The organism is Aureimonas ureilytica (assembly GCF_001475935.1).
In the GTDB taxonomy this organism is placed as follows: Bacteria; Pseudomonadota; Alphaproteobacteria; order Rhizobiales; family Rhizobiaceae; genus Aureimonas; species Aureimonas ureilytica_A.
The window spans coordinates 1-55118 of the sequence record NZ_LDQA01000069.1; the positions used below are offsets into that span (position 1 = coordinate 1).

The 55118-nt window shown below is 66.8% G+C and carries 56 protein-coding genes (1 of these 56 running past the window's edge); 32 read left to right on the plus strand and 24 right to left on the minus strand.

The window, feature by feature from the left end:
• Window positions 1-175: 175 nt before the first annotated feature.
• Together NS365_RS20620 and nhaA are read left to right on the plus strand one after the other, a co-directional pair.
• Window positions 176-679, plus strand: a complete 504-nt coding sequence (locus NS365_RS20620; protein WP_058602181.1) for an ankyrin repeat domain-containing protein — start codon at window positions 176-178, stop codon at window positions 677-679.
• Between the two features lie 778 nt (window positions 680-1457).
• Window positions 1458-2657, plus strand: coding sequence for a Na+/H+ antiporter NhaA (gene nhaA, locus NS365_RS20625; RefSeq protein WP_058602182.1), 1200 nt, complete (start codon window positions 1458-1460; stop codon window positions 2655-2657).
• Window positions 2658-2661: 4 nt separating this feature from the next.
• Here nhaA and NS365_RS20630 read toward each other — a convergent pair whose 3' ends face one another.
• Together NS365_RS20630 and htpX are read right to left on the minus strand one after the other, a co-directional pair.
• Entirely contained in the window at window positions 2662-3597 is a 936-nt protein-coding gene (locus tag NS365_RS20630) for an alpha/beta hydrolase (RefSeq protein WP_206612159.1), read from the minus strand.
• Between the two features lie 57 nt (window positions 3598-3654).
• Window positions 3655-4641, minus strand: coding sequence for a zinc metalloprotease HtpX (gene htpX, locus NS365_RS20635; protein ID WP_058602183.1), 987 nt, complete (start codon window positions 4639-4641; stop codon window positions 3655-3657).
• 163 nt (window positions 4642-4804) lie between these two features.
• On the opposite strand from htpX, the gene NS365_RS20640 reads away from it, so the two are divergent.
• From NS365_RS20640 to NS365_RS20655, 4 genes are all read left to right on the plus strand, one after another.
• Window positions 4805-5017: a DUF1674 domain-containing protein gene (locus NS365_RS20640; RefSeq protein WP_058602184.1), complete on the plus strand. Its 213-nt coding sequence runs from the start codon at window positions 4805-4807 to the stop codon at window positions 5015-5017.
• A 229-nt stretch (window positions 5018-5246) separates the two neighbouring features.
• Window positions 5247-5729 (plus strand): thermonuclease family protein, encoded by a 483-nt coding sequence (locus NS365_RS20645; protein ID WP_058602185.1) that lies wholly within the window; start codon window positions 5247-5249, stop codon window positions 5727-5729.
• 245 nt (window positions 5730-5974) lie between these two features.
• Window positions 5975-6295, plus strand: a complete 321-nt coding sequence (locus tag NS365_RS20650) for a DMT family transporter (RefSeq protein ID WP_058602186.1) — start codon at window positions 5975-5977, stop codon at window positions 6293-6295.
• A gap of 71 nt (window positions 6296-6366) precedes the next feature.
• A complete protein-coding gene (locus NS365_RS20655) occupies window positions 6367-7665 on the plus strand; it encodes an SAM-dependent methyltransferase (protein WP_082684754.1) in 1299 nt (432 codons plus the stop codon).
• A gap of 83 nt (window positions 7666-7748) precedes the next feature.
• On the opposite strand, the gene NS365_RS20660 is transcribed toward NS365_RS20655, so the two are convergent.
• Window positions 7749-8264, minus strand: a complete 516-nt coding sequence (locus NS365_RS20660) for a DUF1003 domain-containing protein (RefSeq protein ID WP_058602188.1) — start codon at window positions 8262-8264, stop codon at window positions 7749-7751.
• A 1155-nt stretch (window positions 8265-9419) separates the two neighbouring features.
• On the opposite strand from NS365_RS20660, the gene NS365_RS24615 reads away from it, so the two are divergent.
• The 3 genes from NS365_RS24615 to NS365_RS20675 all read left to right on the plus strand — a co-directional run bounded on the left by NS365_RS24615 (window position 9420) and on the right by NS365_RS20675 (window position 10339).
• The gene (locus tag NS365_RS24615; RefSeq protein WP_192843365.1) at window positions 9420-9584 is read left to right on the plus strand and encodes a hypothetical protein; all 165 of its coding nucleotides are present in this window, start codon (window positions 9420-9422) and stop codon (window positions 9582-9584) included.
• 23 nt (window positions 9585-9607) lie between these two features.
• Entirely contained in the window at window positions 9608-9790 is a 183-nt protein-coding gene (locus tag NS365_RS20670; protein ID WP_058602190.1) for a DUF3606 domain-containing protein, read from the plus strand.
• Window positions 9791-9979: 189 nt separating this feature from the next.
• On the plus strand, window positions 9980-10339 hold the full coding sequence (locus NS365_RS20675; protein ID WP_244493367.1) for a DUF6481 family protein: 360 nt from the start codon (window positions 9980-9982) through the stop codon (window positions 10337-10339).
• A gap of 553 nt (window positions 10340-10892) precedes the next feature.
• Here the strand turns inward: NS365_RS20675 and NS365_RS20680 are convergent.
• The 5 genes from NS365_RS20680 to NS365_RS20700 form a co-directional block, all read right to left on the minus strand.
• Window positions 10893-11177, minus strand: coding sequence for a PTS sugar transporter subunit IIB (locus NS365_RS20680; protein ID WP_058602192.1), 285 nt, complete (start codon window positions 11175-11177; stop codon window positions 10893-10895).
• 28 nt (window positions 11178-11205) lie between these two features.
• Entirely contained in the window at window positions 11206-11658 is a 453-nt protein-coding gene (locus NS365_RS20685; protein WP_058602193.1) for a PTS sugar transporter subunit IIA, read from the minus strand.
• A gap of 10 nt (window positions 11659-11668) precedes the next feature.
• Window positions 11669-13111 carry a PTS galactitol transporter subunit IIC gene (locus NS365_RS20690; RefSeq protein WP_058602242.1) on the minus strand — a complete coding sequence of 481 codons (1443 nt, stop codon included), beginning with the start codon at window positions 13109-13111 and terminating at the stop codon, window positions 11669-11671.
• A 325-nt stretch (window positions 13112-13436) separates the two neighbouring features.
• Window positions 13437-15395 (minus strand): acetate--CoA ligase, encoded by a 1959-nt coding sequence (acs, locus tag NS365_RS20695; protein ID WP_058602194.1) that lies wholly within the window; start codon window positions 15393-15395, stop codon window positions 13437-13439.
• A 107-nt stretch (window positions 15396-15502) separates the two neighbouring features.
• A complete protein-coding gene (locus tag NS365_RS20700) occupies window positions 15503-16570 on the minus strand; it encodes an AI-2E family transporter (protein ID WP_058602195.1) in 1068 nt (355 codons plus the stop codon).
• A 569-nt stretch (window positions 16571-17139) separates the two neighbouring features.
• Here NS365_RS20700 and NS365_RS20705 point away from each other — a divergent pair.
• A complete protein-coding gene (locus NS365_RS20705; RefSeq protein WP_058602196.1) occupies window positions 17140-17760 on the plus strand; it encodes a DedA family protein in 621 nt (206 codons plus the stop codon).
• Window positions 17761-17974: 214 nt separating this feature from the next.
• Here the strand turns inward: NS365_RS20705 and NS365_RS20710 are convergent, their stop codons facing one another.
• Window positions 17975-18643, minus strand: a complete 669-nt coding sequence (locus tag NS365_RS20710) for a YggS family pyridoxal phosphate-dependent enzyme (RefSeq protein ID WP_058602197.1) — start codon at window positions 18641-18643, stop codon at window positions 17975-17977.
• A 436-nt stretch (window positions 18644-19079) separates the two neighbouring features.
• Between NS365_RS20710 and leuS the strand changes: the two genes are divergently transcribed.
• The 7 genes from leuS (at window position 19080) to NS365_RS20740 (ending at window position 25358) form a co-directional block, all read left to right on the plus strand.
• Window positions 19080-21713 (plus strand): leucine--tRNA ligase, encoded by a 2634-nt coding sequence (gene leuS, locus NS365_RS20715; protein WP_058602198.1) that lies wholly within the window; start codon window positions 19080-19082, stop codon window positions 21711-21713.
• Window positions 21700-22278, plus strand: coding sequence for a hypothetical protein (locus tag NS365_RS20720; protein ID WP_058602199.1), 579 nt, complete (start codon window positions 21700-21702; stop codon window positions 22276-22278). Before leuS ends, NS365_RS20720 begins: the two co-directional genes overlap by 14 nt.
• A gap of 16 nt (window positions 22279-22294) precedes the next feature.
• Window positions 22295-23341 carry a DNA polymerase III subunit delta gene (gene holA / locus NS365_RS20725; protein WP_058602200.1) on the plus strand — a complete coding sequence of 349 codons (1047 nt, stop codon included), beginning with the start codon at window positions 22295-22297 and terminating at the stop codon, window positions 23339-23341.
• Between the two features lie 81 nt (window positions 23342-23422).
• Window positions 23423-23857 (plus strand): lysozyme inhibitor LprI family protein, encoded by a 435-nt coding sequence (locus NS365_RS20730; RefSeq protein ID WP_244498518.1) that lies wholly within the window; start codon window positions 23423-23425, stop codon window positions 23855-23857.
• Between the two features lie 23 nt (window positions 23858-23880).
• A complete protein-coding gene (locus NS365_RS20735) occupies window positions 23881-24840 on the plus strand; it encodes a LysR family transcriptional regulator (protein ID WP_082684756.1) in 960 nt (319 codons plus the stop codon).
• Between the two features lie 61 nt (window positions 24841-24901).
• Window positions 24902-25084 carry a helix-turn-helix transcriptional regulator gene (locus NS365_RS23840; RefSeq protein WP_082684757.1) on the plus strand — a complete coding sequence of 61 codons (183 nt, stop codon included), beginning with the start codon at window positions 24902-24904 and terminating at the stop codon, window positions 25082-25084.
• Window positions 25068-25358 carry a 2TM domain-containing protein gene (locus NS365_RS20740; protein ID WP_193753496.1) on the plus strand — a complete coding sequence of 97 codons (291 nt, stop codon included), beginning with the start codon at window positions 25068-25070 and terminating at the stop codon, window positions 25356-25358. The genes NS365_RS23840 and NS365_RS20740 overlap by 17 nt, the downstream gene beginning before the upstream one ends.
• 79 nt (window positions 25359-25437) lie before the next feature.
• On the opposite strand, the gene NS365_RS20745 is transcribed toward NS365_RS20740, so the two are convergent.
• From NS365_RS20745 to mnmG, 4 genes are all read right to left on the minus strand, one after another.
• On the minus strand, window positions 25438-26424 hold the full coding sequence (locus tag NS365_RS20745) for a ParB/RepB/Spo0J family partition protein (protein WP_058602201.1): 987 nt from the start codon (window positions 26422-26424) through the stop codon (window positions 25438-25440).
• 104 nt (window positions 26425-26528) lie between these two features.
• Complete coding sequence (locus NS365_RS20750) at window positions 26529-27338, minus strand: ParA family protein (RefSeq protein ID WP_058602202.1); 810 nt, start codon at window positions 27336-27338, stop codon at window positions 26529-26531.
• Between the two features lie 99 nt (window positions 27339-27437).
• A complete protein-coding gene (rsmG, locus tag NS365_RS20755) occupies window positions 27438-28175 on the minus strand; it encodes a 16S rRNA (guanine(527)-N(7))-methyltransferase RsmG (protein ID WP_058602203.1) in 738 nt (245 codons plus the stop codon).
• Window positions 28159-30042, minus strand: a complete 1884-nt coding sequence (mnmG, locus tag NS365_RS20760; RefSeq protein ID WP_058602204.1) for a tRNA uridine-5-carboxymethylaminomethyl(34) synthesis enzyme MnmG — start codon at window positions 30040-30042, stop codon at window positions 28159-28161. Before mnmG ends, rsmG begins: the two co-directional genes overlap by 17 nt.
• Window positions 30043-30168: 126 nt before the next feature.
• Here mnmG and NS365_RS20765 point away from each other — a divergent pair, with 126 nt between their 5' ends.
• On the plus strand, window positions 30169-30732 hold the full coding sequence (locus NS365_RS20765) for a Uma2 family endonuclease (protein ID WP_058602205.1): 564 nt from the start codon (window positions 30169-30171) through the stop codon (window positions 30730-30732).
• A 7-nt stretch (window positions 30733-30739) separates the two neighbouring features.
• Here NS365_RS20765 and NS365_RS20770 read toward each other — a convergent pair whose 3' ends face one another.
• Window positions 30740-31243, minus strand: a complete 504-nt coding sequence (locus NS365_RS20770) for a GNAT family N-acetyltransferase (protein ID WP_058602206.1) — start codon at window positions 31241-31243, stop codon at window positions 30740-30742.
• Window positions 31244-31259: 16 nt separating this feature from the next.
• Window positions 31260-32579 (minus strand): tRNA uridine-5-carboxymethylaminomethyl(34) synthesis GTPase MnmE, encoded by a 1320-nt coding sequence (gene mnmE, locus NS365_RS20775; protein WP_058602244.1) that lies wholly within the window; start codon window positions 32577-32579, stop codon window positions 31260-31262.
• A gap of 255 nt (window positions 32580-32834) precedes the next feature.
• Between mnmE and NS365_RS20780 the strand changes: the two genes are divergently transcribed.
• Window positions 32835-33512, plus strand: a complete 678-nt coding sequence (locus NS365_RS20780; RefSeq protein WP_244498519.1) for a PadR family transcriptional regulator — start codon at window positions 32835-32837, stop codon at window positions 33510-33512.
• Between the two features lie 486 nt (window positions 33513-33998).
• The gene (gene arsC / locus NS365_RS20785; protein WP_058602207.1) at window positions 33999-34400 is read left to right on the plus strand and encodes an arsenate reductase (glutaredoxin); all 402 of its coding nucleotides are present in this window, start codon (window positions 33999-34001) and stop codon (window positions 34398-34400) included.
• A 3-nt stretch (window positions 34401-34403) separates the two neighbouring features.
• On the opposite strand, the gene NS365_RS20790 is transcribed toward arsC, so the two are convergent.
• The 5 genes from NS365_RS20790 to hemJ form a co-directional block, all read right to left on the minus strand.
• Window positions 34404-34892: a YbaK/EbsC family protein gene (locus tag NS365_RS20790; protein ID WP_058602208.1), complete on the minus strand. Its 489-nt coding sequence runs from the start codon at window positions 34890-34892 to the stop codon at window positions 34404-34406.
• A gap of 153 nt (window positions 34893-35045) precedes the next feature.
• Window positions 35046-36311: a transcription termination factor Rho gene (gene rho, locus NS365_RS20795; protein ID WP_019994620.1), complete on the minus strand. Its 1266-nt coding sequence runs from the start codon at window positions 36309-36311 to the stop codon at window positions 35046-35048.
• Between the two features lie 289 nt (window positions 36312-36600).
• The gene (locus NS365_RS20800; RefSeq protein ID WP_058602209.1) at window positions 36601-37986 is read right to left on the minus strand and encodes a GntP family permease; all 1386 of its coding nucleotides are present in this window, start codon (window positions 37984-37986) and stop codon (window positions 36601-36603) included.
• A 67-nt stretch (window positions 37987-38053) separates the two neighbouring features.
• A complete protein-coding gene (locus NS365_RS20805; RefSeq protein WP_306302828.1) occupies window positions 38054-38602 on the minus strand; it encodes a gluconokinase in 549 nt (182 codons plus the stop codon).
• A 290-nt stretch (window positions 38603-38892) separates the two neighbouring features.
• Window positions 38893-39414: a protoporphyrinogen oxidase HemJ gene (gene hemJ, locus NS365_RS20810; RefSeq protein WP_058602211.1), complete on the minus strand. Its 522-nt coding sequence runs from the start codon at window positions 39412-39414 to the stop codon at window positions 38893-38895.
• A gap of 234 nt (window positions 39415-39648) precedes the next feature.
• On the opposite strand from hemJ, the gene NS365_RS20815 reads away from it, so the two are divergent.
• On the plus strand, window positions 39649-40194 hold the full coding sequence (locus NS365_RS20815; RefSeq protein ID WP_058602212.1) for an AAA family ATPase: 546 nt from the start codon (window positions 39649-39651) through the stop codon (window positions 40192-40194).
• Here NS365_RS20815 and hemE read toward each other — a convergent pair.
• A complete protein-coding gene (hemE, locus tag NS365_RS20820; protein WP_058602213.1) occupies window positions 40191-41219 on the minus strand; it encodes a uroporphyrinogen decarboxylase in 1029 nt (342 codons plus the stop codon). The genes NS365_RS20815 and hemE overlap by 4 nt on opposite strands.
• A gap of 701 nt (window positions 41220-41920) precedes the next feature.
• Here hemE and NS365_RS20825 point away from each other — a divergent pair.
• The 5 genes from NS365_RS20825 to dnaQ all read left to right on the plus strand — a co-directional run bounded on the left by NS365_RS20825 (window position 41921) and on the right by dnaQ (window position 45462).
• Entirely contained in the window at window positions 41921-42520 is a 600-nt protein-coding gene (locus tag NS365_RS20825) for a Maf-like protein (protein ID WP_058602214.1), read from the plus strand.
• Complete coding sequence (locus NS365_RS20830; protein WP_058602215.1) at window positions 42513-43349, plus strand: shikimate dehydrogenase; 837 nt, start codon at window positions 42513-42515, stop codon at window positions 43347-43349. Before NS365_RS20825 ends, NS365_RS20830 begins: the two co-directional genes overlap by 8 nt.
• A gap of 135 nt (window positions 43350-43484) precedes the next feature.
• A complete protein-coding gene (locus NS365_RS20835; RefSeq protein WP_058602216.1) occupies window positions 43485-43928 on the plus strand; it encodes a hypothetical protein in 444 nt (147 codons plus the stop codon).
• A gap of 7 nt (window positions 43929-43935) precedes the next feature.
• Window positions 43936-44592, plus strand: a complete 657-nt coding sequence (coaE, locus tag NS365_RS20840; protein ID WP_082684759.1) for a dephospho-CoA kinase — start codon at window positions 43936-43938, stop codon at window positions 44590-44592.
• Between the two features lie 159 nt (window positions 44593-44751).
• Complete coding sequence (gene dnaQ, locus NS365_RS20845; RefSeq protein WP_058602217.1) at window positions 44752-45462, plus strand: DNA polymerase III subunit epsilon; 711 nt, start codon at window positions 44752-44754, stop codon at window positions 45460-45462.
• 25 nt (window positions 45463-45487) lie between these two features.
• Here dnaQ and NS365_RS20850 read toward each other — a convergent pair whose 3' ends face one another.
• From NS365_RS20850 to NS365_RS20860, 3 genes are all read right to left on the minus strand, one after another.
• Window positions 45488-46489: a GGDEF domain-containing protein gene (locus NS365_RS20850; RefSeq protein WP_244498520.1), complete on the minus strand. Its 1002-nt coding sequence runs from the start codon at window positions 46487-46489 to the stop codon at window positions 45488-45490.
• 160 nt (window positions 46490-46649) lie between these two features.
• Complete coding sequence (gene secB, locus NS365_RS20855) at window positions 46650-47150, minus strand: protein-export chaperone SecB (protein WP_058602218.1); 501 nt, start codon at window positions 47148-47150, stop codon at window positions 46650-46652.
• A gap of 151 nt (window positions 47151-47301) precedes the next feature.
• The gene (locus NS365_RS20860) at window positions 47302-47841 is read right to left on the minus strand and encodes an FxsA family protein (RefSeq protein ID WP_058602219.1); all 540 of its coding nucleotides are present in this window, start codon (window positions 47839-47841) and stop codon (window positions 47302-47304) included.
• Window positions 47842-48018: 177 nt separating this feature from the next.
• Here NS365_RS20860 and NS365_RS20865 point away from each other — a divergent pair, with 177 nt between their 5' ends.
• The 6 genes from NS365_RS20865 to NS365_RS20890 form a co-directional block, all read left to right on the plus strand.
• A complete protein-coding gene (locus NS365_RS20865; RefSeq protein ID WP_058602220.1) occupies window positions 48019-48711 on the plus strand; it encodes a Tim44/TimA family putative adaptor protein in 693 nt (230 codons plus the stop codon).
• A gap of 29 nt (window positions 48712-48740) precedes the next feature.
• Complete coding sequence (gene mltA / locus NS365_RS20870; RefSeq protein ID WP_058602221.1) at window positions 48741-49829, plus strand: murein transglycosylase A; 1089 nt, start codon at window positions 48741-48743, stop codon at window positions 49827-49829.
• The gene (locus NS365_RS20875; protein WP_058602222.1) at window positions 49826-50422 is read left to right on the plus strand and encodes a Smr/MutS family protein; all 597 of its coding nucleotides are present in this window, start codon (window positions 49826-49828) and stop codon (window positions 50420-50422) included. Before mltA ends, NS365_RS20875 begins: the two co-directional genes overlap by 4 nt.
• The gene (locus NS365_RS20880) at window positions 50419-50817 is read left to right on the plus strand and encodes a helix-turn-helix domain-containing protein (RefSeq protein ID WP_058602223.1); all 399 of its coding nucleotides are present in this window, start codon (window positions 50419-50421) and stop codon (window positions 50815-50817) included. The genes NS365_RS20875 and NS365_RS20880 overlap by 4 nt, the downstream gene beginning before the upstream one ends.
• Before the next feature lie 264 nt (window positions 50818-51081).
• Window positions 51082-52779: an efflux RND transporter periplasmic adaptor subunit gene (locus tag NS365_RS20885; protein WP_058602224.1), complete on the plus strand. Its 1698-nt coding sequence runs from the start codon at window positions 51082-51084 to the stop codon at window positions 52777-52779.
• A protein-coding gene (locus NS365_RS20890) for an efflux RND transporter permease subunit (protein WP_058602225.1) crosses the window boundary here: on the plus strand, window positions 52776-55118 show its 5' portion. The gene runs 885 nt beyond the window's last position; only the first 2343 of its 3228 coding nucleotides appear in the window; its start codon is at window positions 52776-52778; the stop codon falls past the right edge of the window. The genes NS365_RS20885 and NS365_RS20890 overlap by 4 nt, the downstream gene beginning before the upstream one ends.

The following is a 55118-nucleotide window of genomic DNA, read 5'->3' on the forward strand; positions in this document are numbered from 1 at the left end:
CCGGGCGCAGGTCCTGCAGCGCATGGATGAGCACCGGCAACGATGCCCGGCGGGAACGAGACCCGGTCCGCCGACCCGAGGGGTTCTGTCCCCGGTTCCAAAGGCGCGCTATCTCCCGGAAACCGCTCGGCCGCGCAGGCGCAAGCCGGGCATCGAACCATCGGAAAGAATAGGCATGGATCAGTCGTTCGACGAAGACACGCTGGCGCTGGCGGCGCGGGTCTTCCAGGCCGCGCGCGAGGGCGACACGGGCTTTCTCCAGATGGCGCTGGAGCGTGGCCTGCCGCCCAACCTCTCCAACGACAAGGGCGACACGCTCCTGATGCTGGCGAGCTATCACGGGCACACGCAGGCGAGCGAGCTTCTCCTGAAACACGGGGCCGATCCCGACCGCGTCAACGATCGCGGCCAGACGCCGCTCGCCGGCACCGCCTTCAAGGGCGACACGGTGACGGCGCGCGCGCTCCTCAATGGCGGCGCGGCGGTGGATGCGGCCGGGCCGGATGGGCGCACGGCCCTGATGATGGCCGCCATGTTCAACCGCACCGACATGGTGCGCCTTTTCCTCGACCACGGAGCCGACCCTGCCCGCCGCACCCCCGAAGGCCTCACCGCGCTCGGCGCCGCCAAGGCCATGGGCGCGGCCGATACGCCAGCGCTTCTGGGCGAGGCCGACTGACGGTTGCGACGGACGGGAAAGCCGTCTCGCGCCGGGCCGACCGGGAAAAAGGCTCTGAAACGGGACGATCGGCCAAGACTGCCGATGTCGGTCAGGTTCACGGCGGTTCGTCGCACTGAGGCTGATCGACACTGCGGGTCGCAGCGCTCATCTTCCGTTTCGGGCTGCTCGCCCCCGAACCATCGGACGGTGTGGCACACTTTGGCCTTGGACCCGATGTCCCATCATCTCCCTGCGTCCGCTCTTGCCGCCGCCACGGAAAAGGGCGGTGGACCGGTTCGGAGTCCAAGCGTCGCCGAAGCCGCTGACCCGGTTTCAGGACGAGCGGGGGAGTCGAGCCAAGGCCCCGGCATCCGCTTGCGATGCGTCATCCCGCACCAGCCTCAACCAGGAGCCGGGACATAACCTCGCGGCAAAGGAGCGACCGAGGGTTTTCCGCTGCCGGTGACGCTGCGGCAGAACGGGCGAGACCAGTAGCTTGCCCGGAGAGCGACGCCAATGCCGCGTGGAGTCCAGCGGCGGGCAACGACGCCCCGCAGCAGACACCGGCGACGAGCCGACCCGGCAGGTTCGACACCCGGTTCTAGGCCGCCGACGCCATCGCCGTGCCCGCACCGGAACACCGGAGCGTGACGAGGCAGGCCACCCCGCAGGTCTCGCCTTCCGGCACCCGATTGCCTATCTTGCCCATCGAGGGCGTGTGCTGCGTGCGCCCTGGGGCTTCCCTAAACCGACGGAGAAAAGCGAAACCTTTTCGAAAAGGAGGGAGGGCGAAGCCATGTCCTCGCACGATCCCATCTCGATCCGCAGCCAGCGCCCCTCGGGCTTTCTGCGCCGTTTCATCGCCAGCGAAGCCTCGGGCGGGCTGGTTCTCATGGCGGCCGCTGCGCTCGCGCTGATCGTTGCCAATTCGCCGCTCGCGCCCGGCTATTTCGCCGCGCTCCATGCCTATGTCGGCCCGCTCTCTCTCCTGCATTGGATTAACGACGCGCTGATGGCGGTCTTTTTCCTGATGGTCGGGCTGGAGATCAAGCGCGAGGTCGTGGGCGGGCAGCTCGCCACTTGGCAGGCGCGTATTCTGCCCGGACTGGCCGCGCTCGGCGGCATGGCCGTGCCGGCGCTCTTCTATCTTGCCTTCAACATCGCCTCACCCGAAAGCCGGGGCGGCTGGGCCATTCCCTCGGCCACCGACATCGCCTTCGCGCTCGGCGTCCTGTCGCTGCTGGGACCGCGCGTGCCCGTGTCGCTGAAAGTGTTTCTCGCCGCGCTCGCGATCATCGACGATCTCGGCGCCGTGCTCATCATCGCGTTCTTCTACACGTCCGGCCTCAACCTCCTGGCGCTTGCCGGGGCGGCGCTCGTGGTTCTCGTGCTGGCGCTTCTCAACCGGCGCGGCGTCCTGGCGCTCTGGCCCTATCTCACGCTCGGCCTCGTGCTCTGGGTTCTGGTCTTCCTGTCCGGCATTCATGCGACGCTGGCCGGCGTCGTGCTGGCGCTCACCATTCCGCTCGTCGTGCCCGAGCCCGGCCTGCAGGAGGCGGAGCCCCCGCTCCTGAAGCTGGAACATGCCATCCAGCCCTGGGTCGCCTTCCTGATCGTGCCGGTCTTCGGTTTCGCCAATGCCGGCGTGTCCTTTGCCGGCTTCTCGCTGTCGGCGCTCAGCGACCCGGTGCCGCTCGGCATCGCGGCGGGGCTGTTCTTCGGCAAGCAGATCGGCGTCTTCGGCATGGCGCTCCTCGCCATTCGCCTGCGCTGGGCGAGCCTGCCGGAGCGAGCGAGCTGGAGGCAGGTCTATGGCGTGTCGCTTCTGTGCGGCATCGGCTTCACCATGAGCCTCTTCATCGGCCTTCTCGCCTTCCCGACCTCGCCTCTCCTGCAGGACGAAGTGAAGCTCGGCGTGCTCATGGGCTCGCTCCTCTCCGGTCTTCTGGGCGCGATGGTCTTGCGCCTCGCGCCCACGCGCCAGCCGGAGGTTTGAGCCCTCAAGCGCGCCCCGCCCAGGCGGCGTACCAATCCGGCCACTCGGCGCTCGGTGCGCCGGGTCGCCCCAGGCCGAACCCATGGCCGCCGCTCGGCAGAACATGCCGCTCCACCGGGACATCAGCCTCTCGGGCGGCCCGCTCCAGAAGCGCGGTGTTGGCGATGTCGGAGATCGGATCGTCCTCGGCCTGAACCAGAAACAAGGGCGGGCAGCGGGCGCGCACATGCGTTTCGACCGACCAGTCCGCGCTCATCGCCCGTGTTGGAGGATGCCCGACCAGTTGGACACGCGTGGACGTGTGATTATAGGGCGGCAGCAGCGTCACCACGGGATAGATCAGCGCCGCGCGTGCCGGTCGCGCCGAGCCGCTGTCCAGCCCATCCACGGGCGCATAGGAGGCGAAGGCCGAGCGCGTGGCGGCAAGCCCCAGAAGATGCCCGCCGGCCGAAAAGCCGAGAACGCCGATCCTGGCGACATCGAGTTTCAGCCGCCCGGCCGAGCCCGCGACAAGACGCAGGGCGCGCTGTGCATCCTGCAAGGGCGCAAGCGGCCCGTTGGTCCAGCCCTCACCGGGCAGGCGATAGCGCAGGACGAAGGCCGTGACACCGCGCGCCGCCAGCCAGCGTGCCGCCGGCCGCGCCTCGCTTTCCATCTGAATGCGCTTGTAACCGCCGCCCGCCGCGACCAGCACGGCCATGCCGTTCGCCCGCTCCGGCCGATAGAGTTCGAGCGCCGGCACCGCGATGTTGTGGATCGCGCCCTTGTCGCTCACCTCGACGGGGCCGCTCGGCCCGCCGCCGCCCGGCGGGCGATCCGGCCAGAGCGGGAGGATGTCAGAGGCCTCGCTTGGTTCCATCCGGTCCCTCGCCCGCGCGACCATAGGCGAGCATAGAAGGCCCGTCGCGCCGAGGATCAGATGGCGGCGGTTGATCCGCATGACGGCTCCTTCGCTCGGCTGGAACTGTCCACGCGTCGATGGGAGTCGGCGCGTCGCCTATCCCCACGGCCCACGCTTGCCTCGATCCGAACGCCCCGGCCCGCTCGGCGGTACGGAACCACCGCCCCAAGGGCCTTGGCGAGGCGGCTGCGCGCCCATGCGAGGGGGCACACCCATGTGGGGAGGAAGGAAAGAGCCCCCGCCCTCGCCCTCCATCGACAGAAGCGCATCGATGCGGTTCTGCGTGTCGGGATGCGTCGAGAAGAGACTGTCCATCCGCTGGCCGTTCAGCGGGTTGATGATGAACATATGCGCGGTCGCGGGATTGCGCTCGGCCTCCATGTTCACCGTATGGCCGGCCGAGCCTGCGATCTTGGCGAGCGCGGAGGCCAGAGCGCGCGGGTCGCCGCAGATTTCCGCGCCACGCCGGTCGGCCGAATATTCGCGCGTGCGGGAGATCGCCATCTGCACGATCATCGCCGCAAAGGGCGCGACCAGCGTCGCGACCAGAATGCCGATCAGCCCCAGCGGATTGTTGTTCTCGCGGTGGCCGCCGAAGAAGAAGGCGAAATTGCCGAGCATGGAGATCGCGCCGGCCAGCGTCGCGGTGATCGTCATGGTCAGCGTGTCGCGGTTCTGCACATGGGCGAGTTCATGGGCCATGACGCCCGCCACCTCGTCCGGCGTCAGGCGGTTGAGAAGGCCGGTGGTCGCGGCAACGGCGGCGTTCTGCGGGTTGCGGCCGGTGGCAAACGCGTTCGGCTGGTCGTTCTCGATGAGGTAGACGCGCGGCATGGGCAGGCCGGCGCGGGCGGCGAGCGAGGCCACCATATGGTAGAAGTCGGGCGCCGTGCGCTCGTCCACCTCATGCGCGTTGTACATGCGCAGGACCAGCCTGTCGGCGTTCCAGTAGGAGAAGAGATTGGTGCCGAGGGCGAAGAGGAAGGCGATCATCATGCCGCCGCGCCCGCCTAGGAGAAAACCGACCCCCATGAAAAGGGCGGTCATCCCGGCAAGCAGCATGGCCGTCTTGATCTGGTTCATGGGTCGATGCGTCCTTGCTCGGCGCGGGCGACACGCGGGAGGGCTTGCGGTCGGCGCCGTTTCGACCGATCTGCCGTAGAAGATGTGGGCGCGCACCTCGTTCGCGTCAACAAAGCGGGCCGGCTGACACGCCGCCACTCGGAAGACCGGAAAGGACCCTGCCATGAGCGAAGCGGAAAACGGAGCACCGAAAGAGGCCCGCATTCTATCGCCCGCCGCCCAGCGCGCCCTGGCGGAGGCGCAAGCGCGCCGCGCGGCCGGCGAGGCGGAAAAGCTGGCGCAGGGCGACCTGCCGCCCGAGGTGAACGGGCGCAACGGCCCCGAGCCTGCCCGCTACGGCGACTGGGAAAAGAACGGCATCATCTCCGACTTCTGACCGCACGGGTTTGAGGCGGCGGGTTTGCCCAGCCGCCGCACGCCCGTCCTCGGATCGCGGCCAAGGCCGCCGCAGGCGCGCGCTCGCTGCCGACGTCGCATCCCTTTGCGCGCCCAACCGTTGCCTGGAGGCGACGATGGCCTTGCCCCCCTCGGTCTGCGTTCCGTGACCAGACTCTTGCCATAAGCGCGGAATAGGAATTTAATCTTTGCGGAGTAGGAACGCTGCCATGCGACTGTTCTGCCTTTTCCTTCTTCTCGGCCTCTCGCCCGCCTTGGCGGCGGATGAAGAGGCGCCGCCTCGCGAAATCCTCGGCCCGGTCAATGCGCGCGTTCTGAAAGTGCGCGACGGCGACACGGTGGAGGTCGAGGCCTTCATCTGGCCGCTTCAGACGGTGACGGTCGCGGTGCGCCTGCGCGGCGTCGATGCGCCGGAACTCAAAGGCGAATGCGAGGCCGAGCGCGCCGCCGCGCGCCATGCGCGCGATCGCATGAGCGAGCTGGTGGGCGATGGATTCGTGCAGCTGCGCCGCATCTCGGGCGACAAGTATTTCGGCCGCGTCCTCGCCGATCTGGCCAGCCCCACGGAGCCCGATATCGGCCAGCGACTGCTGCGCGAAGGGCTGGTGGATGCCTATGACGGCGGCCGTCGGCGGAACTGGTGCGCCACGATCGGCGCGCTGAAACCCGGCCAGCCGCTCGGCAAGGGCTGACCGCGCCGCATCCGAATGCCGTTGCGGTTGGGGAGCATCGGCCTGGAGAGACGGTGCGTCCCCGCGTGCGGGCAAGATCGGGGGTTGCTCCCTTTCCGGCCAGAGGATCACGAGCCGGTTTCCAACCAACCCTTGTTCCCCTGCCCCGAACGATTATGTTCTGGCCTGCAAGGGGACGACCTTTTGCGCGCTGATGGCGCTGTTCGGCTTTCGGGACGACCCGGTCTTTTTCCAGGGGTGTTCCCATGGCCTATCTCCTTCTCCTCGTCGCCGGCCTGCTCGAAGTCGGCTGGGCGTTCTCCATGAAACTGTCGGACGGATTCTCGCGTCTCGGGCCGACGATTCTGACCTTCGCGTTGATGGCGGCGAGCTTCGCGCTCCTGTCGCTCGCCATGCGCTCGCTCCCGCTCGGCACGGCCTATGCGATCTGGACCGGCATCGGCGCGCTCGGGGCCTTTCTGGTCGGCATCCTGATACTGGGCGAAAGCGCCAGTCCCATGCGCCTTCTGGCGGCTGCCCTGATCCTCGGCGGACTCGTCCTGATGAAGCTCTCCTCCTCATCATAAGGCACGCGTCGGGACTGGCCGCGCCCCGATTGGGGGACTAGAAGGTTTCACGTGAAACACCGGGAGCCTGCATGACCTCTTCCTCTTCCCGCATGGCCTCGGCCGAAAGCAAACTGGCCGAGGTCGTGAAGGACGCCGTCGCCGCGCTCGCCCCCGGCTTTGCCGTGCGCCTCTGGACGGGCGAGCGCATCGGCCCCGCAAGCGGCCCGGTGCTGACGATCCGCAGCGCCACCACGCTGGCGCGCCTCGTGTTCCGCCCGCGCATCGATACGCTGGTCGCGCTCTGGATGGACAAGAGCCTCGACATCGAAAACGGGACGATCTTCGACATTGCGGAAGGGCGCTCCAAGACCTCCTCGCGCGGGCTCCTGAAGCGGCTCGACAAGTGGCGCATCGCCAAGGCGCTGCCCTCGCTCATGGCGCTGCGCAAGGCGGCGAAGGCGGAGGCCGACGAAGCCAAGGTCGGCGCGGATGCGGGGGCCAGCGGCTCCACCAAGGCCGCGATCCAGTTCCACTACGATGTCTCGAACCAGTTCTACGGCCTCTTCCTGGACGAGCGCATGGTCTATTCCTGCGCCTATTTCACCGAGTGGCACGACGATATCGACCGCGCCCAGCGCGACAAGCTCGATATGATCTGCCGCAAGCTGCGCCTCCAGCCCGGCGAGCGGATGCTCGACATCGGCTGCGGATGGGGCGCGCTGCTGATCCACGCGGCGCAGACCTATGGCGTGTCCGGCCATGGCGTGACGCTGAGCCAGGCGCAGTTCGATCTCGCCACCGCCCGCGTGCGCGCCGCCGGGCTGGAAGACCGCATCACGATCGAGCTGAAGCCTTTTCAGGAGCTGACCGGCACATTCGACAAGATCTCGTCCATCGGCATGTTCGAGCATGTCGGCTTTGCCAACCATGACGCCTATTTCGGCGCGGTGAAGCGCCTGCTGCGCCCGCGCGGGCTCTACCTTCATCACACGATCGCCCGCCCCGCCAAGAAGGACTTTAAAACCTTCATGAAGGGCTCGCGCGAGTATCGTGCGCTGACCCGCTACATCTTCCCCGGCGGCGAACTCGACTGGATCGGCCATTCGCTCCAGAAGCTGGAGGCCAACCGCTTCGAGGTGCACGACGTCGAGAATTGGCGCGAGCATTACGGGCGCACCTGCCGCCTCTGGGCGCTGCGGCTTCAGGCGCGGATGGACGAGGCCGTGGCCGAGGTCGGCGAGCCGCAGGCGCGGCTCTGGCTTTTGTATCTGGCAGGCTGCGCGCTGGCCTTCGAGCGCGGCACGGTGATGATCAACCAGACGCTGGCTTCGAAGCGCGACAAGGGCCCGTCCGGCCTGCCGCCGACCCGAGCCGATCTGTACCGATAGTCGCCGTTTCAGGCCCGTTCGGCTGGTCGACGCCGGCAGTTCCTCAAATATGGAAAAGCCCCGCTTGGCGGGGCCTTTTCCTGTCAGGCATGGATCGGGTGGCGCAGCGTCGGCAGGGCGGTGTCGTCATCCTCGACGAGGCCGCTTTGGGCCATGCGCCGGGTCTCGGCGGCGACGAGGAAGCGGATCTGCTCCTGCAGGCTCGCGATCTCTTCGCTCAGCTGGTTGATCTGGGCTTCCGTGCGCAGGTTGGTCTCGTAGTCGAGGCGCACTTCCAGCCGATCCTTCGCCGCCTGCCGGTTCTGGCTCATCATGATGACGGGCGCCTGGAGCGCGGCCACCATCGACAAAACCAGATTCAGGAAGATGAAAGGGAACGGGTCGAAGGCGTTCTCGGCCAGAACCACCGTATTGAGGACGGCCCAGCCGACCAGAAACACGGTGAAACCGATGATGAAGCTCCAGGAGCCGCCGACGCTGGCGACCCGATCGGCCAGACGATCACCGAAGGTCATCCCATCGTTGAACATCTCGTTGGGATCGCGCATCCGGGAGGCGCGGCGGAGCTGATAGGCAATGAGGCGGATGGCCGTGTTCATGGCTCACTCACTTGTCACGACGGGCCGCAAAACCTGTCGCGCAGCGAGCCGAAGGGATCAGCTCAGCGACAGGCTCTGCGGCACGCGCGATCGACTGGGATCGTTACTGGGCATGATCCTTGGGGACCAGTTGATGAAGGGAGCGCCGGGCCGAAACGGCGGGGCGCGTGAGGGGACATGAACCTGTCGCCCCCTTTGGTCAAGTCTGCGTGAGCTGAAAAAAGGAGACGGGTCGAAACTTTTCGGCAGGACTGCTGGGGAGCGGGTTGAACTCAACGAAAAAAGGCCGCCCCCATGGGGAGCGGCCTTCCGTGATGTGGGATGATGCCGGCAGGTCGTCAAACCCTTGCCGGATCGACATATCGCTTAGGCGTTCGAAAGAGGCTGCTCCAGCGAACCCGTGAGATACAAAGACCCAACCGGCTTCAAACAATCACTCGACATTGGATCACCTCCTTTCGTCCCGTTGAACATGACAACAGAATGGGGGCGTCGAGACCATCCCGCAAGGGCGGACGGTGCGTCATTGCGGCACGGCGGGTTGGCGGTCGTTCCGGGGCGCATGGACGTCACACCGTTTCGAGCGGGCCAACCCGCGAGGCATCGTCCCCCTCCCCGCCACCCGATGAACCTCCGGGCATCCGTGTCCCCCTCGCCCGTTCTGAGCGCCGCATCCATCAGGCGCCGCCGTGTCTGGCGAAAGGGTGACGCCGCCTCGACCTGCGATGTCACGAGGTCGGTGAACGGCATCGTCGGACGGACTTCGGCGAGCCGTCCACGCGCCCTTGCAACTCCGGCGGGGGACCCGTATTCTAGACCCGGAATAAACGACCTCGCGTCCCGAACGACGTCGTTCCCCGGTTCTCCACGGCTCCAACGAGTTTTCCGCGATCCGCCGCCTGGGGTCTTTGGCCCAAGCGATGCGCAGGACGCTTCCCGCGTTCGGCATTCCGGGATGGTCGCGAACGAACTCGGATCAAAAGATCGGCCCCGTCCAGGCTCGACGCCAGATCGTGGCGGGCCGGAAGCGCCACCGCTCGAAGCCATTCGGGCGGCGTGGCCGGGCGAGTTCGAGCATTTACAAAGGGGATCACCCGGGCAAAGCCGCCGGATCGTCCCCATATGATTGTCTTCGGCACGGAAGGACCCATCGCGATGCGGACACCGAACTACAATTTCGAGCGCCAGGAACGCGATAAGGCCAAGGCCGCCAAGAAGGCCGAGAAGGCCGCCGCCAAGAAGGCCAAGAGCGGCTCTGCGGCCAACCTGAACGACGAGTCCGAGACGCTGCCGGAGACTTCCTCCTCTTCCGCGAGTTGACGCGGAGAAAGGCACACGCTGCCATGTCGACCCCTACCAAGACGCCTGCCAAATCCGGTAAGACCGCTCCTCACGAGGAGCCCTACGAGCCGGAAGCCTTCGCCAAGAAATACGGCATTCCGCCCGGCGAGGCGAAGACGATCATCAAGCGCTACGGCCCGTCGCGCCGCAAGCTGGACACCTATATGGCGGCTCGCAACGCCTGAGCGGGATTTGCTCATCTGAGCGTGTCCCGCCCTGTCCGGGCGCGAAAGGCAACGCGGCTTTGTCTGGAAAGGCTCTGGAACCCGCCCCGGCAAAGCGTGTAAACTTTGCCATCGGATGATACGGCAAAAACCTGTGACACCGCCCGGACGCCTCGCGCCCGGGCCATTTCCATTGAACAAGGACCAATGATGAAGACAGACATGGATTTCACCACCCGCAGGCAGACCACCAAGGACGCCAAGGCGGCTCTTCTGGAGAAGGCGAAGGCTCGTCAGAACGATCCCGAGGTTCAGGCGCGCCGCGCGGAGCGGGCTGCCGTTGCCGCCGCGCGCGAGGAGCGGGAAGCTGCCAAGCGTCGCCAGCGTGAAGAAGAGCAGGCTGAGCGCCAGCGCGAAGCCGAGGCCCAGCGTATCGCCGCCGAAGAATTGGCCGCGCAGTCGGCGTCCTCCGAGCGCGAGCGTCTGATTGCGCAGGCTCTGGCGGATCAGGCCGCGCAGAAGGCCAAGCGCGACTCGCGCTATGCCGCGCGCCAAGCCCGCAAGAACTGATCGGCTGGGAACCAGCCGTCCGGCGGTCTGCTCCGATGCCAGATCGCCCATTCTACCCGCCATCATCCCGGCCCAACCGATCTTTTTTCCGAAAGGATCGGTTCGCCGGCCGGGCGATGGCTGCGGGCGAACGATCCGCTGAGGGCGCCTGAGCAAGGTGAGATCAGGCCAAGCACCGGCCTCGACCGGCAACCCGACCGGGCCGGTTCGGCCAGTCCTCTTCGCCGGGTTTCGTTGGGAAAGGCGGAGCCCGAGAGTTCCTCCCCGCGGACCCTTGCCCGGCATCCCGCATCGAGCGCGCTGGGCGCCGTGCGGAACGGAACCCAGTCCCCGCGCCTGCCGGCCCGTCAGCAAGCCGCTGTAAAGGCGAAGGCCGGGCCGGGTCGGACCTCCTTCGATGCACCGATCGGTTTGCCGCTCGCAATCCGTTTGCGGGACGGCGACCGATCCGCCGAATGATGACGTCCGGGTCCGGCAAGGCCGAGCCTCAAGGATCGACGCGCCACTGGCCCGGTCCCGGCCGAACCGGAGCCGGCATCGTTCCTGAGCGCCGTCAGGCCCTGAGCGCCGCCTCGATATCGTCCAGAAGCTTGTCGCGGCCGATGCCCGTCAGAAAGGGCAGGCCCTTGAAGGTCGGCTTGCCCAGATCGTCCGGCACCGGGGTCGTGGCGACCACGATGTCGGCGTCGTCCACCAGACTCCTGACTTCCGTCGCCTTGCACTGGCGCACGTCGACGGGAATGCCGCGCTCCTGCATGGCTTCTTCGATCGCGACCGCGACCACGGTGGAGGTCGCGACAGCCGTTCCGCAGGCGATGAGAACCGTCTTCTTCTTCATGGATTTCTGTCCTTCATGGGGGCCGGCGTCACGCCGAAATCAGGGAGAGAACCTCGTCCGGCGAGTGGGCGGCGGCGATGCCCTCCAGAACGCTCTGGTCCTGAAGAAGGCCCATGATCGACTGGAGCATGGTGATCTGTGCGTCCTTGTCGGTCAGCGCGAGGGCGAAGACGAGCCGAACGGCAATCCTCTCGTCCGGGTCGTCCATGCTGGCGAAGGGAACGGGCTCGTCCAGCACCGCCAGCGCCACGGCCGGGGCCAGCACATGTTCGCGATCCGTATGCGGGATCGCGGCATTAATGGCCCCCAGCGGCAGGCCGGTCGGCATGGTGCGCTCGCGTTCGATCACGGCCGGGCCGTAGCTCGGCCGCACGCGCCCCGCTGCTTCCAGCCGGGCGGCCAGAAGCCCGATCGCCTCTTCGGCCGAAGCAGCCTTGGCGTTCAGAACGATCAGCGAGGCGTCGAGTGTGGATGTCAGCATGAGTTCTCCCTTAGCGGCGCGCGGCAACCGAGGGCGCGGCACGATCCGAAACGCTTGAAGCTTCAGCTGGATCATCGGCGCCCGCGAGTTTTTCGAAGGCGCGAGGCGCGGCGCGATAGGCGAAGAGAAGCGCCAGAATGGCGAGCAAGACGAGACCCAGACCCAGAAGCCCCAGACCTTCCGCCGCCTCGATCACGAGATAGGGGATGTAGAGGAACCCGTCCACGACGCTGGTGATGGCGCTGGCCTCGGGCGGAATGGCGAAGCCCGACGCCTGTGCCGTCGCGGTCATCAGCGGCGAAAGCGCCATGCCGACATAGAAGCCGAGGATCAGCGTCACCGTGCCGATCACCACCATGCGGAAGACATTGCCGTTGACGATGGGCGCGGCCATGGCGACCACGAAGGGGATGACGGCGAGATCGGCGAAGAGAATGATGCGGTTGCCCGGCAGGATCAGCGACAGGAGAATGGCGACCGGCACGAGGATCAGCGACGAGGCGATGGCGGCCGGATGGCCGATCAGGATGGCGGAGTCGAGGCCGACATGGATTTCCCGGTCGCCCGCCCGCTTCTGCACGAAGCTGCGCGCCGCTTCCGACACGGGGATCAGCCCCTCCATCAGGATTTTCACCATGCGCGGCAGAAGCAGCATAACGGCGGCGAGATTGACGCCCGTCTGGAGCGAGCGGGTGAGGACAGCGCCCCAGTCTCCGCTGCCGGCATAGGCGGCAAGGCCCAGCACGAGGCCGATCGCCAGACCCATGACGATGGGCTCGCCGAACACGCCGAGGCGGCGCTGCACGGTTTCGGTGTCGATGCGAATGTCCCGGACGCCCGGAATGCGGTCCATCAGCCAGTTCAGCCCGATGGCGACCGGCACGATCTGCGCCGAGGCGAGATGGGGCACGGAGACGCCCGGCACGCCGTAGAAGCGCTGCACGCCCTTGGCCGTCCAGTCCGCCAACACCAGCGACAGCGCGGCCATGAGGGCGGCGGCGATCAGCCCGTAGCCGAGGCTCCCGGTGGCGGCGGTGATGAGCGATCCGACAAAGGCGAAGTGCCAAAAATTCCAGACGTCCACATTGAGCGTGCGCGTCAGCCCGCTGAAGAGCAGCGCGACATTGACGATGATGCCGATGGGGATGACCCAAAGCCCGACCGAGGAGCCGAAGGCGATGGCGGCGGCGGACGGCCAGCCGACATCCACGATGTCGCGGTGCATCCCCGTATTGGTGACGATGGCCTGCGCCACCTGCCCCAGCGTCGTCAGCATGAGGCCGAGCACGAGATTGATGCCGACGAAGGCGACGCCGATCGTGAGGCCCGCGCGAAAGGCGCGGCCGGGCTTGGCCCCGAGCACCAGCGCGATGACGAAGATGAGAATGGGGAGAAGGACGGTCGCGCCGAGCGCGTCCACGACCCCCTTCAACTGGCCGAGAATATCGTTCATGGCTTCCTCCCGAAGCGTGATGGCTTGCCCGAAGCGCGATGGCTTGCGCGAAGCGCTGTCGCTCGCGCGAAGCGTTATCGCTGGCACGGGTCGCCCGGCTTGTGTCCGCCGGGTCGCCCGTCAAGAAAGGGAACACTTGATTCGATCGAGATCAAGATGTTCACGGCTTTTGTCCGAACTTTATCAAAAGCGAAGCGAGACGGCTTTCCATAGGGCGCGTCCGTCGGTCTCCCCAAAGCGAACGGAGCCTTTGGTTGGCTTCAGCAAGGCCCATGGAAAAGGGGGCCGCAGCCCCCTCCCCTGATGCGTGCTCGATCGATCCGGCTCAGGCCGGTGTCATCTTGCGGTTCTGGCGGTTGTCGATGAGATCGTCCACCACGGCCGGGTCGGCCAGCGTCGAGGTGTCGCCCAGCGCGCCGAAATCGTCCTCCGCGATCTTGCGCAGGATGCGGCGCATGATCTTGCCCGAGCGGGTCTTGGGCAGGCCCGGCGAGAACTGGATCTTGTCGGGCGAGGCGATCGGGCCGATCTCGCCGCGCACATGGGCGACGAGTTCCTTCTTCAGCTCTTCCGACGGCGTCTCGCCCTCCATGAGCGTGACATAGCAATAGATACCCTGCCCCTTCACGTCATGAGGATAGCCGACCACGGCCGCTTCTGAGACCTTGGGGTGCGAGACCAGCGCGGACTCGACCTCGGCCGTGCCCATGCGATGGCCCGAGACGTTGATGACGTCGTCGACGCGGCCCGTGATCCACCAGTAGCCGTCCGCATCCCGCCGCGCGCCGTCGCCGGTGAAATACTTGTTGGGATAGGTCGAGAAATAGGTCTGCTCGAAGCGCTCGTGATCGCCGAACACGGTGCGCATCTGGCCGGGCCAGCTGTCGGTGATGCAGAGATTGCCCTCGGTCGCACCTTCCAGCACCTTGCCTTCGCCGTCCACCAGCTCCGGCTTGACGCCGAAGAAGGGGCGCGTCGCCGAGCCCGGCTTCAAGTCGATCGCGCCTGGCAGCGGGGTGATCAGGATGCCGCCCGTCTCGGTCTGCCACCAGGTATCGACGATGGGGCAGCGCTCTTCGCCGACCACGCGGTAATACCAGTTCCAGGCTTCCGGGTTGATCGGCTCGCCGACCGAGCCCAGAAGCCGCAGCGAGCGGCGCGAGGATTTGGTGACGAACTCGTCGCCCGCGCCCATCAGCGCGCGGATGGCCGTCGGCGCGGTGTAGATGACATTGACGGAATGCTTGTCCACGACCTGCCAGAAGCGCCCGGCATCGGGATAGTTCGGCACGCCCTCGAACATGAGCGTCGTGCCGCCATTGGCGAGCGGGCCATATACCGTGTAGCTGTGGCCGGTGACCCAGCCGACATCGGCCGTGCACCAGAAGACCTCGCCCGCCCGCATGTCGAAGACATATTGCTGCGTCATCGAGGCCCAGACGAGATAGCCGCCCGTCGTATGCAACACGCCCTTGGGCTTGCCGGTGGAGCCCGACGTGTAGAGGATGAAGAGCGGGTCCTCGGCGCTCATTTCTTCCGGCTCGCACTCGGCGGACACGCGCTCGCGCGCCTCGTGCCACCAGTGATCGCGCCCCTCGGCCCAGGCGATCTCGCCGCCGGTGCGCTTCACCACCAGAACCTTCTCGACCGTGTGCCCGGCCTTGGCGGCGATCTCCACCGCCTTGTCGGCATTGGCCTTCAGCGGCACCTTGCGGCCCGCGCGCAAGCCCTCGTCGGCGGTGACGAGCACCTTGGAGCCCGAGCCCTCCATGCGGCCCGCCAGCGCGTCCGGCGAGAAGCCGCCGAAGACCACCGAATGCACCGCGCCGATGCGCGCGCAGGCCAGCATCGCGACCGCCGCTTCCGGGATCATCGGCATATAGATGGACACGCGCTCGCCGCGCCCGACGCCCAGATCCTTCAGGACATTGGCCATGCGGCAGACATCGCCGTGCAGCTCCTTGTAGGAGATGGCGCGCGACTCCTCCGGGTTGTCGCCTTCCCAGAGGATCGCGGTCTGGTCGCCGCGCTCGGTCAGATGCCGGTCGAGGCAGTTGGCCGAGAGGTTGAGCGTGCCGTCCTCGAACCATTTGATGGAGACGTTGCCCGGCGCGAACGAGGTGTTCTTGACCTTCGTATAGGGCTTGATCCAGTCGAGCCGCTTTCCGTGCTCGCGCCAGAACCCCTCGGGGTCGTTCACGCTCGCCGCGTACCAGCTGTTGTAGTCGCTGAGCGTCAGCTGCGTGCCGGACTTCCACTCTTCCTTGACGGCCACCGTGGTCATCGTCTCGTATCCTCCCAGTCGAAAGCGGCCCGCCCTGCGGCGCGACTCACCTTGCGCCGAACTCTAGAGCGGTTCCCGGCGGGAGGAAATACGCGACATCGCCGAGGTCAATCGGCGCTCTTCACCGGGCCGCCGAGCACGTCGTCGATGTAAAGCTCGCGCACCAGCGTGCGCACGACGGCGACGACCGGCACGGCCAGGACGAAGCCCAGAAGCCCGAACAGGAGGCCGAAGATCACCTGCGCGCCCATGGTGAGAGCCGGCGGCAGCGAGGTCGTGTAGCGCTGGGCGATGGGCTGGGCGACATTGCTTTCCACGCCTTGGATCAGAAGATACAGGCCAAGCGCCCAGAGCGCCATGTCGACGCCCTGCGCCAAGGCCGCCAACACGATGATCGCGCCGGCCACGAAGGCGCCGACGGTGGGCACGAAGGCCAGAAGCCCGGCCTGAAGCGCCAGGAGGAAGGCGTTGTTGACGCCGATCAGAAGCAGGCCTGCCCAGGACACCGTGAAGATCAGCGCCATGGAAATGGCATCGCCCGCCACCCAGAGGATCAGCGAATGGGCGGCCTTCTTCAGGACTTCCGAGATGCGGGCGCGCTTTTCCTTGGGGAACAGCGAAACCAGCCCGTCGCGATAAAGGCTCGGCTGCCACGAGACGAAGATGGCAAGAAACAGCACCACGAAGAAATTGCCGACCGCGCCCAGCGCGCCGAACAGCGCCTGCCCCGCCTGCGAGGCGAGGCCCGAGGGCAGAAGATCCTGAAAGGACTGCGAACCCGAATCCCCGTTCACCGGCAGGCCCATGCCCTGGAGCGAGTGCATCAGCTTGTCGGCCTGCTCGCGCACGCCGGCCAGAAGATTGTTGAACTCCTGCACGAGGGCGAAGCCGCCCCAGGCAAGCGGCGCGAGGATCAGGACGAAGGTCAGAAGATAGACCAGCATCAGCGAGGCCCAGCGCGGCAGGCCGAGCCGCTGAAACAGGCGCGCCACGCCGCAGAAGATGGCCGCCAGAAGCAGCGAGGCGAAGATCAGGAAGAAGCCCGTCGCGGCATAGGCGAAGACCACGACGCAGAGGATCATGCCGAGCACGATGGCGGCGATCGTGACCGCGCGATAGGCGACCGGCTGCGGCGTGGCGGGCCCGGACGACAGGCTGGAAAAGGGATTCTGCACGCAAAGCACTCCTGACAAACGCGCGGGCTCGACGCGCGACCGGACGAGAGCCGGCAGGCGTTGGAATATTGCTCGCGCGCGGCCGAAATCGAGAGCCGGCTGCGTTCGCCACGGCGAAAGGAAACAGAGCGTGAGCGGCAAGGCCTTGTTCTGACCATACCGGGCAACCTGCAGACGGTACCATACATGTGGCCCCCTAAAGTCCCGAGTTCGGGACGGGGACACGGCGCGGCGAACGCCAAGCCTCTTGCGCTCGGAGCCGGTTCGGGTCACCCCGCCGTATCGGCCCCGGGGCGCCTTCACCGCCACATCTGCGCCGATCCCCTGCCGTGCCAACCGCATCGACCACGTGGGTCACATCTCGACATTCGTCGCCCTCCCTCCGCTCCCGTTCATCTGGACAGGCTTCGAAGGGCGCTCATCGGCGTGGGGCGTATGCCTCCCGGTTCAAAGTGACGGAAGTTTCCTGTATGGGGGCACAATGCTCGCTCATCACAAGAGCGCCGCAGTCTGCTGTTGCTGGCATGGCGTTCACGCGCCCGTGAGCGCACACGAAGGATTTCAGCTTCATGGAAGCCCTGCTTGCCCCGCTCGTCGCCGGCCTCGTCGCGGTCATGTCCGCCGGGGGGCTGGCGGGCGTCGCGATTTTGATGGGGCTGGAATCGGCCTGCCTGCCGCTGCCCTCCGAGATCATCATGCCCTTTGCCGGCTATGTCGCCTCGCAGGGGCAATACAGTCTCCTCGCAGCGGCGCTGGCGGGGGCGATCGGCTGCAATCTCGGCTCGCATCTGGCCTATGAGGTGGGCGCGCGCGGCGGGCGGCCCTTCGTGGAGCGGTTGATCGCGCGGTCGCGCTGGGGCGCCAAGGAACTCGCCCTGTCGGACCGCTTCTTCGCGCGCTACGGCTCGCTCGCCATCTTCATCGGCCGCCTTCTGCCCGTGGTGCGCACCTTCCTGTCGCTGCCCGCCGGCATCGCGCGCATGAACCTCTGGCACTTCCACCTCTATACGTTCACTGGCTCCTTCCTCTGGTGCTACGCGCTGGCCTGGCTCGGCGCGAGCCTCGGCGAGCACTGGAACGACACGCCCTGGGTCAAGACGGCCTTCCATGTGGCGGACGCGCTGGTGATCCTCGCCGTGCTGGCGAGCGCCGTCTGGTTCTGGCGCAGCCGTCGCCGCAGCCGGGCCTGACGGGTCGGGCGCGGCGGCTTTTAGAACCGGGGACAAAACCCTTCGGGTCGGCCGACCGCGTCTTGTTCCCGTCGGACATCGTTACCGATGCTCGCCCATGTGCTGCATGGACTGTGCCCGGCACCTTACCGGCAGAAACAATCCCTCGATCGCCCTCCGCCGAAGGGTTCTGTCTCCGGTTCTGAGCCTCGACCCGGCCGCCCTGCCCTCGCCTTCAGCTTCTCGTGCCGAAGATCGCCGAGCCGACGCGCACGCTGGTCGCGCCGAAGGGAATGGCCCGCTCGAAATCGCCGGACATGCCCATGGACAGCTTTTCGACGCCCGCCTCGCCCGCGATCTTCTGAAGCAGCGCGAAATAGGGGCCGGGATGCTCCTCGGCAGGCGGGATGCACATGAGGCCCTCGATCTCCAGCCCATGCGCCTCGCGGCAATGGCGAACGAAATCCACGGCCTCGCGCGGCGGAATTCCGGCCTTCTGAGGCTCCTCGCCGATATTGACCTGCACATAAAGGCGCAGCGCCCTGCCCTGCTTCTTCGTTTCCTTGGCGATCTCGGCGGCGATCTTCTCGCGGTCCACCGTCTCGATCACGTCGAACAGCGCCACCGCTTCGGCCGTCTTGTTGGACTGGAGTGGGCCGATCAGATGCAGTTCCAGATCGGGAAAGGCGTCGCGCAGGAGCGGCCACTTGCCCTGCGCCTCCTGCACCCGGTTCTCGCCGAAGACGCGCTGCCCGGCCTCGATCACCGGCCGGATCTCCTCGGCCTCGAAAGTCTTGGAGACGGCGACAAGCTGAGTGCTGCCGGCAGCGCGCCCGGCCTCGGCTTCAGCGGCGCGGATGCGGGCCTCGATGGCGTGAAGACGGTCGACGGCGGTCTCGCTCATGGCATTCCTTGAAGAAAAGGCCGGTTTGAACTAGATTTCGGAGTGGGTACCGGAGCTTCAACTCCGGTACCCGTCGCCTAGATGAGTATCCGGATCCGGAGGACAGCCTGCCAGCCTCTCCGGGTCCGTTTCATCTCAAGCGTGATGCTCAGTGGTATCAGCCACATTGCTCATCACTCCGAAAGAAGACAAAGCCGATGCCACGGCTGCGGGGGCTCATCCTCCGCAGCGGCGCGGGCTGGCGTCGCGCGTCTGCTTCTGCCTTCTTCGTCGCGCCTTATGCGGCCTGTTTGGCGGCTTGTGAAGAGCGGCCGGCGCGCTTGTCGCGAGCGGCATAAGGCAATATTGACGGATACGTCCGTCGTATCCGACGGCTCAATCCGTCGCTATCCGTTGGCGACTCCGCCCGCATCATCCGCACGAGACCGCTCCCGCAATGGCCATCGAACGCTACAATCCCCGCGCCGCAGAACCCCGTTGGCAGGAGCGCTGGGCTTCCGAAAAGCTTTTCGAGACCGACACCGACGCGCCGGGCGAGAAATACTATGTCCTGGAAATGTTCCCCTATCCGTCGGGGCGCATCCATATGGGCCATGTGCGCAACTACGCGATGGGCGATGTGGTGGCCCGCTACAAGCGCGCCAAGGGCTTCAACGTCCTGCACCCGATGGGCTGGGACGCGTTCGGCATGCCTGCCGAAAACGCCGCGATGCAGAACAAGGTCCACCCCGCCAAGTGGACCTACGAGAACATCGCGACCATGCGCGGGCAGCTCAAAAGCATGGGCCTGTCGCTCGACTGGTCGCGTGAATTCGCGACCTGCGACGTCGAATATTACCAGCGCCAGCAGATGCTGTTTCTCGACCTGCTCGAGAAGGGCCTTGCCTATCGCCGCAAGTCCAAGGTCAACTGGGACCCGGTCGACAACACCGTGCTCGCCAACGAGCAGGTGATCGACGGGCGCGGCTGGCGCTCGGGCGCGCTGGTGGAGCAGCGCGAGCTGACGCAATGGTTCTTCCGCATCACCGACTATGCCGACGATCTACTGGCCGCGCTGGATCACCTGCCCGGCTGGCCCGAAAAAGTGCGCACGATGCAGCGCAACTGGATCGGCAAGTCGGAAGGTCTGCTGGTGCGCTGGGCGCTGGCCGAGGGCTCGGCCAAGCCTGAGTTGAACGAAGTCGAGGTCTTCACCACGCGGCCCGACACGCTGTTCGGCGCGAGCTTCCTGGCGGTCGCGGCCGACCATCCGCTCGCCAAGGCCGCTGCCGAGACCAACCCGGAATTGGCCGCCTTCATCGAGGACGTGAAGCGCGGCGGCACCTCGGCCGCCGAGATCGAGACGGCCGAAAAGCGCGGGTTCGATACGGGCCTGCGCGTCACCCATCCGTTCGACCCCGAATGGGTGCTGCCGGTCTATGTCGCGAATTTCGTGCTGATGGAATACGGCACGGGCGCGATCTTCGGCTGCCCCGCGCACGACCAGCGCGACCTCGACTTTGCCCGCAAGTACGACCTGCCGGTCAACCCCGTGGTCCTGCCCGAGGGCGGCGATGCCGCGAGCTTCGCGGTCGAGACCACGGCCTTTGACGGCGATGGCCGTCTGTTCCATTCGCGTTTCCTCGACGGGATGACGCCGGCGGAAGGTTTTGCCGAAGTCGCCAAGCGTCTGGAAGGCGCGACGCTGAACGGCCGCCCGCAGGCCGAGCGCAAGGTGAATTTCCGCCTGCGCGACTGGGGCGTGTCGCGCCAGCGCTACTGGGGCTGCCCGATCCCGGTTCTTCATTGCGAGAGCTGCGGCGTGGTGCCCGAGAAGCGCGAGAACCTGCCCGTTCGCCTGCCGGATGATATCGACTTCGACAAGCCCGGCAATCCGCTCGACCGCCATCCGACCTGGCGTCAGACCACCTGCCCGCATTGCGGCGGCCCGGCTCTGCGCGAAACGGACACGATGGACACGTTCGTGGACTCGTCGTGGTATTTCGCGCGCTTCACGAGCCCGCGCGCCGACGAGCCGACCGTGCCCGAGACCGCCAATGCCTGGCTGCCGGTCGATCAATATATCGGCGGCATCGAGCACGCGATCCTGCATCTTCTCTACTCGCGCTTCTTCACGCGGGCGATGCGCGCCACCGGCCATGTCGGCATGGACGAGCCCTTCAAGGGCCTTTTCACGCAGGGCATGGTAGTCCACGAGACCTATCGTGCCATGGGAGATGGGGCTCGGGAGTGGGTGCCACCCGCCGACGTGTTGATCGAGGAAGTGGACGGCCAGCGCCGCGCCAAGCGCCTGTCCACCGGGGCCGAGATCGAGATCGGCTCGATCGAGAAGATGTCGAAGTCCAAGAAGAACGTCGTGGACCCCGACGACATCATCGCCTCGCTCGGCGCGGACACCGCGCGCTGGTTCATGCTCTCGGACTCGCCGCCTGAGCGCGACGTGATCTGGACGGAAGCGGGCGCGGAAGGCGCGCATCGCTTTGTGCAGCGCGTCTGGCGCCTCGTGGCCGAAACGGCCGAGCATCTAGGCTCGAAGGCGGACGCCGCTTCGGCCGAGCCGAGCGACGCCGCCAAGCTGGTGCGCCGCGCGGCCCATCGCACGGCGGCGGGTGTCGGCGACGATATCGAGCGCCTTGCCTTCAACAAGGGCGTCGCGCGCCTCTACGAGCTGGTCAACACGCTGTCCTCGGCCTTCACGCCGGACGCGCTGGCGCGCGACGCGAGCCTGCGCATGGCGGCGCGCGAAAGCCTCTCCATCCTCGTGCGCCTCGTCGCCCCCATGATGCCGCATCTGGCGGAGGAATGCTGGAAGGCGCTGGGCGAGGATGGCCTGTGCGCCGCGCAGGGCTGGCCCCAAGTCGACCCCGCGCTGCTGGTGGACGACGAAATCGTCCTGCCCGTGCAGATCAACGGCAAGAAGCGCGGCGACATCACCGTCTCCGCCAAGGCCGACAAGGGTGAGATCGAGGCGGCCACGCTGGCGCTCGACTTCATCAAGGAAGCCCTTGGGGGCGCGGCTCCCAAGCGCGTCGTCGTGGTTCCCGGAAGGATCGTGAATGTCGTCGTCTAGGCTCCGCCCTGCCCTTCGCCTTCTGCCGCTGGCTGCCGCCGCGCTCTTGCTTGCGGGCTGCACCTCCGGGCCGCTCTATGGCGCCAAGGGCATCGACCCGGCGACGGGCGCGCGCTCCAGCGCCCTCGTCGCGCTCAAGGGCCGCGTGTCCATGCCGACAGCCCAGACGCGCACGTCGCAGGTCTTCCGCAACGCCATGCTCTACGCCCTGAACGGCGCGGAACCGGCCCGCGCGCCGCTCTACGACCTGCGCTACACCGTGACTTCCACGGATCAGGTGTCCTCGCTGGAAGCGGGCACCGGGGCGCCCTCGGCGAGCCTTTATCGCATGACGGTCGATTTCGACCTCGTGCGCCTGTCGGACGGGCGCTCGCTTGTGAAGGGTCAGCGCTTCGCACTCGTGCCCTATGACCGCACGCAGCAGCTCTTTGCCGCCGAGCGCGCGGTGATCGACGCGCGCGATCAGGCGGGCAAGGCCGTCGCCGAGCGCGTCCTGACGGTCGTTGCCCCCGCGCTCCAGCGCGAGGCCGCAAGCCCCGCGCCCGCCGCCACGCCGGCCAAGTAACGCCGGAGCCGGGGCTATGGCGCAGAAGAAGGCGGGCGAGGTCGAGGCGTTTCTGTCGCGCCCCGACACGTCCTTTCCCGTCGTGCTTCTGTATGGCCCCGATCCCGGCCTCGTGTCGGAGCGCGCCGGCACCGTCGCCAGGCTCAGCGGCGCCGATCTAGCCGATCCGTTCAGCACGGTGACGCTGAACGCCGACGAGCTGGAGCGCGATATCGGCCGCCTGTTCGACGAGGCGCGCACCCTGTCGCTTTTCGGCGGGCGGCGGCTGATCCGCGTGCGCGGCGCGGGCAATGGCAAGAACCTCGCCGACGCCGTGGCCGATCTCGCCGCCGACCCGCCGCCCGGCGCGACCATCGTGATCGAGGCAGGCGATCTCAAGAAGACCGCCGCCCTTCGCCAGCAGGTGGAGCGCGGCCGCGCCGCCATGGCGCTGCCCTGCTATCAGGACGAGGCGCGCGCCCTCGACAAGATGATCGACGAGGAACTGAGCGCGGCGAACCTGACGATCGATCGTCACGCCCGCGAGGCCCTGCGCGAGCGGCTGGGGGCCAATCGCCTGGCATCCCGCGGCGAGGTGCAGAAGCTTTGCCTTTACGCGCTCGGCAAGGGTCAGATCACCGAAGACGACGTCGAGACCATCGTCGGCGACGTGTCGGCCGACACGGTGGACGAGACGATCGACGCCGCCGCGTCCGGCGAGGTGAAGAAACTGCCCGAACTGATCGAGCGTTTGCTGGCGTCGGGCACCGCGACCTTCCAGCTACATTCCGCGCTCCTGCGCCATTTCCAGGGGTTGCAGATCATGCGGTCCGAGGTGGAGGAGGGGGGCGCGACGGTGGCGTCCGCCGTGGAGCGCCGCCGCCCGCATTTTCGTCGCAAGCCCGCCTTCGAGGCCGCGCTCGGTGCCTGGACGGGCGAGGCCATCGCTCGCACGCTCCAGCGCATCGAGGCCGACATTCTGCTCTCGCGCCGCGAAAGCGCGCTGGCCGTCACCATCATGCGCCGGACGCTCACCGATATCAGCGTGGAAGCGGCCCGGCTTCGCACACGCGGGCGGCGCTAGAAAGCCCATGCGGCCGATTGGCAGGTGCTGCACCATCAGGCCGAAGATCAGGCGTAGCCAACGGGGAGGGGAGCGATCGTGATGCGACAGGGACTGTTCGAAAACATGTTGATCGTGCTCGCCGTCACGCTTCCCCTTCAGGCTTCGCCGACGCACGCGCTCGACTGCGAGGGAGCAGACGACCAAACCAGCCTCAACTTCTGCGCCGGGCGAGCCTATAGCGAGGCCGACAGCCAACTCAACGACCTTTATCGCGACCTGAAAGACCGTTTGAAGGGCGATCCCAACCGGCTGGGACATCTCGTCAGCGCACAGCGCGCCTGGATCGGCTTTCGCGATCTGGAATGCGAGTTCGCCATCTCGGCGCTTCTCGGCGCAAGCGCTCAGCCCATGGCGAAAGCCGACTGTCTCCGCGCGCAGACCGAGCAGCGCATCAACGCTCTGAACGCCTATGCCCATTGCGAGGAGGGTGATCTCAGCTGCCCCGTTCCGCCGCCTAGCGAGCAATCGAATTAGCCGGCTTATTCTGGAGCGTCCGAATGGCGAAATGGCCGAGTCTTCCGCAATTGCGAAGCTTTCTCGCCGTGGTGGAAACCGGCAACCTGTCGCTGGCCGCTCGCCGCCTTCATCTGACCCAGCCCGCCGTGTCCCAGCAATTGCAGGAGCTGGAGCGCATTCTGGACGTGCGGTTGCTGGACCGCGCAGCCGGTAGGGCGCAGCCGACACCGGCGGGCGAGGCACTTCTGGAACCCGCGCGCCGCGCGCTGGCCGCGATGGAAGACGCGGTGGAAACTGTGTCGCGCTATAGCGGCGAGGAAACCGGGCGGCTTCGCATCGGCACCGGTGCGACGGCCTGCGCCTTTCTTCTCCCATCCGTGCTGGCGAATGTGAAACGCGATATGCCGGGGCTGGAGATCAGCGTCAGCATCGGCAACACGGTGGACATTCTGCCCCGGATCGAAGCGGGGGAGATCGATGTCGGTCTCGTCACCCTGCCGGTCCCGGTCAGCCGCTCGCTGGATACCACGCTTCTGATGCGTGAGCCGCTTCTGGCCCTGTTTCCAGCCAGCGACGTCCTACCCGACCGGGCGACGCCGCAGGCCATGGCTGCCGAGCCCTTGATCCTCTACGAGTCCGGCGGCCACACGCGTGGCGGGCTTGATCGCTGGTTCGACGCCGCTGGCCTCACAGCCCATCCCATCATGGAACTCGGCAGCGTCGAGACGATCAAGCGGATGGTGGCGGGCGGGCTTGGCACGTCGATTCTGCCGGGGCTGGCCTTGGGGGAGCCGATCGCCGGTACGATCTCTCGCCCGCTCGACCCGCCTCTCTGGCGCGAACTCGGCCTCACCTTGCGCGCCAACAAGATTCGCGACCGGGGGCTGCGTCTGTTCCTGCGCGCACTCGAAGAGGCCGTGCGTCACGAGACGACGATCGGTAGCGCTGTCGTGCCAGACCGCGTCACCAACCCGACAGGGGGGCGGCAGTCGAGGTCGTGACGTGGCGGACAGAGCCGGGAAAGCCTTTGGATCGCCCTGTCGAACTTGGAGATAAGGCGAGATGCTCCGTCACACATCGAGGCTTCAGCGCGTCTGGTCGCAGGAACAATTGGCTGAAATCAGCGGGCGGAGCGAGCGCACGATCCAGCGCATCGAGAATGGCCGCTCCGCCAGCCGTGAAACCATGAAGGCTGTCGCTGCCACCTACGAGGTCGATCTCCCGCAACTTGTGGGAGATCAATGACATACCCATTCCCCTTCCGCAGCAAAGCGATCCCGACGAGGTCCTCGCCCTGGCGAAGGTTCGCCGCACCAAGCGCTTCTGCATCCCGCTGGGGCTCGATGTGACAATCATGGCCGGGCTGACGCTTCTCAACCTTCTGACCACGCCTCACAGCCTACGGGTCCAGCGGCCCGCTTTGGCCTGGGGCGTGGCTTTGGCCATCAGCGGGCTGAGCACGTTTGATCGGCTGCCCTTCGTCACACCCGCCTGGAAGCGCCGGCAGATCGAGAAATAACTCGGCGGACGGCTTTGATCCGGCCCCGGCCCAAACCAACAATGGGAGCGGGCGAAACCCGCTCCTTCAGGGCAGTGGGCTACAGGCTGCGAATGCGCGGCTCGGCGCTTTCCGCCGACACGCGCGTCTGGAGCAGGCGGCAGAGGTGATCGAGTTGGTCGAGATGGCGGAAGTCGAGGCGCAGCGAGCCCCCTTCGCCGCGAAGCTCGATGGCGACGGGCAGGCCGAGCGTGTCCGACAGGAGCTTTTCCAGCGCCTGCGTGTCGCTTTCGCGCACTTCGGCGACGGAGGGCGGGGCAGGGGGCGTACGGCGCTTCTGCGCGGAGCCGCGCGGGGGAGCGGGTTCGGGCAGCGGCTCGCCGCGCGCCAGCGTTTCGGCCTCGCGCACGCTGAGGCCCCCGTCCACGATCTGACGCGCGAAGGCCTCCGGGTCGTCCTGCGACACGGCCGTGCGCGCCGCGCCCGCCGACAATTCGCCCTTGGCCACCATTTCCTTCACGCTGTCGGGCAGCTTCAGAAGGCGCAGCGTGTTGGCGACATGGCTGCGGCTCTTGCCCAGGATGTCGGCCAGATCGGACTGCGTGTACTCGTGCTCGTCGATGAGCATTTGATAGCCCATCGCCTCTTCGATCGGGTCAAGATCGGCGCGCTGGACGTTTTCGATAATGGCGATTTCCAGCGACTCGCGATCGCTGATTTCGCGTACGACGACGGGGACCTGTTTGAGGCCCGCTTCCTGCGCCGCGCGCCAGCGCCGCTCGCCCGCCACGATCTCGAACGCGCCGCTGGCAGTCTTGCGCACCAGAATGGGCTGAACGACGCCGTGCTGGCGGATCGACGCCGTCAGTTCGGCCAGATCCGTCTCGTCGAAATGCCGGCGCGGATTGCGCGGATTGGGCGAAAGCTCGCTCACCGCCAGCTTGCGCTCGCCCGGCTCCTCGACGCGCGCGGCGCCGGGCAGCGGGAAAGGCGTGGCGGCGCGGGAGGGAACGGCGGAGGAGGCCGAGCCGCCGATCAACGAGGCGAGGCCCCGGCCTAGACGCTGGCGTCCCTTGTCTTCGCTCATTCTCATCGCTCCTTGCGGATCGGTCCGCTTCTGCTCTTGGCGGGCCGCGCCCGCATCCTGTTCATTCCAAGGGCGAAACGATCATCCGCCCGAACCCTCACTCGTCAAGCGGCCGCCAATTGCCGCTCGCGCTGGATCACCTCGGAGGCCAGCCGGATATAGGCTTGGCTGCCGGGGCATTTCATATCGTAGAGAATGGCCGGCTTGCCGAAGCTCGGCGCTTCCGACACGCGCACATTGCGCGGGATGATCGTCTCATAAACATGGTCGCCCATGAAGGAGCGGACATCCCGCACAACCTGGCTCGCCAGATTGTTGCGCCCGTCATACATGGTCAGGACGATGCCGTGCAGCGACAGGGCCGGGTTCAGCGTGTCCCGCACCTGCTCCACCGTTTCCAGAAGCTGGCTGAGACCTTCCAGCGCGAAGAACTCGCATTGAAGCGGCACGAGGATCGCATCCGCCGCCGCCATGGCATTCACCGTCAGGAGGTTCAGCGAGGGCGGGCAGTCCACCAGCACGAGGTCGAAAAGCGGCGTTTCCTCGGCGTGGAAGTGCAGCGCATCGCGCAGCCGATAGGCGCGGCTGGTGGAGCCCGAGATTTCCATCTCGACGCCCAGCAAATCCAGCGTCGAGGGAATGATCGAGAGATCGGGCACGGCGGTCGCCATGGCGGCCTGCGTGATCGAGGCGCTTTCCACCAGCACGTCGTAGGAGGAGACGGCGCGATCGTCCCGATCGACGCCGAGCCCGGTGGAGGCATTGCCTTGCGGGTCGAGATCGATCAGCAGCGTGCGCTTGCCGATAGCGGCGAGCGCGGTCGCCAGATTGATCGCCGTCGTGGTCTTGCCGACGCCGCCCTTCTGGTTGGCGATGGTGATCACGCGCATGCGCGAAACAGGGAGCGTATCCATACCGTCTCGTTCCTGTAGGCCTGCTTTCGCAAGCCCAAAGCTAGGGGAGCGGCGCCGCCTTGCGGGCGGCGCATCCGACACCTCTTGAAGGGGCGAAGCTCAGGCTCCCGCCAGAGCCTCGAGCCGTCGGATTTCCAGCATCACCGAGCCATCCTCGATCTCTGAGCTATGCTTTACCATGTCGAAGCGCCAATGGGCAGAAGCCGCCGCGATTTCCTCATCATGGTTCCGCCCCTTGGGGAACCAGCACTTGGCATCTGGCTTCAAATGCGGGGCGACGAGGGCACAAAGTTCATCCAGCGAGGCGAGGGCGCGCGCGCTGACAGCCTCGGCCCCGCCAATGATCTCGCTGCAATCCTCGATCCGCTCGACATGAACTTCGGCGGGCAGGCTCAGTTCGCGGATGACGGTGCGCAGGAAAGCCGCCTTCTTGGCATTGCTCTCCACCAGATGCATTTCGGCCCCCTCGCGCCCGCAGAGCGTGATGGAGAGGACGAGGCCGGGAAAGCCCGCACCGGAGCCGAGATCGACCCAGCGCGTGGCGTTGCGGGCCAGATGCGACAACCAGAGCCCGTCTTCCAGATGCCGGGTCCAGATTTCGGGAATCGTGGAGGGCGAAATCAGATTGATGCGCGTTTGCCATGTGCGGAGAAGTTCAACATAGGCGTCGAGCTTTTCCACTGTTTCACGTGAAACACCGTGACGCGACAGAACGAGCGAGCGTTCCTCGGCGAGCTTCGCGTCGGTCGCCGCGCGGCCCATGCGCGGACGGGAAGCGGGACGGGCAACCGCCGTGCGGGCGAAGGGGCGGATGGAGCGTTCAGGCTGCTTGCGCACGGTCGAACTTTCTGAGGGCCACGAGAATGATGGCGAGAGCGGCGGGGGTCATACCGTCGATCCGTTCCGCTTCCGCAACGGTTGCCGGACGGCGCTCGCGCAGCTTGTGGCGAATTTCGTTGGAGAGACCCTTGAGCGTGTCGAAGTCGAGGTCGGCGGGGATGCTCCGCTCTTCCTCGCGCTTCAACCTGATCTGGTCGCGCCGCTGGCGCTCCAGATAGACGTCATAGGCCGCTTCGATCTCGATGCGCTCTCGCACCGTATCCTGGATGGATGCCAGCTCCGGCCAGACCGGGATCAGCATGTCGAGCGTCGTGTCGGTGTTGGACAGGAGCGTCCAGGCCGAGCGCGTGCGCCCGTCCTGATTGACGGCAAGGCCCTTGCGGGCCGCCTCGGCCGTGGTGATCGTGGCGCCTTCCAAAAGCCTGCGCGCTTCCCCCAGCGCCGCCTCGCTCTTGGAAAAGACCTCGGCGCGCCGGGCATCCACCAGACCCCATTCAAGGCCGAGCGGGGTCAGGCGGCGGTCGGCATTGTCGGCCCGCAGCGACAGGCGGAACTCGGCCCGGCTGGTGAACATGCGATAGGGCTCGGTGACGCCCGTGCGGGTGAGATCGTCCACCATGACGCCGAGATAGGCATCGCCCCGGCCGATCACGACCGGCTCCGCGCCGCTCGCGCGCCGCGCCGCGTTGAGCCCAGCCAGGAGCCCCTGCGCGCCCGCTTCCTCGTAGCCCGTCGTGCCGTTGATCTGACCGGCCAGAAACAGGCCGGGCGCCTTGGAAACTTCGAGCGAGCGCGTCAGCTCGCGCGGGTCCACATGGTCGTATTCGATGGCATAGCCGGCTTTCAGAATGCGGACCTGCTCCAGTCCCGGCAGAGAGCGCAGGAAGGCTTCCTGCACATCCTCCGGCAGCGAGGTGGAGAGCCCGTTCGGATAGACCGTGTCGTCGTCCAGCCCTTCGGGCTCCAGAAACACCTGATGGCCGTCGCGGTCCCCGAACTTGACGATCTTGTCTTCGATCGACGGACAATAGCGCGGGCCGACGCCTTCGATCTCGCCGCCATAGAGCGCGGAGCGATGGAGGTTCTCGCGGATGATGCGATGCGTCTCATCGGTCGTGCGGGTGATGCCGCAGTCGATCTGCGGATTGTCGATCCGCGTCGTCAGATAGGAAAAGGCGTAGGGCTCATCGTCGGGGCCCTGTTTGTCGAGGCTCGCCCAGTCGATCGTGCGCCCGTCGAGCCGCGCGGGCGTGCCCGTCTTCAAGCGGCCGAGCCGAAGCCCGAGCCGCGCCAGCGTGGCGGACAGACCGAGCGAGGGCTTTTCGCCGACGCGGCCCGCCGGAATCTTGACCGAGCCGATATGGATGAGCCCGTTCAGAAACGTGCCCGTGGTGATCACCACCGCGCCGCAGCGGATGCGCCGGCCATCTTCCAAGATCACCGCCTCGACGCGGTTGCCCGCGCCGAAGCTCAGGTCGAAGGCATCGCCCTCGACGATCTCCAGCCCGGCCTGCGCGCGGACCATCTCCTGTACGGCGGCCTTGTAGAGCTTGCGGTCGGCCTGCGTGCGCGGCCCGCGCACGGCTGGGCCCTTGCGCCGGTTGAGAAGGCGGAACTGGATGCCGCCGCGATCGGCCGCCTCGCCCATGATGCCGCCGAGCGCATCGATCTCGCGCACGAGATGGCCCTTACCGATGCCCCCGATGGCGGGGTTGCAGCTCATGGCGCCGACTGTGTCGAAGCTATGGGTCAGGAGAACCGTGCGCGCGCCGGCGCGAGCGGAGGCCGCGGCGGCCTCGACGCCTGCATGGCCACCGCCGATCACCACGACGTCGGCAGAAAACTCGCTCAAATTCTGGGTCATGGATTTGTTAAGCCCCGAGCCGGGTCCGCTGTCAACGGAGGGGACGTGACTTGCTGTCCACGCCTATCTTCGAAGTCGATACGGCTCTAGATTATACGCCAACGTATCAGACGGTTCGGCCCTGAAATGAGCGCGACGACTGCTATCAAGCCCTGGACACTCGCGGCTTTCTTCGAATGGCAGCAAGGTCTCGAAGATCGCTTCGAGCTTGTCGACGGATTCCCCCTGAAAATGATGACCGGCGCCTCGCGGCGGCACGATATGGTCGTTATGAACATCCTCGGGGAGTTGCGAAATCGTCTTCGCGGAAAGCCATGTGTCCCATTCACGGCCGATGGCGCGGTCGAAACCCGGCCGGGTCAGATTCGGCGGCCCGATGTCGGCGTCGATTGCGGGCCAACCGACCCGAACTCCTTCGTTGCCAGTGAACCGCGTATCGTGTTCGAGGTTCTTTTGCCATCGACCCGTGATTTCGATCGGCTTCGAAAGATCGAAGAGTACAAGACGATGCCCTTTCTCAGGCATATCGTCTTGATGGAGCAGGATCAGCCCGTCGCGATCCTTTGGTCACGTCTCACAGGCGCGGGTTGGGACGAGACGCGGATCGAAGGGCTGGACGGCGTGATCTCGCTCGCCGCTATTGGCGTCGAACTGCCACTCCACGAACTCTACGACCGCGTGTTGACCTGACGACGGCTTATGCCGGGCGCGGCGGGGCGCGCAGGCGGCTCATGGTGAAGGCGTCCACCAGCACGCCGTCGCGTAGGATCGACTGGCGCTCGCGCCCTTCGATCTCGAAGCCGCTCAGCTCATAGAGGCGGATGGCGCGGGCATTGTCGACATTCACCGAGAGTTCCAGCCGCGTCAGGCCCAGCCAATTGTCGGCGAGGTCCAGAATGGTTTCCATCAGCCGCCGCCCGATGCCGCGCCCCGTATGAGCGTCGTGGACGCCCATGCCGATCCCACCGACATGGGCTCGCCGTCCGGTCCAGCGCATGAGATGGATCGTGCCGACCAGTTCACCGTCCAAAAGCGCGACGAGAAGCGTCATGTTCGGCCCGCCTTCGAACAAACGCTTGCGCGCGCTTTCCTCGCTCTCGAAGGGAAGGCGCAGCGTGCCGTGCCGGTAGCCCGGCAGGTTCATGAGCGCGGTGAGGCCAGTGAGGTCTCGCGGTTCGGCGGCGCGGATCGTCAGGTCCATTCTCGCTGTCTGCTCCTTACTTCCCGATGCAGAATTCCGAAAAGATGAGGCCGAGAAGGTCTTCCACCCCGACGCGTCCCGTCAAGGCACCGAGCCGGTCGGACGTCTCTCTTAAGGTCTCGGCGGCAATCTCGGGTGGCAGCGCCGCGTCGTAAGCCGAGAGGCGCTCGGCGCATTGGCGCAGGAGATCGCGGTGGCGCGCGCGCGCCGGCAAAAGCGCGGCCGGATCGCCCGCCGCCTCGCGGGCGAAGGCGGCGATGCGGCGCGTCAGCTCGTCCAGTCCTTTGCCGGTGCGCGCAGAGAGCGAGAGATCAGAGTTAGCCGGCAAAGTCGAAGGAAGATCGGCTTTGGTCGCCACCCGTAACACCGGCGTGCTCCCGGCTTCGATCACCGTCTCCTCGGGCGCGGCGGGGTCGATCAGATGCAGCACGAGATCGGCCGCTTCGATGCGCGCGCGGGCGCGCGACACGCCGATCGCCTCGATCTCGTCTTCCGTTTCGCGCAGGCCCGCCGTGTCGGACAGGAGGATCGGCAGCCCTTCCATATCGAGCCTCGTCTCGATCACGTCCCGTGTCGTGCCGGGAATGGCGGAGACGATGGCGACCTCGCGCGCGGCGAGCGCGTTGAGAAGGCTGGACTTGCCGGCATTGGGTGCGCCGGCGATCGCGACGCGGAACCCATCGCGAAGGATTTCGGCCCGGTGCGCGCCGGCCAGATGCTCCTCGATCTCGGCTCTGAGGTTGGCCACCGCTTCGCTCGTGCCGGCGGACACGCTGTCATCGACATCGCCTTCGTCGGAGAAGTCGAACGAGGCTTCCAGAAGTGCGCGGATGCGCGAGAGCTGGCGCATCCAGCGCTCATAGAGCGCACGCGCCTCGCCGCCCGCCTGGGCCATGGCCTGGAGGCGCTGCCCTTCCGTTTCTGCCGCCAGAAGATCGGCCAGCCCCTCGGCTTCCGTCAGATCGATCCGCCCATGGGTGAAGGCGCGGCGGGTGAATTCGCCGGCTTGCGCCAAACGCAGGCCGGGCAGGGCAAGGAGCGCGCTGGTCAGCGCCGCGACCACGGCCCGCCCGCCATGGAGATGGAACTCGGCCAGATCCTCGCCGGTCGCACTGGCGGGACCGGGAAAGAACAGGACGAGCGCGCGGTCGATCTCCGTTCCGTCGCCCGCGCGCAGGCGGCGCAGGCTGGCGCGGCGCGGCTCGGGTAGGCCGCCCGCCAGCGCCCCCAGCGTGTCAGCGGCCGCAGGCCCGCTGACGCGGACCACGGCAATGCCCGCCGGCAGCGAGCCGGAGGAAAGAGCAAGGATCGTGTCGTCGGGCAAAGAAGCGGTCATGGCGTTCCCAGCAATGGTGGCGCTCGACCCTTCGCCGGGGCCCAGCGCGGGCCGCATCGACCCTTGTTTCGTTGGCACATTCGGCACGGGCCGCGTCAAGCGCCAAATCGGTTTGCGAGGCTCGGGCCGGCGGAAGGGTCGCGAGCGGGCGGCCATTTCCCGAACTCCGATAGATCAAGATATATCTTTTTCGCTTGCGTAAGCCGGGAACTGAATGTATCTAAAGATATATCTTAATCCACCGGAGAACCTAGAATGAGACAGGAATACGAAACACGCTGCCGTCACGGCCACCACCATGGCGGCGGGCTGGGGGCTTTGTTCGCCATGGGTCGCAACCCGTTCGGACGGGGCGGGGGTCGGGGCCACCGGCATGGTGGCCCTGGCGGCGGCACGGGAGATGGCGAGGGCGACGGGCGGATCGGCCGCTTTCTGCTGCAGGGCGATCTTCGCCTTCTCGTGCTGGCGCTGATCGAGAAGGAGCCGCGCCATGGCTACGAGATCATTCGCCATGTCGAGGAGATGACGCAGGGCTTCTACGCCCCGTCGCCCGGCATCGTCTATCCGACGCTCAGCTATCTCGAAGAAGCCGGCTATATCCTGGCGGAAAGCGAAGGCAACAAGAAGCGCTACGCCGTCACCGACGAGGGACGCGCCTATCTCGCCAGCCATCGCGAGGCCGCGGACGGCATTCTGGGTCGACTGACCGAGTTGGCCGAGCGCCTGAAGCAGCGGCGCGAGCACCATGCCTCACGCGGCGAGAAGCACGGGCCGGAGCTGCCCCGCAGCGTCGAGGCCGCGCTTCTGAACCTGCGCGAGGTCGCGGCCCGCGCGCTGGCGGCGGACGAAAAGCGCTCCAGCGAGATCACCCGGCTTCTTCTGCAAGTGGCCGACGATCTGGAGCGCGGATCAGGCGGCTTGGCCAACGTCTGAGACGGCGCCACTCTCGCGCCCCGCCGAGGAGGCGGGGAGGGCGAAGACGCTTTTCCACGATGATGTCTCAAGGCCGCCGGGTCCGCTCGGCGGCCCTTTGCGTTTATGGGTGCCCTCGTCGCACCGGGTCCGTGTGCCACTGAGAGCGTCTCGCAAAAGCTTGGCATAGCGAATGGTCGATGGTGTTGCGCTTGGGGGCGAGGAGCCAAACGCGGTCGATGCGAGGGCGCATCGTCGAGCCTTCGCGACGGTCCTTGCGGACGGCCGAGCCGCGTGGCTCACTCTAGGAACCCCGGCGAAAAGCTCCGGCGAGCGGACCCGGCGAGGTCTTGTGAGGCCTTCCCATGGATGCCACGCCCGATGCCTCGCTTGGAGCGGCTCGTCGGCAGATACTGGCCACGCGAGCGAAGGTCGGCGGCGATGGCACGACCTCTTGCCTGGCGGCTTCGGAGCGGCTTCAAAGGGCGCATCCAGCGGAGACGCCCCATGCCCGTCACGATCTATCACAACCCCGCCTGCGGCACCTCGCGCAATGTTCTCTCCATGATCCGGCAATCGGGCGAGACGCCGGAGGTGATCGAGTATCTGAAAACGCCGCCGTCGCGCGAGCGCCTAGTCGAACTCTTGGAGCTCATGGAGATCGGCCCCCGCGCCCTGCTACGCGAAAAGGGTACGCCCTTCGCCGAGCTGGGTCTCGGCGATCCCGCGCTGTCCGACGAGGCTTTGATCGACGCGATGCTGGCTCATCCCATCCTCATCAATCGCCCGATCGTGGTGACCGAAAAGGGCGCGAAGCTCTGCCGCCCGTCGGAAGAGGTGCTGGACTTGCTGGAGCATCCCTTGAGCGCCTTCACCAAGGAAGACGGGACTGTGGTGTCCCGTGCCTGACGCTCAGCCGCGCACACCGATGACGCGCGCGTCCGTTGCGGCCTTCAGATCGTTCGGCGTCGTCTCGAACACATGGAAGGGCGTGCCGGCGGCAGCCCAGATCGCGTCGAACTCCAGCAAGTCCTCGTCCATGAAGACAGGGAGCGGCGAGGTCGCGCCGAGCGGCGCGACGCCGCCGATGGCGAATCCTGTGTGCTCGCGCACGAAATCGGCGTCCGGCCGCTCCAAGGCCTCGCCGATCGCGCCGGCCACCGCCGTCTGATCGACCCGGTTGGCGCCCGACACGAGCAGGAGATAGGCCTGTCCCGTCACTGCGCCCCGGAACACCAGACTTTTGACGATCTGCCCGACCTCGGCCGAGACAGCCTTCGCCGCTTCCTCGGCGGTGCGGGCGATCACCTCGGTCTTCACCACCCGAAAGGGCAACGCCTTGGCGAGCGCAGCGATCTCAACCCGGCGCACGGCATCGGGCAGGTCGGCAAGGTCGGTCATGTCTGTCTCCCGCAAAGGCGTCGGCTTCTGCCATAAAGTCCGCGCCGGGCGGGCGGCAAGGCGGACGGGCCCATGAAAAAGGCCGCCGGCGCATCGCACCGGCGGCCTTTCGAGCCTTCACGTCCGAGAACGCCGACGCGCTCCCGGAAAGGCTTACGTGTTCATGGAGTCGAAGAAATCGGCATTGCTCTTCGTCTGCTTGAGCTTGTCGATGAGGAATTCCATCGCGTCCGTCGTGCCCATGGGCGAGAGGATGCGGCGCAGCACGAAGATCTTCTGCAGGTCCTGGCGCGGCACGAGGAGGTCTTCCTTGCGCGTGCCGGACTTGAGAATGTCCATGGCCGGGAAGATGCGCTTGTCCGCCACCTTGCGGTCCAGCACGATTTCCGAGTTGCCGGTGCCCTTGAACTCTTCGAAGATCACTTCGTCCATGCGCGAGCCGGTGTCGATCAGCGCGGTCGCGATGATGGTCAGCGAGCCGCCTTCCTCGATATTGCGCGCCGCGCCGAAGAAGCGCTTGGGCCGCTGGAGGGCGTTGGCATCCACACCGCCCGTCAGCACCTTGCCCGACGACGGAACCACCGTGTTGTAGGCGCGGCCCAGGCGGGTGATGGAGTCGAGAAGGATCACGACATCGCGCCCGTGCTCGACCAGACGCTTGGCCTTTTCGATCACCATTTCGGCGACCTGAACGTGGCGCGAGGCAGGCTCGTCGAAGGTCGAGGAGACGACCTCGCCCTTCACCGAGCGCTGCATGTCGGTCACTTCCTCCGGCCGCTCGTCGATGAGCAGCACGATGAGGTAGCACTCGGGATGGTTGGCCGTGATCGAATGGGCGATGTTCTGGAGAAGAACGGTCTTACCCGTGCGCGGCGGGGCGACGATCAGCGCGCGCTGGCCCTTGCCGAGCGGGGCGACGAGATCGATGACCCGGGCGGAGATGTCCTTCTTCGTCGGGTCGGGGTTTTCCATCTTGAACCGCTCGTTCGGATAGAGCGGGGTCAGATTGTCGAAATGGCTCTTGTGCTTGATCTTCTCGGGGTCGTCGAAATTGATCGTCGTGACCTTGAGAAGCGCGAAATAGCGCTCGCCGTCCTTCGGCCCCCGGATCGTCCCTTCCACCGTGTCGCCCGTCTTCAAGGAGAAGCGGCGCAGCTGCGAGGGAGAGATGTAGATGTCGTCGGGGCCGGGCAGGTAGTTCGCGTCGGGCGAGCGCAGGAAGCCGAAGCCGTCCTGCAGCACTTCCACCACGCCTTCGCCGATAATCTCGATCTCCTGCGCGGCGAGGCGCTTGAGAATGGCGAAGAGCAGTTCCTGCTTGCGCAGGGTGGACGCGCTTTCGACCTCGTTCTCCTCGGCGAAGGCGACGAGTTCGGCGGGCGTCTTGTCTTTCAGATCCTGGAGTTTGATCTCAGGCATGGGCGGGCTCCACCCCATCGGCCGGGCCTTGCAAGCCGTCTGCCATGGGGACAGTCATCAGGGGAGGATACTCGGGCCGGGATGATACGAATGCGTATGGTTCGGCGTCGAATGGGCGGGGCACAGCTATGCAGCCGCACCGCGCCGTAAGGCGGGATACGGCAAAGCTTATAGCCATTCCGTCGCAGCTTCGCAAGACGGCGCGCACGAGGCCAGGAACGAAACAGGCGGGCCTCCCCAAGAGAAGACCCGCCTGCTTTTCACTGATGCTGACGATCAGGAAACCGATTTAGAAGAACAGGAAGATCACGCCGGCCAGCGCGAAGCCGATGAGGCCGATCAGGGTTTCCAGCACCGTCCAGGTCTTGAACGTGGTCTTCACGTCCATCTCGAAGAAGCGGCCGACCAGCCAGAAGCCGGAATCGTTGACATGGCTGAGCACGACCGAGCCCGACGCCAGCGCCAGAACCGTGGCGCAAAGCTGCACCTCCGAATAGCCCGCCGCCGCCACCGCCGGCTGCACGAGGCCCGCCGCCGTGATGAGGGCCACCGTCGCCGAGCCCTGCGCCACGCGCAGCGCGGCGGCGATCACGAAGCCCGCGACGAAGATCGGCATGCCCAATCCGTCCAGTGTGGTGGCGAGCGCATCGCCGATGCCGCTGGCACGCAGGATGCCACCGAACATGCCGCCTGCGCCGGTGATCAGCGTGATGGCGCAGATCGGCCCCAGCGAAGAGTCCAGAATGCCTTCCACCATCTTGGCCGTGCGACCGCGCCGGATGCCGAGCACATAGCTCGCCACCAGAACCGCGATGAGCAACGCGACGGGCGTTGCGCCGAAGGCGCGGCCGATCTGATACCAGGTGGCGTTCGGATCGACCCAGCCCTGCGCGCGGGAGAAATCGAGGCCGGTGTTCACGAAGATGATGGCGAGCGGCAGGAGAAGGATGCCGATCACCGTGGAGGGCTTGGGCGGGTTCGGGTCCTGCTCCACCTGCTTGCCGCCCGACAGGATGTCGGGCACGGGCAGGACGATGCGCTTGCCGATGAACGAACCGAAGATCTGGCCGCCGATCAGCCAGGCCGGAATGGCGACGAGAATGCCGAGCAGGATCAGAAGCCCGACATCGGCCTTCAGAAGCTCGGAGGCCGCGACCGGGCCGGGATGGGGCGGCACGAAGACATGCATGGCCGAGAAGGCCGCCGCCACGGGGATGCCGTAGAGGAGGAGCCCGCCGCCGAGCCGGCGCGCGACCGTGAAGACGATGGGCAGCATCACCACGAGCCCGGCGTCGAAGAAGATCGGAAAGCCGAACAGCAGCGAGGCGAAGCCGAGAGCGAAGGGCGCGCGCTTTTCGCCGAAGCGATGGATCAGCGCGTCCGCCAGCGACTGCGCGCCGCCCGAGACTTCCAGAAGCCGGCCCAGCATGGCGCCGAAGCCGATCAAGAGCGCGACGCCGCCGAGCGTCTGCCCGAAGGCTTCGGTGAGCACCGGCACGATCTTGGCCGGTGGAATGCCGGCGACGAGGCCGGTCACGAGGCTGACCATGGTCAGCGCCAGAAAGGCATGAATGCGGAACTGGATGATGAGAAGCAGGAGAAGCAGAACCGCAACCGCCGCGATGACGAGAAGCGGCCCGGTCCCCCAGACATGGGCGAGCGCCGTGGAATTCATTTCTATGCACCTGTGGGGCGGGGAGGGGGCGCCGCCCCACGTGGGGCGGGCGCGGAGGATCGGCGCGTCAGAGCGCGCGCAGCATCTCGGGGCGCAGGAGTTCGAGCTGGCGCAGGGCCTCGCTCACCACGCCATCCGGGTCCTGCTCGACGGAAACCTTGATCCCGTCCTCGTCGCCGTCCAGCGGCTCGAAATCGGCATATTGGGAGGCAAGGAGGGACGGGGGCATGTAATGGCCCTTGCGCTCGGCCAGACGCGCGCCGATCACGCCCTGAGGCGCATCGAGTTCCACGAAGCGCACCCGCGCCTCGGCCCCGCGCAGAATGTCGCGATAGCGCCGCTTCAGCGCCGAGCAGGTGATGACGGTGCTTTCGCCCATCCCCGCCTCGTCCGAAATCCAGTCCCGGATCGAGGCGAGCCAGGGGGCGCGGTCCTCATCGTTCAGGGGGATGCCGGCGGACATCTTGTCGATATTGGCCTTCGGGTGGAACTCGTCCGCCTCGGCGAACTTCCAGCCCAGACGCTGCGACAGAAGCTTGGCCGTGGTGGTCTTGCCCGTCCCCGAAGGCCCCATCACGACGAGGCACAGGGCGGGTTTGGAAGCGTTCGAGGGCACGGGCTTTCTCCGGAGCACGAGATGAGAAGGCGGACATAGGATCGTCCGCTCCATCGGTGCTAAATCACTCCCGGGCCGAGAAAAGCAAGTTGAACGTGTGGCCGGATGCTGGCGCGCCGGGGTTTGGGACCTGGGCCGGGCACCCATGGCAAAGCGTTGTCGCATCGGATGGGGAAGCGCTTGCCCAGGCCGAGCCTCAGCTCAAGGCGCTGCGACGAAGCGTGTCGCGGCTGATCTCGTGACCAGCGTCCGCGGCCCGCCGCAAGGGCGGGCCGATGTCGATCCTTCGATCAGAAGGGCTTGACGATCACCAGAATGACGATGGCGATGAGGAGCAGCGTCGGCACCTCGTTCATGAGGCGCCAGTGGCGGCTGGTCTTGGTCATCTCGTCCCGCTCCAGCTTCTTGCGCGCGGCCGAGAAATAGCCGTGCAGCCCGCTCATCAGAACCACCAGCGTGAGTTTGGCGTGCAGCCAGCCGCCCTGGAAGTGATAGATCTCGATCGCCAGCCAGAGGCCGGAAACCCAGGTGACCACCATGGCGGGGTTGACGATGGCGCGCATCAGGCGGCGCTCCATCACCTTGAAGGTCTCGGCTTGGGGGCTGCCGACGCCCGCCTCGGTGTGGTAGACGAACAGGCGCGGCAGGTAGAACATGCCGACCATCCACGAGATGACGGCGACCACGTGCAGGGCCTTGACCCAGAGCATGGCGTCCACCGGCACGAGTGCGAAGAGCAGCGCGGCCAGAACGGCCCCCACCCCCAGCGATACGAGAACCGAGCGATCTTTCGCAGGCGCGGCTGTGGCCATGATGCGTCTCCCTTCGCCAGCCGAAGCGGGATCGCCTCGGCATCGGACCATGGGGATCGAAGCCTGACGGATCGGATGCGCCGTCCTGAGCTCCTAGCCGATCCCAAGTCCGGCTTTCGAACGGCTCTAATCGAGAACCACGCCGCGCGGCAAGGCGACCGCCCGCGATCCAAAACCGCAGGCCCGCTCGCAAGAGCGGTCCTCGGCTTCCCTCACCAACATCGGAGACTATCCATGAATCCCCATGACGCTTTCATCGTGCTGACCGGCGGCCCCGGCGGCGGCAAGACGAGCTTGATCGAAGCCTTGACCCAAGAGGGCTTCCGCACCGCGCCTGAGAGTGGCCGGGCGGTGATCCGGCAGGAACTGGCGCGCGGCGGCTCGGCTCTCCCTTGGGACGACCGCGCGGCCTATGCGAAGGCCATGGCGGCGCGGGACAAAGCCGCCTATGAGGCCGCGCGCGGGGTAGGCGGCGTCACGATCTTCGACCGGGGCCTGCCGGACGTGCTCGGCTATCTCGCGCTCTGCGGCCTGCCCGTGCCGGATGATCTCGCCCGAGCCGCGCGTCGCCTGCGCTACACGAGCCCGGTCTTTCTCGCGCCCTTCTGGCCGGAGATCTATGCCGGCGACGCCGAGCGGCGGCAGGACGCAGCGGAGGCCGCCGAGACCGCCCGAGTCATGCGCTGGACTTACCAAGGGCTCGGCTACGAGGTCACGGACCTGCCGCTCGCGCCGGTGCCTAAGCGCGTGCGTTTCCTGCGGGAGCGGATGAGGCTCTAGGAAGCCCGCTGACGCACGAGGCGCATCAGATGCTCCACATGGGTGATCGGAGCGTCCGGCGTGATCCCATGGCCCAGATTGAAGACGAGAGGGCCATCGCCCAGTTGATCGAGGATGGCGTTGACGCCCTCCTCCAGCGCCCGGCCGCCGGCAATCAGCCGCAGCGGGTCGAGATTGCCCTGCACGGCGCCGCCCTTTTGAAGCCGGCGCGCCTGTTCGAAGGGCACGCCCCAGTCGAGGCCGAGCGCATCGACGCCGGTCTTCTCGCGGTAGGTGTCGAGGAAGGCGCCGGCCCCCTTGGGAAAGCCGATGATCCGGGCCCCCGGCACCATGGCGCGCAGGCGCTGCACGAGATGGCGCACCGGCGCGATGGCGAAGCGCTCGAAGCTCGCCTCGTCCAGAACGCCCGACCAGCTGTCGAAAATCTGCACGCAGTCCGCCCCGGCCTGAAGCTGGCGGGCGAGATAGTCGGCGCTCATTTCGGCCAGCAGCATGAGAAGCTCGTCCATGGCTTCGGGGTGCTCGTAGCCGAAGAGGCGCGCGGGGGCCTGCGTCGGCGTGCCATGGCCGGCGATCATATAGGTCGCGACCGTCCAGGGCGCCCCGCAAAAGCCGATCAGCGCCGTCTCGTCGGGCAGCGCGGCGCGAATGCGCGCCACCGTCGCGATCACCGGGGCGAGATGCGTGTCGGCATGGCTGGGGTCGAGGCTCGCGATCTCATGGGGCGCGATCGGGTCCATCATCGGTCCCTCTCCCTGCACGAAGCGCACATTGCGCTTTAGCGCGTCGGGGATCACCAGAATGTCGGAGAAGAGAATCGAGGCGTCGAAGCCGAAGCGCCGGATCGGCTGAAGCGTCACCTCCGTGGCGAGTTCGGGATTGTAGCAGAGATCGAGAAAGCTTCCCGCCTTCGCCCGGACCTCGCGATATTCCGGAAGATAGCGACCCGCCTGCCTCATGAGCCAGACCGGGGGAGGGAAGACGGTCTCGCCGGCGAGGACGCGCAGAAGCTTTCGCTGTTCCATGAGGAGCTTTCCAGAAGGCTCGTCGCGAAGGCCGTCGAGCCTTGGCGCTGTGGGGTCGTGGTTCAGCCCCGGACATGGCGGGGAACGGGCGCTTCGTCCAGCCCCGCCCGAAGGGCAGGGGCTTCCTCGCTTCGCTTTTTCCGATGCGAAAGGCGGGCGGGATCGCAGATCCCCAGCCCGCTCTTCCAACAAAGAAAGTCTTATAGAAAAGGATTCTGATTCTATGAGTCGGTGGATACTGGTAATTCACAGAGCCCCGCAAACGGCGCGGTTTTGCGCTGCGGCCCAGGCGTTTGCGCAGGGTCGGATTCCCTCAAGGATTCCAACGCTTGGAGGTGGCGGGCCGGAAGTTTCCCCCCGTTTTTCACAAGCCCTGCTCCACAAGGCGTCAGCGGCCTTCCTCTGTGGATGAAACAGGGGTTTTCCCGACCCCCTCTGTGAGCTCGTTTCGCTTACCCAAGCTTGTCCCCGGTTGCTCACAGGGGGGCAAGAATCCCGGTCATATCGGGCCCGTGACCTTGCTCCGAAAGCCGATCGGAGTCCGTCTCGTCATGATGAACGATTCTTAACCACAATGGCTCCCCGGCGCGTCATCTCCGCGTCACGGTGACGGGGCGATGACGGAGCCATTGAAACGGCTCTTGTTCTCGGGCGTGTTCCGACTTTAGGAAGCGTCCAGATTTGAATGGGAAACGAGCCGCATGGGCAAGCCGATCGTCCTGGCCTCGGGCAGCGTGCACCGACGCGAGCTTCTGCAAAATGCCGGGATCGACTTTGCCGTCGATCCCTCGACGCTGGACGAGCGCGCGCTGGAAGCGCCGCTGACCGAAAGCGGCGCCACGCCCGAGGACGTCGCTCTGATCCTCGCCGAGGCCAAGGCGGCCGATGTCTCGGAGCGCCATCCCGGCGCGCTGGTGATCGGCGCGGACCAGACCCTGTCGCTCGGCGACGAACGCTTCCACAAGCCCGCCGATATGGAAGGCGCGCGCCGCGCGCTCCTGAAACTGTCCGGGCGCACCCATGTCCTGTCGAGCGCGGTGGCGCTGGTGCGGGACGGCGAAACGCTCTGGCGTCATGTCGATCAGGCGCGCATCACGCTGCGCGATCTCTCGCCCGCCTTCATCGGCCGCTATCTGGCCGAGGTCGGCGATGCCGCCCTCTCCAGCGTCGGCTCCTATCAGGTGGAGCGCCAGGGCATTCAGCTGATGGAGCGCATCGAGGGCGATTTCTTCACGATCATCGGCCTGCCTGTCCTGCCTCTCGTCGCCGAGCTGCGCCGCCGGGGGCTGGTCGATGGCTGAACCCAAAGCCTTCGTCACGGGCTGGCCGATTCATCATTCGCGCTCGCCGCTGATCCATGGCACATGGCTGCGCGATCTGGGGCTTGGCGGCTCCTATGAGCGCATCGCGGTGGAGCCCGCCGCCTTTCCGGCCTTCCTCGCTAACCTCAGCGAAGCCGGCTTCATCGGCGGCAATGTCACCATCCCGCACAAGGAAGCCGCCTTTGTGGGCGTGGCCCGCCGCGACGGTGCGGCCGAGGCGATCGGCGCGGTCAACACGGTCTGGTTCGAGGGGGGCCAGCTCGTCGGCGGCAACACGGACGCCTACGGATTTGCCGCCAATCTGGACGAGCGCCTGCCCGGCTGGCGGGACGCCGAGGAGGCGCTGGTGCTCGGCGCGGGCGGCGCGGCGCGCGCCGTGGTTCATGCGCTGGCCGAGGCCGGCATCGGGCGCATTCGCATCGTCAACCGCACGCCCGAGCGAGCCGAGGCGCTGGCGGGCAGCTTCGCGCGGCCCGGCCTGGAGGTCGAAGGCGCTGGAGCCGAGCGCGAGGCGGCGTGGCTGGCGGGCGCCGATCTTGTGGTCAACACGCGGCCTTGGGGCGCGTGCGAAGCCGAGCCGGACCTCTCGGCTCTTGCACAAGCCGCGCTGGTGACCGACATTGTCTATGTGCCGCTCGAAACCCCGATCCTCAGGGCGGCGCGGCAGCGCGGGCATCGGACAGCCGATGGCCTTGGCATGCTGCTGCATCAGGCGGTACCGGGGTTCGAGCGGTGGTTCGGCCGGCGGCCGAGCGTGTCGGAAGAACTGCGTCAGGCGCTTCTCGCCGATATCGAGGCCGCACGCTGAACCGGGCATGGCCCGACGCCGGATTTTCGTAACGATGCGGGCGCGTTTTCGCCCCGCTTCGACGCCTTCGAAAGCCTGCGTCCATCTTTGGGGGCGATGCTCACGAGTTCCAGCGCGTTGGGGAGGGTCCACATTATGGACAATCGTAGTACCGCCTTTGCCGACCAGGGCGACATCTCCGACATCGAGACCGAAATCTCGGATGCGGAAGCGGCCATCGAGAGCCTGTTCGAAGCCTATGCGGCCGGGTTCGACGATTTCGACGCCGAGGCGATCCTCGCCTGTTTCCAGTTTCCGGTGACGATCTGGCAGTCCGGTCGCGGCAATGTCTTCAACGACGAGGAAGAGCTGGCCGAGAATGTCGATGCGCTGCTCGCCGTGTTCGAGCGCGAGGAAATCGTTCAGTCGCGCTTCGACATCGTCGAAGCGGCCGGCGACGACGGCGCGGCCTTCGCGGTTCTCGACTGGCGGCAGGAGCGCGACGACGGCGAGGCGGCGCTGGAGTTCCGCTGCCGCTACGCTTTGGTGCGCGACGAGACCGGCGCGGCTTGGCGGATCGCGCTCGCCGTGACGGAGTGATGTCAGCTTGATCCTCCTTGGGCTGACCGGCTCCATCGGCATGGGCAAGAGCACGACGGCGGCGATGTTCGCCGCGCGTGGTTGCCCCGTTCATTCCGCCGACGAGACGGTGCATCGCCTCTATGCCGGACGCGCCGCGCCGCTGGTGGAGGCGCGCTTTCCCGGCACCGCGCCCGCAGGCACGGTGGACCGTATCCGTTTGTCGTCGGCCGTTCTGAACGACGCAACCGCGCTGCGCGATCTGGAGGCCATCGTTCACCCCTTGGTGCGCGAGGAAGAAGCGCGCTTCGTGGAGGAGGCGCGGGCATCGGGCGCATCCGTCGCTGTCCTCGACATCCCCCTCCTGTTCGAAACGGGCGGCGAGGCGCGGGTGGACCGGGTCGTGGTTGTGAGCGCCCCGGCCGAGATTCAGCGCGCGCGGGTCCTGGCGCGGCCCGGCATGAGCGAGGCGCGCTTCGAGGCGATCCTCGCCAAGCAGATGCCGGACGCCGAGAAGCGCCGACGCGCCGATTTTTTGATCGACACCGGAAAGGGCATGGCCGAAGCCGAAGCCGAGGTGGAGGCGATCCTCGCCCGGCTGCGCGAGACGGCCAAAGACCCCCTTGCGCCGGCGCGCCGATCGGCCGAGATGAAGAGGCAGGACAGGGGGTCGGAACCTCTCTGACCATCTGGCCGGGGCGGCCCGGCGGGTCTTGTCCGCCCCGCTTCCGGCCAGCCCTGTCGATGCCGCCGGCATCGACTGCGTTTGCTCCCCTGCGGACCCAAAAGATCCCTCGCCGGCCCCTTCGTCGGCGCGTTGCCAGATAGCCTTCAAGGAACATCCATGCGCGAGATCGTCTTCGACACGGAAACCACCGGCCTCGACTTCGAGCAGGACCGCGTCATCGAAATCGGCGGCATCGAACTCTGGAACCACATCCCGACGGGCCGTGAGTTTCACAAGTTCATTCGCCCGGACGCTCGCAAGGTCGATCCCGCCGCTTTCGACATTCACGGCATCTCCGACGATTTTCTGAAGGACAAGCCGGTCTTTGCCGAGATCGTGGACGAGTTCGCCGAATTCTTCGAAGGCGCTGCGCTGATCGCGCATAACGCGGCCTTCGACATTCGCTTCCTCAATGCCGAACTGGCCCGTGTCGGCCGCCCCGCCATTCCGCCCGGCCTCGTGATCGACACGCTGCCCATGGCGCGGCGCAAGTTTCCGATGGCGCCCGCGACGCTGGATGCGCTTTGCTCGCGCTTTTCCATCGACACGACCAAGCGCGACAAGCACGGCGCGCTGGTCGACTCCGAGCTTCTGGCGCAGGTCTATATCGAGCTGATCGGCGGCCGGCAGTCGGCGCTGCGGCTCGACATGGACAATGACGGGCTGAACGACCGCGGCGTGGAGATTGTCCACTGTGCCGCCAAGCGCCCGGTGCCCTTGCCGCCGCGCCTGTCGGCGGCCGAAGACGAGGCCCATCGCCGCTTCATCGCCTCGCTCGGCGAGGGCTCGGCGTGGACCGCGCATCTGCCGCCCGTCGTGGAGGGCTGAGGCGAGAGGGCTCGAGGCGCGGTTTCTAGAGTTCGTCCGCTTCCACGCGGTTTCGCCCCGCCAGCTTGGCGCCGTAGAGAAGCGCGTCGGCGCAGGACAGAAGGCTCTGCGCCGAGATGCTGCGGCCACCGATCGCGCTGACGACGCCGAGACTCGCCGTGACGACGCCCGCTTCCGGCGACAGGTCGTGGGGAATGGCGAGCGCGGCGATGGCCGTTCGGATCGCCTCGGCGGTGTCGCGGGCCTCCTCCGGCGGCGTGCACGGCAGGATGCAGACGAATTCCTCGCCACCATAGCGCGCCGCCAGATCGACCGGCTTTCGCATCGCGGCGTCGATCGCCTGGGCGACCTGGCGTAGGCAGTCGTCCCCCGCGATATGGCCGTGATAATCGTTGAAGGCCTTGAAGTGATCGACGTCGAGCAGGATCAGCGAAAGCGGCTCGCCCGACTGCGCGTGGCGCTGAACCTCCTTCGCCAGGACCATATCGAAATGGCGGCGATTGGAAATCTCGGTCAGCCCGTCCGTGATGCTGAGCCGGTAGATTTCCTGGTGCAGGGCTTCCATCCGCGCTTCGGTCATCTTGCGCTCGGAAATGTCGCGCACGATGGCGCAATTATACTCCCGGCCGCCGAAGCGGACATAATGCGCCGTGATCTCGATCGGAACGGCCTGGCCCGACTTGTTGGTGTTGGTGCTCTCGATCTTGATGACGCCGACCCGCTTCAGCTCCTCCCAATGGCGATACCAATAGGCCTCGTCCACATCGGGATCGACATCGCAGACCCGCAGCTGCGAGAACTCTTCCGCGCTATAGCCGAGAAGCCGTGTCGCCGCCTCGTTGACGAAGACGTAGCGCCCATCGGGATCGGCCCAGATCACCATGTCGGCCAAGGCATTGATCGAATAAAGCGCGAGCGCCGAGCGTTCGGCCGAGGCGTCCAGGCGGGCGGCCCCGTCGTCAGCCAAGCCGGTGCGATCGCCTTGACGATCGGGGGACTCCATCATCACAACGTTCAGACGGGACAATCGAGCCTCTCCGCCCATGGGTTAGATTGATCTTCACTAGGTGGCTACGCAAGGGAAGGGAAGCGGAATCCCGACTTTTTCGATACGTGAAACGTGTATGAAAAAGGCGCCGCCGGTGGTGTCACCGGGGCGCCTTTCCAATCGGGTCAAACGATGGCGATCAGACCGTCTGGACCTGCGAGCGGGCGCGCTCTTCGGCCATGCGCTGCGTGAAGAGCGCGGCGAAATCGATCGGGTCGATCATCAGCGGCGGGAAGCCGGCATTGCGCGTGACATCGGCGATGATCTGGCGCGCGAAGGGGAAGAGAAGACGCGGGCACTCGATGAAGAGAACCGGCAGCATGTGCTCCTGCGGGAAGCCAGCCAGACGGAACACGCCGCCATACTGAAGTTCCACGTGAAACAATGTCTCGGCGCCTTCGCCGGCTTGGGCGTTCAGCGTGAGCTTGACGTCATACTCGTTGTCGCCGTCCTGCACGGGGACCGCGCCGACATTGACGCCGATATTGATGCCGGGGGCGCGGGGCTGCGCGCGCAGGACGCCGGGCGCCTGCGGGCTCTCGAAGGACAGGTCCTTGATGTACTGCGCCAGGATGTTGAGGCTCGGGGCCTCCTGCTGCGGCTCGGCGCCGTTGACGCCGTTCTGATGGGTCTCGGACATGAGGTCCTCGCGGAGTTGACTGGAGAAGAAACGCCGTTGACTCCGGCGCAGCGGATGGGGGCTGCGCTACCACGGCGCCGGGTGCGAAAACAAGAAGGGGCGGTGATCCGCCCCTTTCCGCTTCGTTTCGAACAGCGGGAGCCGGGTCCGCTCAGTGCAGCGTCGGCTTGTCGTCGGGCTTGCCGTCCGGTCCGTTGGGGCGGCGGAAGGGCTCGTCGCGCTCCAGCTGAATCCAGGGGCTGGAGCCGTCGGCGCGGCGCGCGAACTCGCCGTCCGTCAGATCCACCACATGCGGGCGCACCGGCGGGCGGGCGCCATAGCCCGGCGCGGTGGTGACGGTGATGCGACGGCGCAGGGCACGCCAGACGAGATCGCGCACCGGCGGCAGGAACAGCGCGAGGCCCACGATGTCGGACAGGAAGCCGGGGATGATCAAAAGGATGCCGGCCAGCGTGATCATCGCGCCATGCACGATCTCGCGCTCGGGCAAGCGCCCCGCTCGCGCCTCGGCCTGCGCGGCGCGCAGCGTCGAAAGCGTCTGACGCTTCAGAAGGCCAGCGCCCACCACCACGGACAGGATCACCAGAAGTAGGGTCCAGCCGATGCCGATATGGCTGCCGACCCAGATGAAGGTGCCGATCTCCAGAAGCGGCAAGGCCAGTAGGATGACCGGAACAAGGATCAGCGGCATGGCGGGTCGAACTCTCCTCCTCGAAAAGCGGGTGTCGTTTGCCGGGATCATTCCCGAACTTCGGCGGCCCGCTGGACAGGAGAACACATAAGACGCGTTTTCGTGAATTTGAATGCACGGCCCGGTGTCTCTATATGCTGAGTCGATCAAGTCTTCTTGCAGGGTAGATCCGGCTTCATGGGTTTCGGGACGATCTTTTTCATCGTGGTGGCGGCCGTGGTGCTGTATCAGCTCCGCAGCGTGCTCGGCCGTCGTACGGGCCATGAGCGCCCGCCCTACGACCCGTACTCCCGCACCAACGACAATGCCGTGGGGCGGCCTGAGGGCAATGTCGTGACGCTTCCCTCGCGCCGCGTCCCGGCCGAAGAGCCGGCCAATCGCTACGAGGCGATCGACAAGGCTGCGCCGATCGGCACGCCGGCCAATGAAGGTCTGCGCCGGATTCAGGACGCCGATTCCACGTTCGACATCGAGCAGTTCCTCAACGGCGCGCGCACGGCCTATGAAATGGTCGTGACGGGCTTTGCCGATGGCGACCGCAAGCTTCTCAAGAACCTCCTCTCGCCGGAGGTCTACCAGGGCTTCGAAACCTCGATCAACGAGCGCGAGGCGAAGGGCGAGCGGGTCCAGTCCTCGTTCGTGGGCATCGACAATGCCAGCGTCGTCGCGGCCGAGCTGAAGGGCCGCGAGGCCTTCGTGACGCTGCGCATCGTCTCCCAGCTCATCTCCGCCACGCTCGGCCCCAAGGGCGAAGTGGTGGATGGCGACCCCGAGACGGTGGCCGAAGTGCGCGATGTCTGGACCTTCGCCCGCGACACGCGCTCGCGCGATCCGAACTGGAAGCTGGTGGAAACCGAATCCGAGGAGTAGACCCCTCGGCAGTTCAAGGTTTCGACGCCATGTCTCCTCCCGATCTGCCGCCCTGGCGGCTCCTATCCTTCGAGGCGATGCCCGACTGGCCGGCTGTCGATCCGACGCCGGCCTTTCTGGCGTTTTCACGCTCCGCTCCCGCGCTTCTCTCCGCAGAGGCCGGCGCGCGGGGGGAGCCGTTTCGTGCGGCGGCCGAGGCGGCCTTGCGAGATCCCGCCCGTACCCCGGACGAGGCCCGGCGCTTCTTCGAGCGCTTCTTCCGCCCGGCGCGCTCTACGGACGATGCGCCGGGTTTCCTGACCGGCTATTACGAGCCCGAGCTTCCCGCCTCGCGCATGCGCTCGCCGGCCTTTCCCGTTCCGCTTTACCGCGCGCCGCCCGATCTCGTGCGCTTGCCCCCATCCGAGCCGCTGCCCGAGGGACTGGACGACGCGCAGGGCTTCGCGCGGCTGGATGCGTCCGGCCGCCTGGTGCCCTATCCCGACCGCGCGGCGATCGAGGATGGCTGGCTGTCGGCGCAGGGGCTGGAACTCGTCTGGCTGGCCGACCCCGTGGACGCCTTCTTCGTTCATGTGCAGGGCTCGGCCCGGCTGCGGTTGGAGGACGGCTCCACCCTGCGCGTCGGCTACAGCGCCAAGAACGGGCACCGCTTCACGGCGATCGGCCGCGTGCTGGTGGCTGAGGGCGAATTGCCGCTGGAAGAGGCCGATATGGCCGGCATCCGCCGCTGGCTCGCCGCGCACCCGGAGCGCGCGCCGGCCCTGATGCGCCGCAATCGGTCGTTCATCTTCTTTCGCGAGATCGAGGGCGCGGACCCCGAGGCCGGGCCGATCGGAGGGCAGGGCGTGTCGCTGACTCCCATGGCCTCGCTCGCGGTGGATGCCGGGTTCACCGCCTATGGCACGCCGATCCTGGTGGGTGCGCCCGAGCTGATCGTGGAAGGCGTGCCCTTTCGTCGGCTCGTCATCGCGCAGGACACGGGCTCGGCCATCATCGGCGCGGGGCGCGGCGATCTCTTCACGGGCTCGGGCGAGACGGCGGGTACGCTCGCCGGGATGATCCGCCATCCCGCGCGCTGGACCGTCCTCTTGCCTCTGGCGATGGGCGAAGCGCCATGAAGAAGCGCCGCTCCCGCTCCCTGTCGCAGGAGGAGGCCCGGCTCTGGGTCTCCATCGCGCGCACCGCGACGCCGCTCAAAGGCAAGGGCCTGCCCGACCTGCCGGAGGAGGACATTGCGCCACCTCCCCCTCCGCCGCCCGTGCATCCTAAGCCACCCACCACCAAAACCCGCGTGCGCGCCGATATGGATCTGCCGCAGGCCTGGAGCGCGCCGCCCAGTGCCGCATCCGGCCCCGCGCCCTCGGCTCCCTCGCGCCTGCCACCACTGCATCCGATCGAGCGGCCCGTCCGGCGCAAGATCGGCAAGGGCCGCATCGCGCTGGACGATCGCATCGACCTGCATGGGCAGACCGAGGCGACGGCCCATGGCATTCTCCTGTTCTTTCTTCGGCAGGCGCAGGTCAGGGGGCTGCGGCATGTGCTCGTCATCACCGGGCGCGGCGCGTCCTTCGGCTCCACCGGCACCTTGAAGCGCGCCATGCCGCACTGGTTCGCGACGGGCGAATTCCGCTCGCTCGTGGCCGGCTACGAGCCCGCCGAGCGTGGCCATGGCGGCGAGGGGGCCTTCTATGTCCGGGTGCGCCGGAAATGACCCCCTTTGGCGAAAAGCTGCGGGAGCTGCGCCGCGAGCGCGGCATCACGCAGGGCCAGATGGCGGCGGCGCTGAACGTCTCCTCCGCCTATCTCTCGGCGCTGGAACATGGCCGGCGCGGTCGCCCGAGCTGGGATCTGCTCCAGCGCATCATCGGCTATCTCAACGTCATCTGGGACGATGCGGAGGAGCTTCAGCGCCTCGCCGCCCTGTCGCATCCCAAGGTGACGGTGGAAACGGGCGGGCTCAGCCCTGAGGCGACGACGCTCGCCAACCGGCTGGCCGAGACGATCGGCACGCTCGCACCCGAAGATATTTCCGCGCTTCTGGCGCATCTGGAAGAAGCCGCCGCGCGCGCAGAAATCTTGCGCCGGGCGCGGCGCCAGCGCCGTTGAGAGCCTGATCGGCAAGCCGTGGTGATGTGTGCGGCGGGCTCTCTGCGCTGTCGGCCTCGCCTGACCGAGGCGCGCAATTTCGAGTTGCTCAGCGATGCTGGGGGGAAGCCACGCACTCCCCGCAAACCCGATCCGGGTCGGACGACCTGTCGCAGCCTATCACGATCTCGCGATGCAACCGGGTTCGAGAGGCTCCGTTAGCTCCCTCATGATGTTCGAGGCCGCGCCGACCCGTGGCGGCCGGACTTCCGTCGGGACAATTCCATGCGCAATCTTCTTGGCCCATCCAGCCTTCGCGCGCGCCTGCGCCTTGCACCGGCGCTCGTCACCCTTGCTCTCGCGCTGGCCGGCCCGGCTGCGGCGCAAGGCTCGGGCGGGGAGGGGCAAAGCGGAAAGGGCGAGGCCGAGAAAGCGTCCGGCGTCGAGTTGCCGCTGATCGGCCGGGTCGAACTGCCCGGCTTCATGGCCGGCTGGTTCGGCGGCGAGGAGAAGAAGCAGAAGGGCGGCGGGCAGGCCGAGCACGAGGGCGGTGACCAGAAGGGCGAGCCGCCCGCCGTGATCGTCCAGCGCGTCGAAACGCGTGCCGTGGGCGACACGTTCGAGTTCATCGGCACGATTCAGCCGATCGAGAAGGTGGCCGTGCGCGCCCGCGTCGAGGGCTATATCCAGGATGTCGCCTTCAATGGCGGACAGCAGGTGAAGCGCGGCGATCTCCTGTTTCAGATCGAGCCCGCGCAATACGAGGCGGCCGTGCGCGCGGCCGAGGCGCAGCTTTCCGGCGCGCAAGCGACGCGCAATCAGGCCCAGCGCAATTTCGACCGGCAGAACGAACTGGCGCGTTCGGGTGTCACCGCCCGCGCCACGCTGGAAGACGCGACCGCCAATCTGGAAAACGCCGAAGCCCAGCTGCTTCAGGCGCAGGCTTCGCTGACGCAGGCCCAGCTGAATCTGTCCTACACGCGCATCGAGGCCGCGATCGACGGCGAAATGTCCGCGCCGCTCATCACGCGCGGCAATTACGTCTCCGCGACCAGCGGCGATCTCGCGGCTCTCACCCAGATGAACCCGATCTGGGGCGTCTTCCCGATCGGCGAGGATCAGCTCGTCACTTGGCAGCGCGTCGGGCCGCAGCAGGCCGATGAAACGCCTGTGGCGAGCGCCCGGCCCAATGGGCAAGCGAGTGGCGAGGACCAAGGCGACGCGGCAGCGGGCGGGGAGGACATGGTCGCCTCGTCCGAAATGACCTCCTCCACGGGCGGCGAGGGCGCAGCGCCCATCGCCACGGCCGCCGGCACGGGCGCGGCCGGTGCGCCGCCTTTGCCGGACGGCGCGCAAACGGTGAGTGCCACCGCCAATGCGTCCGACCGGGCGGTCGCGACGGACTACCGCCTTCAGCTTCGCCTGCCGAACGGCGCGCTCTACGAGCCGCCCGGCCGCTTCGATTTCGTCGGCAACAGTGTCAACCAGACGACGGGAACGGTGGAAGCGCGCATCCGCTTTCCCAATCAGGGCAAGTTCCTGCTGGCCAACCAGAACGTGACGCTGGTGGCGAGCGAGCGCAACCCGCCGACGCTGCCCGTCGTGCCGCAGGCCGCGATCCAGTTCTCGCGAGAGGGACGCGCGGTGCTCGTCGTGACGCCGGACAATGGCGTCGAGCGCCGCCCGATCGAGGTCGGCCGCACGATCGACAATATGAGCGCCGTGACCAAAGGCCTGAACGGCGGCGAGACGCTGATCCTGCGCGGCTCGGCCAAGGTCAAGGAAGGTACCAAGGTGCGCCCCGTGACGCAGGAACAGGCCGAGGCCGAAGCGCAGGCCCGCCGCCAGACGCGCCAGCCGTCCGAGGGCGGCCAAGGCACGGAAGGCGAGGGCGCGGGAGGCGAGGGCGCTGCGGCGCGTGGCAGCGGGACCGAGGGCGGTGCGTCGTCGGGCTCGTCCGCATCGGGCTCGTCCGCCCGATGATTTCCGATCTCTTCATCCGCCGTCCGCGCCTTGCCGGCGTCATCTCCATCGTCGTGGTTCTGGCGGGTCTCCTGGCGATCCTTGTCCTGCCCGTTTCGCAATATCCCGAGATCACGCCGCCGACGGTGAGCGTGTCCGCCAACTATCCCGGCGCGGATTCCACCGTGCTGGCGCAGGCCGTGGGCGATCCATTGGAGCGCGCCATCAACGGCGTCGAGGACATGATCTACATGTCTTCGACCTCGACGGATTCGGGCACCTATTCGCTCTCCATCACCTTCGCCATCGGCACCGACCCCGACATCGCGCAGGTCAACGTGTCGAACCGCGTGCAGCTCGCCACCGCACAGCTTCCCGAAGCGGTGACGCGCCAGGGCGTCACGGTGCGCTCGCGCTCGCCCAACTTCCTGATGGCGGTGGCCTTCTTCTCCGAAGGCGGGCAGATTTCGACCATCGATATCGGCGCCTATCTTTCGTCCGACGTGGTGACCTCGCTTCAGCGCGTCGAGGGCGTCGGCGACGCCAATGTGCTGGGCAATGCCGATTATTCCATGCGTGTCTGGACCGATCCGGCCCGCATGGCCGCGCTTTCCATCGCCCCGTCCGACATCACGTCGGCGATCGCAGCCGAGAACCTGCCGGCCTCCACCGGTCAGATCGGCGGCGCGCCCGCGCCGGACGGTCAGGCCCTCGTCTATACGATCACCTCGCAAGGCCAGCTGAACACGGCTGAGCAGTTCGAGAACATCGTGGTGCGCGCCGAGCCCTCCGGGGCCATTATCAGGCTGAAGGATGTGGCGCGGGTCGAGCTTGGCTCGGAGAGCTACGCGGTCAACACCTATGTCCGCGACAATCCGGGCAAGACGATCCAGATCAACCAGGCGCCCGGCGCCAACGCGCTCCAGACCGTCACCGCCATCCGCGCCGAGCTGGACCGGCTCCAGACCTCGTTCCCGCAAGGGCTGCAATACGAGATCATCTACGATTCCACGCAATTCGTGGATGCGACGATTCATGAGATCGTGCTGACGCTCGCCATCACCGCCGTGATCATCGTGGTGGTGGTCTTCGTCTTCCTGCAGGACTGGCGCTCGACGCTCATTCCCGCGCTCGCGATCCCCGTGTCGCTGATCGGCACCTTCGCCGTGCTCTTGGCGATCGGCTTCACGATCAATGTCATCACGCTTCTGGCGCTGATCCTTGCCATCGGCCTCGTGGTGGACGACGCCATTCTGGTGGTCGAAAACGTCCAGCGCGTCATGACCGAGCGGAAGATCGACCGCGTGGAGGCGACGCGCCTCGCCATGCGCGAGATCACCGGGCCGATCGTTTCCACGACGCTGGTCCTGCTCGCCGTGTTCCTGCCGACCACCTTCCTGCCCGGCCTGTCCGGCCAGCTCTATCGCCAGTTCGGCATCGCGCTGTCGGTCTCGATGGTGCTGTCCTCCATCGTGGCGCTGACGCTGACGCCGGCCCTCACCGCTGCCATGCTGCGCCCGCCCAGCGCCGCCTGGGGTCCGCTGCGCTGGTTCAATGTCGGTCTCGACAAGACGCGCAATGCCTATGCGCGCTCGGTCGGCTTTCTGGTGCGCCGCGTGCTTCTGGCGCTCGGCGTGCTCGCGCTCGGCTTTGCCATCGCCTTCGTCTCCTTCGTCAACCTGCCCTCGACGCTCCTGCCGGACGAGGATCAAGGCGCGATCCTGTTCGACGTGTCGCTGCCCGATGGCGCTTCGCTTCAGCGCACGACCGAGGCCATGCTGGAGATCGGGGACATTCTTTCCCAGACGGAGGGCGTGAACGCCTATGTGCTGAATGCCGGCTATTCGCTGCTCCAGTCCTCGCAGCGCTCATCCGGCGGTCTCGGCATCGTTACGCTCAAGCCTTGGGGCGAGCGGCGCGATCTCTTCGCCATTCTGGCTGAACTCAATGGGCGCTTCGCCGCCATTCCCGGTGTGCAGGTGGCGGCCTTCCCGCCGCCGCCGATCCCCGGCCTCGGCTCGGTCGGCGGCTTCACCTTCGAGCTTCTGGCACAGCAGGGGCAGGACCCCGCCGAGGTGGCCCAAGTCGCCAATGCCTTTGTGGCGGCGGCCAACGAGCGGCCCGAGATCGAAACGGCCCGCACGACGTTCTCGGCCGACGTGCCGCGCCTCTACATGAAAATCGACCGCGACCGCGCGCAAACGCTCGGCCTCAGCGTCTCCGACATCTACAACACGGTCGGCGGCGCCATGGGCGAGACCTATGTGAACCAGTTCATCTATCAGGGGCAGATCTTCCAGGTGCGCCTCCAGGCCGAAGCCGACGCGCGCACCAAGACGGCCGATATCGGCCAGCTCTAT

Excerpts from the sequence above, each read along its gene's own strand:
- NS365_RS20645 (WP_058602185.1), top strand. The coding sequence starts at position 5,247 with ATGCGACTGTTCTGCCTTTTCCTTCTTCTCGGCCTCTCGCCCGCCTTG.
- NS365_RS20660 (WP_058602188.1), bottom strand. The coding sequence starts at position 8,264 with ATGAACACGGCCATCCGCCTCATTGCCTATCAGCTCCGCCGCGCCTCC.
- mnmG (WP_058602204.1), bottom strand. The coding sequence starts at position 30,042 with ATGACCCAGAATTTGAGCGAGTTTTCTGCCGACGTCGTGGTGATCGGC.
- NS365_RS20745 (WP_058602201.1), bottom strand. The coding sequence starts at position 26,424 with ATGAGCGAAGACAAGGGACGCCAGCGTCTAGGCCGGGGCCTCGCCTCG.
- NS365_RS20675 (WP_244493367.1), top strand. The coding sequence starts at position 9,980 with ATGAAGACAGACATGGATTTCACCACCCGCAGGCAGACCACCAAGGAC.
- NS365_RS20880 (WP_058602223.1), top strand. The coding sequence starts at position 50,419 with ATGACCCCCTTTGGCGAAAAGCTGCGGGAGCTGCGCCGCGAGCGCGGC.
- rho (WP_019994620.1), bottom strand. The coding sequence starts at position 36,311 with ATGCCTGAGATCAAACTCCAGGATCTGAAAGACAAGACGCCCGCCGAA.
- leuS (WP_058602198.1), top strand. The coding sequence starts at position 19,080 with ATGGCCATCGAACGCTACAATCCCCGCGCCGCAGAACCCCGTTGGCAG.
- NS365_RS20705 (WP_058602196.1), top strand. The coding sequence starts at position 17,140 with ATGGAAGCCCTGCTTGCCCCGCTCGTCGCCGGCCTCGTCGCGGTCATG.
- NS365_RS20690 (WP_058602242.1), bottom strand. The coding sequence starts at position 13,111 with ATGAACGATATTCTCGGCCAGTTGAAGGGGGTCGTGGACGCGCTCGGC.
- secB (WP_058602218.1), bottom strand. The coding sequence starts at position 47,150 with ATGTCCGAGACCCATCAGAACGGCGTCAACGGCGCCGAGCCGCAGCAG.
- NS365_RS20640 (WP_058602184.1), top strand. The coding sequence starts at position 4,805 with ATGAGCGAAGCGGAAAACGGAGCACCGAAAGAGGCCCGCATTCTATCG.
- mltA (WP_058602221.1), top strand. The coding sequence starts at position 48,741 with ATGTCTCCTCCCGATCTGCCGCCCTGGCGGCTCCTATCCTTCGAGGCG.
- NS365_RS20680 (WP_058602192.1), bottom strand. The coding sequence starts at position 11,177 with ATGAAGAAGAAGACGGTTCTCATCGCCTGCGGAACGGCTGTCGCGACC.
- NS365_RS20865 (WP_058602220.1), top strand. The coding sequence starts at position 48,019 with ATGGGTTTCGGGACGATCTTTTTCATCGTGGTGGCGGCCGTGGTGCTG.
- mnmE (WP_058602244.1), bottom strand. The coding sequence starts at position 32,579 with ATGACCGCTTCTTTGCCCGACGACACGATCCTTGCTCTTTCCTCCGGC.
- NS365_RS20770 (WP_058602206.1), bottom strand. The coding sequence starts at position 31,243 with ATGGACCTGACGATCCGCGCCGCCGAACCGCGAGACCTCACTGGCCTC.
- NS365_RS20650 (WP_058602186.1), top strand. The coding sequence starts at position 5,975 with ATGGCCTATCTCCTTCTCCTCGTCGCCGGCCTGCTCGAAGTCGGCTGG.
- NS365_RS20730 (WP_244498518.1), top strand. The coding sequence starts at position 23,423 with ATGCGACAGGGACTGTTCGAAAACATGTTGATCGTGCTCGCCGTCACG.
- NS365_RS24615 (WP_192843365.1), top strand. The coding sequence starts at position 9,420 with ATGCGGACACCGAACTACAATTTCGAGCGCCAGGAACGCGATAAGGCC.
- NS365_RS23840 (WP_082684757.1), top strand. The coding sequence starts at position 24,902 with ATGCTCCGTCACACATCGAGGCTTCAGCGCGTCTGGTCGCAGGAACAA.
- NS365_RS20620 (WP_058602181.1), top strand. The coding sequence starts at position 176 with ATGGATCAGTCGTTCGACGAAGACACGCTGGCGCTGGCGGCGCGGGTC.
- NS365_RS20885 (WP_058602224.1), top strand. The coding sequence starts at position 51,082 with ATGCGCAATCTTCTTGGCCCATCCAGCCTTCGCGCGCGCCTGCGCCTT.
- dnaQ (WP_058602217.1), top strand. The coding sequence starts at position 44,752 with ATGCGCGAGATCGTCTTCGACACGGAAACCACCGGCCTCGACTTCGAG.
- NS365_RS20800 (WP_058602209.1), bottom strand. The coding sequence starts at position 37,986 with ATGAATTCCACGGCGCTCGCCCATGTCTGGGGGACCGGGCCGCTTCTC.
- NS365_RS20825 (WP_058602214.1), top strand. The coding sequence starts at position 41,921 with ATGGGCAAGCCGATCGTCCTGGCCTCGGGCAGCGTGCACCGACGCGAG.
- NS365_RS20655 (WP_082684754.1), top strand. The coding sequence starts at position 6,367 with ATGACCTCTTCCTCTTCCCGCATGGCCTCGGCCGAAAGCAAACTGGCC.
- NS365_RS20735 (WP_082684756.1), top strand. The coding sequence starts at position 23,881 with ATGGCGAAATGGCCGAGTCTTCCGCAATTGCGAAGCTTTCTCGCCGTG.
- acs (WP_058602194.1), bottom strand. The coding sequence starts at position 15,395 with ATGACCACGGTGGCCGTCAAGGAAGAGTGGAAGTCCGGCACGCAGCTG.
- NS365_RS20790 (WP_058602208.1), bottom strand. The coding sequence starts at position 34,892 with ATGACCGACCTTGCCGACCTGCCCGATGCCGTGCGCCGGGTTGAGATC.
- NS365_RS20630 (WP_206612159.1), bottom strand. The coding sequence starts at position 3,597 with ATGCGGATCAACCGCCGCCATCTGATCCTCGGCGCGACGGGCCTTCTA.
- NS365_RS20780 (WP_244498519.1), top strand. The coding sequence starts at position 32,835 with ATGAGACAGGAATACGAAACACGCTGCCGTCACGGCCACCACCATGGC.
- hemE (WP_058602213.1), bottom strand. The coding sequence starts at position 41,219 with ATGGAACAGCGAAAGCTTCTGCGCGTCCTCGCCGGCGAGACCGTCTTC.
- NS365_RS20835 (WP_058602216.1), top strand. The coding sequence starts at position 43,485 with ATGGACAATCGTAGTACCGCCTTTGCCGACCAGGGCGACATCTCCGAC.
- NS365_RS20815 (WP_058602212.1), top strand. The coding sequence starts at position 39,649 with ATGAATCCCCATGACGCTTTCATCGTGCTGACCGGCGGCCCCGGCGGC.
- nhaA (WP_058602182.1), top strand. The coding sequence starts at position 1,458 with ATGTCCTCGCACGATCCCATCTCGATCCGCAGCCAGCGCCCCTCGGGC.
- holA (WP_058602200.1), top strand. The coding sequence starts at position 22,295 with ATGGCGCAGAAGAAGGCGGGCGAGGTCGAGGCGTTTCTGTCGCGCCCC.
- NS365_RS20710 (WP_058602197.1), bottom strand. The coding sequence starts at position 18,643 with ATGAGCGAGACCGCCGTCGACCGTCTTCACGCCATCGAGGCCCGCATC.
- NS365_RS20720 (WP_058602199.1), top strand. The coding sequence starts at position 21,700 with ATGTCGTCGTCTAGGCTCCGCCCTGCCCTTCGCCTTCTGCCGCTGGCT.
- NS365_RS20750 (WP_058602202.1), bottom strand. The coding sequence starts at position 27,338 with ATGGATACGCTCCCTGTTTCGCGCATGCGCGTGATCACCATCGCCAAC.
- NS365_RS20765 (WP_058602205.1), top strand. The coding sequence starts at position 30,169 with ATGAGCGCGACGACTGCTATCAAGCCCTGGACACTCGCGGCTTTCTTC.
- NS365_RS20685 (WP_058602193.1), bottom strand. The coding sequence starts at position 11,658 with ATGCTGACATCCACACTCGACGCCTCGCTGATCGTTCTGAACGCCAAG.
- NS365_RS20670 (WP_058602190.1), top strand. The coding sequence starts at position 9,608 with ATGTCGACCCCTACCAAGACGCCTGCCAAATCCGGTAAGACCGCTCCT.
- htpX (WP_058602183.1), bottom strand. The coding sequence starts at position 4,641 with ATGAACCAGATCAAGACGGCCATGCTGCTTGCCGGGATGACCGCCCTT.
- arsC (WP_058602207.1), top strand. The coding sequence starts at position 33,999 with ATGCCCGTCACGATCTATCACAACCCCGCCTGCGGCACCTCGCGCAAT.
- NS365_RS20875 (WP_058602222.1), top strand. The coding sequence starts at position 49,826 with ATGAAGAAGCGCCGCTCCCGCTCCCTGTCGCAGGAGGAGGCCCGGCTC.
- NS365_RS20830 (WP_058602215.1), top strand. The coding sequence starts at position 42,513 with ATGGCTGAACCCAAAGCCTTCGTCACGGGCTGGCCGATTCATCATTCG.
- hemJ (WP_058602211.1), bottom strand. The coding sequence starts at position 39,414 with ATGGCCACAGCCGCGCCTGCGAAAGATCGCTCGGTTCTCGTATCGCTG.
- NS365_RS20860 (WP_058602219.1), bottom strand. The coding sequence starts at position 47,841 with ATGCCGCTGATCCTTGTTCCGGTCATCCTACTGGCCTTGCCGCTTCTG.